A 51,389-nucleotide genomic window follows, 5' to 3' on the forward strand; every position below is an offset into this window, starting at 1 on the left:
ACTCCGAGAGACGGACGGAGTGAGGCAGATATGGCGGCGACGGGGATGGTACCGGCCGACAAGGCGCCCTACGCGTTAACGCGGGCCACGGGGACGCTGGCCGCGGGGGCGGCGAAGCTGGCCGGGGAGATCGGCGCGACCGGGGTCGAGGCGCTGCTGGCCCACGCCAACAGGACCGCCGTCCACAAGGGCGCGACGGCGGCGCTGGGCTCCATGCGGCCCCGTCCGGCGGACTGGTACGCCTTCGACGCGAAGGACCAGCACACGGTCGACTGGTACCCGCAGGGCGTGACCTGCGGCGAGGAGTCCGGCGCCATCGGCGTGCCGGTGCTGCTGGTGAGCTGGTACTTCAAGCCGGCGGCGGGCGAGCGGGGGATCAGGGTGTCGTTCCTGAGCCCCCGGACGCTGAAGTACCAGCACGCGCTGCTGGTCGAGGCCAGGCCCGACGGCTCGTACGGGCCGATCGACGTGCACGCGGGCGGCCTGGCCTGCCACGGCGACCTGCTCTACGTCGCCGACACCTACAACGGCCTGCGCGTCTTCGACCTGGGCAACCTGCTCGACCTGCGCACCGCCCAGAGCGACCTGGGCGACCCCGCGCGCATCGGGCGCTCCGGCGGCAGGTTCCACGCCTTCGGCTACCGCTACCTGCTCCCGCAGACCGACTGCTGGAAGCTGGCCCGCGGCGGGCCGCACTTCTCGTTCCTGTCGGTCGACCGCAGTGGCGGCACGCCCGCGCTGGTGTCGGGCGAGTACCGGGAGAACGACCCCGGCGGGTGGGTCGCCCGCTGGAACCTGCCGCTGACCGACGGCACGCCCAAGGACGCCTTCGTCATGGGCCACCCCAAGATCCAGGGCGCGGTCTCGTGGGGCGGCAAGTGGTACCTGAGCCAGGCGGCCGACGCCGTCACCAACGGCAGGCTGCTCGTCCACAGCGGCGACAAGCTGCTGACCAGGCCCTACCCGATCGGGCCTGAGGACCTGACGGTGCGCGGCGGCAAGGTGTGGAGCGTCACCGAGTTCAGGAACAAGCGCATCGTCTTCGGCGTCGAGCTCTGATTCAGGAGAGCTCAGCTTCAGGAGGGCTCAGCTTCAGGAGGGCTCAGCTTCAGGAGGGCTCAGCTTCAGGAGGGCTCAGCCCTCCATGTGCGCGCGCAGGACCTCGCGGTAGCGGCGGTCGAAGGCGTCGTAGCGGGCCCGCAGGGCGGCTCCCGGCCAGTCGGCGGGCAGCAGCTCGGCGGGCAGCAGCGGGTCGGCCAGGAGGTGGCGCAGCACGGCGGCCGAGACCAGGAAGCCCTCGGCGAGCCCGTCGGCCCGGTCGAGCGCCCGCTCCAGGCGGCCCGCCTCGGCCGCCCAGCCGTCGAGGTCCCACAGCAGCGGGGTGGGGTCGCCGTGCGGGCGGCCGTCGATCAAAGTGCACTGCGCGGTGACGGTCTCGGGCCACTCACGCACCAGGTTGGCCGGACGCAGCCAGGTGCCCTCGCGCAGCTCGCCCATGCGCAGCGCGGACATCGTGTGCCGGAACGCGGCGCGGTCGGCCGGGGCGCGCCGCTCGGCGGTGACCACCGCCACCTCCCACGTGCCGTCCCACGGCCTGGTGTGCGGGTCGCGGCTCTCGTCCTGCCGGGCCTGGCGCTCGACGAGCCGCTCGGACAGCGTGTAGCGGCCGCCCTGCTGGGTCAGGTCGCCGGCCGCCACCATGCGCGACAGCGCCACCCGGACCGTGCCCTCGGCGATGCCGAACAGCGCGCCGATGCGCACGAGGTGCCGGGCGGGCAGGCGGGGCGGGTGGCTGCCGAGCAGCGCGCTCAGCACCGCCGACCGGGCGCTGAGTGAGGTGTTACGGTCTTCCATCGCGTGTTGATTATATGTAACACTCGCGAGTATGGGCCGGTATCTCATCGAACCTTTCGACCACAGCGACCGCTACGCCACCGAGCGCTACCAGGGGGCGGCCGGGCGCAACTGGTGGACCTGCGACCCCACACTGCGCCTGCTCATGCGGCGCCACCTCGGCGACGGCTTCGCCTGGGCCGAGCCGCACCTCGAACGGCTCGGCGCGCTGATGGGCGGCCTGGTCGCCGAATGCGCCGAGGAGACCGACCGCAACCCGCCCCGCCTGGAGAAGTACGACAAGTGGGGCAGGGACGTCAGCCGGGTCGTCATGCCGCCGTCCTTCCAGACCGCCCGCGCGGCGCTCATGGCGGACAACTTCACCTCGCCGTCCTTCGCGGAGGAGGCGCGGGCGAACGGGGCGGACCCGTCGGCGCTGGCGGCGGCCTGGACGTACCTGCTCGACCAGGCCGACATCGGGATGGGCTGCGCGCTCGGCACCGGCGGGGACATGGTGGTCTCGCTGGCCGAGAAGCACGCGCCGCCGGACGTGCGCGACCGGGTCCGGGAGATCTTCGCCGACGGCTACTACTCCGGCGAGGCCGCTCAGATGTTCACCGAACGCACCGGCGGCTCCGACCTGGCCGCCCTGGAGGCGTGGGCCGAGCCCGACGGGGAGGCGTGGCGGCTGACCGGGTTCAAGTGGTTCGCCTCCAACGCCAACGGCTCGGCGTTCGTGGTGCTCGCCCGCACGCCCGACGGGTCGGTGGCGCCGTTCCTGGCGCTGTGGGAGCGGCGCGACGGCTCGCGCAACGCGGTGCGCATCCGCCGGCTGAAGGACAAGCTGGGCACCCGCTCGGTCGCCTCGGCCGAGGTCGAGTTCACCGGGGCCGAGGCGTTCCTGCTGGCCGGCCAGGGCTCCGGCTCCGGGCTCGGGACGATGATGAAGCTCACCAACGCCTCCCGGCTGGGCGTGGCCATGATGGGCGTCGGCGTGGCCAGGCGGGCCCTGGTCGAGTCGATCTGCTACGCCCGCTCCCGCGAGGCGTTCGGCCGCCCGCTCATCGAGCAGCCCCTGATGCGCCGCAAGCTGGCCGAGGTGATCGTCGAGGTCGAGGCCGCCCAGGCGATGGTGTTCGACGGCCTGGTCGGCCCCCGGCTGCGGCTCGGGCCCGCGCTGATCAAGCTGCGCGCCGCCCGGCTCGGCCTGACGGCGGCCAGCGACGCGATCGAGGTGCACGGCGGCAACGGCTACATCGAGCAGTGGCCGGTGGCCAGGCTGCTGCGCGACGCCCAGGTCAACCCGATCTGGGAGGGCGGCGACAACATCCTGTGCCTGGACGTGCGCCGCGCCGTGCTCCGCGAGGAGGCCCACGTGCCGTTCCTGGCCCGGCTGCGCGCCCTGGCCACCTCCGACCTGGTGAACGCCCGCATCGACGACCTGTCCAAGGCCGTCGCCGCCTGGCACGGGCTCGACCCGGCGCTCGCCGAGGAACGCCTCTATCCGCTGGCCCAGTTCATGGCCGACGTCTACGCCGCCGCCCTGCTGGAGGACCAGGCCGGCTGGGGCCTCGACGACGGGCGCAAGGCCCTGGTCGCCCGCCTGTACGCCGAGGCGCACCTGGCCGAGCGCGGCCCGCTGCGCGGCATCGACGCCCCGGCCGCCGACCACTTCGACGCGTTGCTGGCCGGTGCCCTGGCCTGAGGGTACGCTCGGCAGGTTTCCCCGAGGCGAAGCCGCACGTCCCCCGGAGGAGGGTCGCATGACCGTACGCGTCGAGCGCGAGGGGCCCGTCACCACCGTCGTCATCAGCAGGCCGGAGGCGCGCAACGCGGTGGACAGGAAGACCGCCGACGCGCTCACGGACGCCTTCGCCGGCTTCGAGCGCTCCGACGCGGCCGTGGCGGTGTTGTGGGGCGAGGGCGGCACGTTCTGCGCCGGGGCCGACCTCAAGGCGCTGGACAACCACGTCGGCGAGGACGGCGACGGCCCCATGGGGCCCACCAGGATGCGGCTGTCCAAGCCGGTGATCGCGGCCGTCGCCGGGCACGCCGTGGCCGGCGGGCTGGAGCTCGCCCTCTGGTGCGACCTGCGGGTGGCCGAGGAGGACGCGGTGTTCGGCGTCTTCTGCCGCCGCTGGGGCGTGCCGCTGATCGACGGCGGCACGGTGCGGCTGCCCCGGCTCGTCGGCGCCTCCCGCGCCATGGACATGATCCTCACCGGCCGCGCGGTGAGCGCCCCGGAGGCCCGTGACATGGGCCTGGTCAACCGCCTGGTGCCCACCGGCACGGCCCGGCGGCACGCCGAGGAGCTGGCCGCGCGGATCGCCGCGTTCCCGCAGGCGTGCCTGCGCGGCGACCGCATGTCGCTGCTTGAGCAGCACGGCCTGCCCGAGGACGAGGCCATGCGCAACGAGCTGCGCCACGGCCTGGTCTCGCTGCCGGACGCGGCGGAGGGCGCCGCCAGGTTCGCCGCCGGCGCGGGCCGCCACGGCGACTCCGCCTGACCGGGCGTCGTCGGGAGGGGCCGGCTAACCGGGGGTCCGGTCGGCGGCGTCGATGGCGCGCTGGTAGCGGCTCGTCAGCGTGCGCAGGGCGGCCACCAGCTCCGGCGAGTCCTCGACGGTGAAGTCCGCGCCCAGCAGGCCCAGGTGGAGGGCGAGCATCTCCGGGTGGTCCGAGCCCGGCTCGAACACGCACCGGTCCTCGCCCAGCGGCTGCACGTCCACCGGGATCGGCAGCCGGTCGCGCACGTGCGAGGCGGGCGCGTGCACGATGACCCGCGCGCGGTAGCGCCAGGTCGCCTCGCCGGCTCCGCGGGCCACCCGCGCCGTGATCTCGTGGTCGGGCGGCAGCTCGCGGGGTTTGAAGCGCGGTCCCGACGGCGTCCGCGGTTCGATCCGGTCGACCCGGAAGGTGCGCCAGTCGTCCCGGTCGACGTCCCAGGCCACCAGGTACCAGCGCCGCCGGTCGTGCACCAGGCGGTACGGCTCCACCGAGCGCCTGGTGGCCGCCCCGGAATGCGCCCGATAGTCGAACCGCAGCCGCTCATGGTCGCGGCACGCGCTCGCGATCACGGTCAGCACGTCGGGATCCACCTGCGAGCCGCGCGACGGCATCGGCAGCGCGGACGCCTGGAAGGCGCTCACCCGGTGACGCAGCCGGGCGGGCAGCACCTGCTGCAGCTTGGCCAGCGCCCGCATCGAGGTCTCCTCGATCCCCGCGATCGACCCGCTCGCGGCGGTGCGCAGGCCGATCGCGACCGCCACCGCCTCGTCGTCGTCCAGCAGCAGCGGCGGCAGGACGCCGTCCGAGCCGAGCCGGTAGCCGCCGGCCACGCCCGGCCGCGCGTCGACCGGGTAGCCGAGGGCGCGCAACCGGCCGACGTCGTTGCGGACCGTGCGGGTGGTGACGCCGAGCCGGGCGGCCAGCTCGGCGCTCGTCCAGTCGCGCCTGGCCTGGAACAGGGACAGCAGGCGCAGCAGCCGCGCCGAGGTCTCCAGCATTCTTCGATCCTGCCGACAATCTAGGAACGAACCTTTCCGCGAATGTTCCTAGTGTTCCCGGCGTGAGCGCAAGAGCACTCACGCCGCTGACAAGGAGAAGCGCCGTGCGCGACGACATCCAGCCCTTCCGCGTCGAGATCCCCCAGGCCGACGTCGATCACCTGCGCGACCGGCTCGCCCACGCCCGCTGGCCCGGCGAGCTGCCCGGCGTGGAATGGACCCGCGGCGTGCCGCTCGGCCACCTGAAGGAGCTGGCCGGCTACTGGCGGACGCAGTACGACTGGCGCGCCCAGGAGGCCCGGCTCAACCGGTACCCGCAGTTCACCACCGAGATCGACGGCCAGCGCGTGCACTTCCTGCACGTCAGGTCCGACCGGCCGGACGCCACGCCGCTGCTGATCACCCACGGCTACCCGAGCTCCGTCGCCGAGTTCCTGCACCTGATCGAGCCCCTGGTAGACCCGGCGGAGGGCCCGGCGTTCCACGTCGTCGCGCCGTCGCTGCCCGGCTACGCCTTCTCCACCCCGCTGGGCGGGACCGGCTGGACGATGGGCCGCACCGCACGCGCCTGGGCCGAGCTGATGGGCCGCCTCGGCTACCGGCGGTACGGCGTGCACGGCGGCGACGTCGGCGCGGGCGTGTCCGGCCTGCTCGCCGGCCTCGACGGCGAGCACGTCGTCGGCGTGCACGTGGTGACCGACCCGTTCACCGCCGCGAGCGTCGCCACCTTCATGCCGGGGATCGCCGACCGGCTCGACGCCGACGACCCGGTCGACAAGCTGATCCTGAGCCGGATGGACGCCTTCCGGAAGGAGGGCTCCGGCTACCTGGCGATCCAGAACAGCCGCCCGCAGACCATCGGCTACGGCCTGGCCGACTCGCCGCTGCTGCAGCTCGCCTGGATCGCCGAGAAGGTCCACGAGTGGACCGACCTGCCGGTCGACCGCGACCAGCTGCTCACCACGGTCAGCCTGTACTGGTTCACCGGCTCCGGCGCCTCGGCCGCGCACACCCTGTACGAGCAGGCCCACTCCGCCGACTGGGGCGCGCCGCCCGCCGTGCCGCAGGGGTTCGCGGTCTTCGGCGCCGACGAGACGGTGCGCAGGCTGGTGCCCGCGCCGGCCGGCGCCCACTGGAGCGAGTTCGAGCGCGGCAGGCACTTCCCCGCGATGGAGGCCCCCGCCCTGCTGGCGGCCGACCTGCGGGCCTTCTTCGGGCCGCTGCGATGAGCGACGTGCTGAGCCGGCGTCGCCTCAACCGGGCCACGCTGGCCCGCCAGTACCTGCTGGAACGCGCGCCGGGCCGGGCGATCGACGCGATCGAGCACCTGGGCGGCAAGCAGTCCCAGGCGCCGCTGGCCCCGTACGTGGGGCTGTGGACCCGGCTGCGGGGCTTCGAGCCGGGCGAGCTGTCGGCGCTGACCGAGCGGCGCCAGGTGGTGCGGCTGCACCTGATGCGCAACACCGTGCACCTCGTCAGCGCGCGCGACTGCCTGGGCTGGCGCGCGCTGTTCCACCCGCTGCACGCCGCCGGCTTCCGCGCCCACTTCCGCGCGCACTTCCCTCACGGCCTCGGCGACGCGGACCGCGAGGCGCTGCTCGAACAGGCCGGGCGGCTGCTGGCGGAGCGGCCGCGCACCCGCGGCGAGCTCGGCAGGCTGCTCGCGCGGAGCCGGCCGGGCGCCGACCCGAGCGCGCTGGCCCACGCGGTCACGCATCACCTCGCGCTGTGCCAGGTGCCGCCGCGGGGCGTCTGGGGCGGCGCCGGCCCCGCCGCGTGGACGCCCGTGGAGAGCTGGCTCGGCGCGCCGCTGCGCCCGGTCACGGTGGACGCGCTCGTGCTGCGCTACCTCGGCGCGTTCGGCCCGGCGAGCGTCGCGGACGTCCAGCTGTGGTCCGGGCTGACCCGCCTGCGCGAGGTGGTGGAGCGGCTGCCCCTGCGGGTGTTCCGCGGGGAGGAGCGGCAGGTGCTGTACGACCTGCCCGACGCGCCCCGCCCGGCCGAGGACGTGCCCGCTCCGCCCAGATTCCTCCCCGAATACGACAATCTGCTGCTGTCACACAAGGACCGCACCCGGGTGATCCCCGGCAACCGCCCCGTCCCGCTCCCCCCGGGCAACGGCGCGACCACCGGCACCTTCCTGATCGACGGCATGTGGCAGGGCACCTGGCGGATCCGGGACCGGACACTGCGCGTCCGGCCGTTCACCCCCCTGCGCCGCACGGATCGCGACGCCCTGCTGACCGAGGCCGCCCGGTTGTGCGCCTTCCTCGATCCCCGGGCGACGTACGACCTGGTCCTCGACGAACCGTAGGCCCGTCAGCCGAGCACCGGGAAGTTGGACCTGATGACGCTCAGCGGGTCGCGGGCCCGCTTGAGGTCGCGCAGCCGGGCCAGCGTCTCGGGCGAGAACGCCGCCGCCGCCTGCTCCCCGCCGTGCAGCATGGTGAACGGACGCCGCCCCGTGCTGAACGGCACCAGCGACTTGCCGAGCCGCTCCATCCGCTCCGACACCTCCGGCGACGGCAGGCCCAGCGCGTGCACCAGGTACGGCTCCGCCAGCCGCTCCACCGCACCCCCGCCCTCGACCGGCCTGGCCACGGCCCCGCCCAGGTGCCGGACCTGCACCGCCAGCAGCGGCTCGATCGGCTCGCCGGCCAGCACGCCGGCGACCTCGTCGTCCAGCCTGGTCAGCAGCTCGGTGTGGCCCACGCCAGGGCTCGGGTCGACCGGCTCGTCGCAGATCGAGGCCAGCTCGGCCACCGGCAGCCGCCGCCTGGTGTCGGCGATCGCCCCGCCCACCGCCTCGAACGGCCGCAGCAGCGTCCCGGGGTCGGCCCCGAGGTAGGTGCAGTCGGCCATGACGAAGCCGGGGGCGCCGGGCGGCGTCAGGAGCTGGAACCACACCGACAGCTCCTCCGGCGCGCCGGCGGTGACCTCGCGGAAGGCCGCCATGACCTGCTCGGCGCGGTCGGCCGGCCAGATGATCCGGCCGCCGTACAGGACGGGCGCGGGGTGCAGGTCGAACTCCAGCGCCGTCACGATCGCGAAGTCGCCGCCGCCGCCGCGCAGGGCCCAGAACAGCTCGGGGTCGCGCTCGGCGGTCACCCTGACCCGGCCGCCGTCGGCGTCCACGGCCTCGACGGCGCGCACGCTGTCGGCGGCGAAGCCGTACTTGCGGCTGAACCAGCTCAGGCCGCCGCCCAGGGTGTAACCGGTCACGCTCACCACCGGCGAGCTGCCCGCCAGGCCGGTCAGCCCGAGCGGGCTCGCGGCCGCCAGCACCTCGCCCCACTTCACGCCCGCGCCGACGCGCGCCACGCCGTCGCGGATCTCCACCCCGCCCAGCCGGCCGGTACGCAGCAGGATCGTCCCCTCGGTGTCGCCCGACGCGCCGTGGCCGCTCGGCTGCGCGGTGACCGCCAGGCCGTGCAGGCGGGCGTAGCCGATCACCGCGGCCACGTCGTCGGCGTCGGCCGCCTCGACCACCGCGCGCACCGGCTGGTCCACCGCCACGTTCCAGGGCCGTCGCGCCTGGTCGAAGCCGTCGTCGCCGGGGAGCAGCACCGGGCCGGCCGTCATGTTCCTCAGTTCGTTCATGTGATCGATGATGTGTCATCCCACTTGCGTGGGAATTGGGGTTGACTTGAGGTCTGTGGACTTCCGACTTTTCGGGCCGCTTGAGGTCGACGACGCCGACGGCGTCCGTCTCGACCCCGGCACCCGCAAGCAGCGCGCGGTGCTGGCCATGCTGGCGCTGGAACCGGGCCGCGTCGTGCCGCTCGACCGGCTGATCGACGAGCTGTGGGCGGGCGAGGCTCCGGCCAGGGCCACCGCCACGCTCCAGGCGTACGTGTCGCACCTGCGGCGGGTGCTCGAACCCGGACGCAGGCCGCGCACGCCGCCCCGGGTGCTGCTCACCCGCGAGCCCGGCTACCTGCTGGACATCGCGCCCGGCCAGACGGACGTCGCCCGCTTCGCCTCCTGGACGGCCGACGGCGCCCGGCTGGTGCGGCAGGGACGGCACCGCGAGGCGGCGCGGGTGCTCGACCGGGCGCTCGCCCTGTGGCGCGGCGAGCCGCTGGCCGAGTTCCCCGGTCTCGCGCCCGAGGTGCCGGCCCGGCTGGAAGGGCTGCGGCTGGCGGCCGAGGAGGACCGGCTGGAGGCGCGGCTGGAGCTGGGCGAGGCCACCGTGCCCGACCTGGAGGCGCTGGCCGAGGCGCATCCGTACCGGGAGCGGGCGTGGCGGCTGCTGGTGCTCGGCCTCTACCGGGCGGGCCGGCAGGCCGACGCGCTGGCCGCCCTGCGCCGGGTGCGCGCCCTGCTGGCCGGACGGCTGGGCATCGAGCCGGGACCCGAGCTCAGACGTCTGGAACAGGCCGTCTTCGACCAGTCCCCGGCCCTGGACGCCCCCGGCGCGACGACCGCCCGCCCGGCGGCGGACCGGGGAACGGACAATGACGCGACGCCCCCGCCTGCGGCGGACCGGGCCGCGGGGGAGCGGCTGGTGGGCCGGGAGGCGGAGCTGCGGACCCTGGAGGAGCTGCTGGGCGCCGCGCGGGCCGGGCGGGGCGGGCTGGCGCTGGTCACCGGCGAGCCCGGCATCGGCAAGACCAGCCTGGCCAGGGCCGCCGCCGACCTGGCCGCCGCCCGCGGGTTCCGGGTGGAGTGGGGCAGGTGCCTGGACGACGCCACGGCCCCGGCGTTCTGGCCGTGGACGCGCGCCGGCATGATCCCGCCGTCGCCGCACGCCGAGCTGTTCGACCTCTACGACGCCGTGCTCGACTCGCTGCGCGGCGGCCCGCTGCTGCTGGTGCTGGAGGACCTGCACTGGGCCGACGCCTCCTCGCTGAAGCTGCTCGGCCACGTCGCCGGCGAGCTGGCGGGCACGTCCGCCCTGGTGCTGGCCACCCTCAGGCCCGAGCCGGACGGCCACCCGGCCCAGCTCCGCGAGACCCTGGCCGCCCTGTCCAGGGAGGGCCGCAGGCTGCCGCTCGCGCCCTTCGACGCCGACGGGGTGCGCGACTTCCTGCGCCTGCGCGAGGTGAGCGCCGACGCGGAAGAGCTGCTCGACCGCTCCGGCGGCAACCCGTTCTACCTCACCGAGCTGCTGCGGCTGCCCGAACGCGAACGCCATCTCGTGCCGCCCGGCGCCCGCGACGTGATCGACCGCAGGCTCGCCAGGCTGCCCGCAACGACGCTGGACCTGCTCAGGGCCGCCGCCGTCGCGGGCCGCGAGGTTGAGGCGGACCTGCTGGCCGCGCTCGCCGAGCAGCCGGTCGAGGACGTCATGACCGGCCTGGAGCCGGCCCTGGCCGCCGGGCTGCTGACCGAGGCCGGCGGCTACCGCTTCTCGCACGCCCTCGTCCGCCAGGCCCTGGACGCCGGCCTGACCACGCTCGCCCGCGCCCGGCTGCACCTGCGCGCCGGCCTGCACCTGGAGAGCGTGCCCGGCGCCGACCCGGCGCTGCTGGCCGGGCACTTCGCCGCGGCGGCCAGGCTGGGCGGCGCGCCCAAGGCCGTCACGCACGCCTGCCGGGCCGCCGCCCAGGCTGCCGCCCGGCACGGCTACCAGGAGGCCGTCGAGCTGTGGGAGCTGGCGCTCGCCCACCTCCCGCCCGGCGACTCGCCGCGGCGCTGCCGGCTGCTCACCGAGCTGGGCCGGGCCCGCCGCAGCCTGGGCGACGCCGCCGGCGCCCACCGCGACCTGGACGAGGCCGTCGCCCAGGCCCAGCGGCTCGGCGACCGGGACGCGCTGGTGGCCGCCGTCTCGGTGTTCGGCGGGTTGTCGGTGTGGAACTGGCGGCCGTACGGCGTCGTGGACGAGACGATGGTCGCGGTGCTGGAGGACCTGCTCGCCGGCGGCCCGGACCCGGCGTCCAGGGCGGCGCTGCTCGGCACGCTCGGCATCGAGCTGCACTACGGCCCGCGCCGCGCGGAGGGCGAGCGGCTGGCGCTGGAGGCCGTCGAGCTGGCCCGCGGCCTGGACGACCCGATGCTGCTGGCCAGGGCGCTGAACAACTACCTGATCGCCGGGTTCGTCCCGGGCCGCAACGACGTGCGGCGCCGGGCGGCCGAGGAGATGCTGGCCGTGCCGGGCCTGCCCAGGGAGGCCCGGCTGGTCGGGCGCGTCCTGCGCATGTCGTGCCTGCTGCGCGCCGGCGACCTGGCCGAGTGGGCCAGGGACCTGGACCGCTGCGAGCAGCTCCTGCACGAGGTGGCCCGGCCCGAGCTGGAGGCCATGGTCCGCGTCTCCCAGACCGCCGCGCACACCCTGCACGCCCGCTGGGACGAGGCCGAGGCCCTGCTCGGCCGCTTCCCCGGCCTGGCGTTCGGCGGCAGCCTGTGGGGGATCGAGGCGCGCCGCCTGGCCACCCTCTACACCTGCAGGCGCGGCCGGGGCCGGGGCGCGGAGCTGCTGGAGGAGCTGGTGGCGGCGGGGGAGCGGCCGCTGATGAGCCCGGTGCGCCCGCTGGCCGTGCTCGCGGCGCTGGAGGCCGGGCGGCCGGAGCTGGCCCGGGAGCTGATCGGCCGGTGGGGGGTGGAGCTGCGCGAGGACTGGGCCGCGGACTTCCTGCACCCCGTCTGGGGGCTGGTGGCCGCCCGCCTCGGCACGCCCGATCCCGCCGAGCTGTACGAGCGGCTGCTGCCCAGCGCCGGGCAGCTCATCGTCATGGGCATGGGCAGCGCCGCCTGGGGCTCGGTGCACGACGTGCTGGCCGAGCTGGCCCTGCGGCTCGGCCGCGGACGGCAGGCGCGCGAGCACAACCAGGCCGCCGTCGAGCTGCACCGGCGGCTCGGGCTGACCTACTGGGAGGCGCGCAGCCGGGGGTGGCGTCCCGGCTGACTGTCGGACCCGCCGCGTATCGTGATCTCATGCCTGACATCGAGGTCGCGGGCCGTTCCGTCCGCGTCACCAGCCCCGACAAGGTGGTCTTCCCGCGGTCCGGCCACACCAAGCTCGACCTGATCCGGTTCTACCAGGCGGTCGGCGAGGCGGCGCTGCGCGGCGTGCACGGGCGGCCGATGGTGCTCAAGCGGTTCGTCCACGGCATCGAGCAGGAGGCGTTCTTCCAGAAGCGCGCGCCGGCCAAGCGGCCCGACTGGATCGAGGTGGCCGAGCTGCGCTACCGGTCCGGGCTGAGCGCCGAAGAGGTGGTCTGCACCGATCTGGCGCAGTTGCTCTGGGTGGTCAACCTCGGATGCGTCGACCTCAACCCCCATCCGGTCCGCGCCGACGACCTGGCCAGGCCCGACGAGCTGCGCATCGACCTCGACCCCGTCCCGGGCGTCGAATGGGCCGACGTGCTGGCGACGGCGCAGGTGGCGCGCGAGGTGCTGGCCGACCACGGGCTGGTCGCCTGGCCCAAGACGTCCGGGTCGCGGGGCTTCCATGTCTATGCCCGCATCGACCGGCGGTGGTCGTTCGCCCAGGTGCGCAAGGCGGCCGAGACCGTGGCGCGCGAGGTCGAGCGGCGGGCCCCCGACCTGGCGACCAGCCGGTGGTGGAAGGAGGAGCGCCACGGCGTGTTCGTCGACTTCAACCAGAACGCCTACGACCGCACGGTGGCCTCGGCGTACTCGGTGCGGGCGGTGCCCGACGCCCGCGTGTCCACCCCGCTGAGCTGGGAGGAGGTGCCCGGCTGCCGGCCAGAGGAGTTCACCGTCGACAGCGTGCCGAAGCGGCTGGCCGAGCTCGGCGACCCGTGGGAGGACATGGATCTCCACCCCGGCTCGCTCGACGGCCTGCTGGAGCTGGCCGAGGAGCTCGGGCCCGCGCCCAAGCCGCCCAAGGGCAGCGGGCGCAGGCAGCAGACCATGCCGGTCATCGAGATCGCCAGGGCCCAGCACAAGGAGGAGGCCCTTGCCGGGCTCGACCGCTGGAAGGCCCGCCACCCCGGGGTCGCGGCCCTGCTGGAGCCCGCCGACGTGCTGGTCGACGGCATGCGCGGGCGCAGCAGCGTGTGGTACCGGATCCGGGTCAACCTCCAGCACGTGCCGGAGGGCGAGCGGCCGGCGCAGGAGCCGCTGGAGGTCGACTACGACCCCTGGCACGGCGCGGGCGGCCCCCCAGCGGGCGGCCCCTCAGCGGGCGGCCCCTCAGCGGGCGGCCCCTCAGCGGGCGGCTCCTGACCGGTCCGGCCGGGGCCCGGGCCGCGGCCGGTTGCCGGCGCAGGCGGGTCAGCGGCCGGAGACGAGGTTGCCGAGGCGGGCGTAGAGCGAGGTGCCGGTGCCGCGGTCGTTCTCGTGGCGGTCGGCGGCCCGGAACAGCGTGTAGATGAGCTGCACGCCCGCCCACCGCAGCGGCTCCGGCTCCCACTGCCGCACCTGCCGGCCCACCCACGGCAGCGCCGTCAGCTCGGTGTCCCGCCGCAGCACCAGGTCGCGCAGCGTGCGCCCGGCCAGGTTCGTGGTGGTGACGCCGCTGCCGACGTACCCGCCGGCCCAGCCCAGCCCGCTCACGTGGTCGAGGTGCACGGTCGAGCACCAGTCGCGCGGCACGCCGAGCACCCCGCACCACGAGTGCTGCACCCGCGCGTCGGCCGCCGCAGGGAAGAGCTTCACCAGCATCCGCCACAGCAGCGCCACCGTCCGCGCCTGGGTGGCCCCCCTGCGGTCGGTACGCGACCCGAACCGGTACGGCACCCCCCGCCCGCCGATCGCGATCCGGTCGTCGGCCGTGCGCTGGGCGTAGACGTAGGCGTGGGCCTGGTCGCCGAGCAGCTCGTGCCCGGCCCAGCCGATGTGCTTCCACACCTCGGCCGGCAGCGGCTCGGTGACGATCATGGAGCTGTTCATCGGCAGCCACTGCCGGTGCTGCCCGGCCAGCGACGCGGTGAAGCCCTCGGTGGCGCGGATGACGTAGTCGGCCGAGACGATGCCGAGCGGCGTGTGCGCGGTCGCCTTGCCGCCGCCCACGCGCGGCCGGATCTCGGTCACCGTCGTGCCCTCGAAGACGTCCACGCCCAGCGCGGCCACGGCCGAGGCCAGCCCGACGGCGAGCTTGGCCGGCTGCACGCGGGCGCAGTGCGGCGAGTACGCGGCCTCCAGCGTGCCCGCCACCTGGAGGCGTTCGCGCTGCTCGTCGCGGTCCATCAGGCGCATGTCGTCCTCGCCGTAGCCCCAGGAGCGCAGGTCGGCGACCTCCTCGCGCAGCCGCCGCCGCTGGGCCGGGTTGGTCGCCACGTGCACGAGGCCGCCCTTGTGCACGTCGGCGTCGATGCCCTCGGCGCGGGTGACGTCGATGACCTCGTCCACCGCGCGGAACATGGCGTGCTGGAGGTCGATCATGGCCTGCCGGCCGCGGGCCTGGGCGTGCCGCTCGCGGGAGCCGGCGAACTCGGCCGACAGCCAGCCGCCGTTGCGCCCGGAGGCGCCGAACCCGGCGAACTCCTTCTCCAGGATCGCGATCCGCAGGTCGGGCTGGGCCTTCTTCAGGTAGTACGCCGTCCACAGGCCGGTGTAGCCGCCGCCGACGATCGCCACGTCGTACTCGCGGGAGCCGGGCAGCGAGGGCCGCCTGGCGGGCAGGCCGATCTGCCGGTACCAGAACGAGACGCCCCCGTTGGCGTAGTCGTCGGTGAGCGGGATGCCTGTCATGACTGTTCTGCCTCCACGGCTGCTGCTTCCCCCGATGCCTCCCCGTTGGACGGGGTCGGCGGGCTGATCACCCAGAGCACCTCGGCGGTCTCGTCGCCGTCGTTGACCACCCGGTGCGGGACCGACGTGCGGTACTCCACGCTGTCGCCGGGCCCCAGCGGGTGCGCGGCGGCGGACCCGGCGGGGCCCAGCCAGAGCGTGAGGCTGCCGCGCAGCACGAGGAAGATCTCCTGCGAGTCGCCGTGCGTGTACGGCTCATCGCCGGTGGAGGCGCCGGGGTCGAACTCGCCGGCGTACATCTCCACCGTGCGCAGCGGGCGCTGGGAGATCAGGAACTTGCGGGTGCCCGGCGCGGTGGCCAGCTCGGGACGCTCGGCGCGGCGCACCACGCGGTGGGCGGGCTCGTCGTCCTCGTTGAACAGGTCGGCCACGGTGATGCCGAGCGCGGAGGCGATCCTGCGCAGCATGCCGATGCTCGCGCTGGTCTGACCGCGTTCGAGCTGGCTGATGAAGCTGGGGCTCGCCTTGGCCTCGCCGGCCAGGGCGCGCACGGTCATGCCGCGCATGCCTCGGTAGACCCGGATGCGGGTGCCCAGGTCCGTCATCGAACCTCTCGATCGGTCAGGCTGAACAAGTTGTTCAGTGACGGTACCGACGGCGGAGAAAGCCCAGCAAGAGGGGGGTGCCTAACGAAACGGTAACCGGTCGTAGCCGCGGGGCCGGCGCGGGTCGGCTGTGGAACGGCCGCGGGTCAGCCGCGGGTCAGCCGCGGGTCGGCCGCTGGTAGCCCTCGTCGCCGCCGTAGACGCGCACCGACGGGTCCCGCTCGGGCTGCGTGGCCGGGCTGGTGGGCGAGGCGGTGTGCTCCTCGGCGAAGTCGTCCGAGGGCACGGGCGGCGGCGGGAACAGGTAGTCGTGCCAGGTGATCCGGCCCTTGGGGTCGGCCTCGGTGGTGAACGCGCCCGCGCGCTGCGCGGCGGCCAGCCTGCCCGGGATGCGCACCGGCAGGCACAGGCGGCGCAGGCGGCGGGCCTCCAGCCAGGTCCTGGTCAGCTCCTCGGTGCCGAGGACCTGCGGGCCGCCGTACTCCAGGACGGCGCAGGCCGGGCCGCCGGCCAGCAGCGCGGCCAGGCGGCCGGCGACGTCGTCCACGTGCACCGGCTGCCACAGCAGCGAGCGGTCCACCGGCAGCACGGGCAGCGCCGCCAGGTCGCGCAGCAGCCGGTCCACTGACTGGTGGAACGGGGTGGCGCGGACGACCGTCCAGGCCATGCCGCTCTCCCTGACCAGCCGTTCGGCCTCCAGCTTGTGCCGGTGGCCGGGTGCGCGGTCCGCGCCGGCGATCGAGGGCAGCAGCACGTGCGCGGCCCCGGCCGCGCGGGCCGCCGCGGTCAGCGTGCGGGTGCCGGCCAGGTCCACCTGGGCGCGGCCCTGCCGGCCGCCGGTGGCCAGGTGCGCGACAGCCTCGACCTGCCGGACGGCCTCGGCGACGCCCTTGCCCGAGGCCAGATCGCCCCACACCCACTCCACGCCGCCGCGGTCCTCGTGCCGGGTACGGCTGAGCGCCCGTACCCGATGTCCCGCCTTGAGCAGGACGGGCACCAGGGCCCTGCCGAGGGTGCCGGTGGCTCCTGTGACCAGAATGCGCATGCCGGGTCCATACCCGCGAATCCCCAGAGATGACAATGATTTTCGTGACGAGGTCTGTGGACGGCGGTGCGGGGTAGAGCCGCAGATATGGCTCGTATCGCATCCGAATCCCTGATCGAACGGCTCGCCGAGTGGGGCGTGGACACCGTCTTCGGCCTGCCCGGCGACGGCATCAACGGCATCATGGAGGGGCTGCGCCGTCATCGTGACCGGGTGCGGTTCGTGCTGGTGCACCACGAGGAGGCCGCCGCCTTCATGGCCACCGGCTACGCCAAGGCCACGGGACGGATCGGCGTCTGCCTGGCCACCTCCGGCCCCGGCGGCATCCACCTGCTCAACGGCCTCTACGACGCCAAGCTGGACCACGTCCCCGTGCTGGCGATCACCGGCATGCAGGAGACCGCCGTGCTCGGCACCGGCTACCAGCAGGAAGTGCACCTCGACAAGCTGTTCGCCGACGTGGCCGAGTACAACATGATGATCACCAACCCGGCCCAGCTCCCCTCGCTGGTGGACCTGGCCGTCCGGACGGCCTACGCGCGGCGCGGCGTCGCCCATCTCACGCTGCCCAACGACATCCAGGTGGCCGAGGCGGGGGAGGACCCGTACCGGACGGTCGCGCCGGTGCGCGCGCCGGAGACCGCGCCGATCTACCTGCGGCCGCCGGGGCTGCCGCGCCGAGAGGACCTGGCGCGCGCCGCCGAGGTGCTCAACGCCGCCGAACGCCCGGCCATCCTGGCCGGGCAGGGCGCGCTGCACGCCCGGCAGGAGGTGCTGGCCGTGGCCGAGGCGCTGGGCGCGCCGGTGGTCAAGACGCTGCCCGGCAAGGCGGTCGTCCCGGACGACTCGCCGTACACGACGGGCGGGATCGGGCTGCTCGGCACCAGGCCGAGCGAGGAGCTGATGGACGAGGCCGACGTCCTGTTCATGATCGGCACGAACTTCCCCTACTCGAAGTTCCTCCCCGAGCCGGGCAAGGCGCGGGTGGTGCAGTTCGAGGCCGAGCCGACCAGGGCCGGGGCGCGGGTGCCGACCGACGTGCCCGTGGTGTGCGACGCCAAGGAGGGCCTGCGCGAGCTGCTGCCGCTGCTCACCCGGCGCGACGGCGACGGACACCTGGCCAAGTACCAGAAGCTCATGGCCAAGTGGCGCGCCGACATGGACAGCCTGGAGAACCCCGACCGCGACCCGATCGCCCCCCAGTACGCCATGTCCGTCCTGGACGACCTGGCCGCCGACGACGCCATCCTGACCTGCGACAGCGGCACGATCGCCACCTGGGCCGCCCGCCACTGGACGATCCGCGGCGGGCGCGAGTTCTACCTGTCGGGCACGCTGGCCACGATGGCGCCCGGCCTGCCGTACGCCATCGCCATGCAGCACGCCTTCCCCGGCCGGCAGGTCATCGCCTACGTCGGCGACGGCGGGTTCGCGATGCTGATGGCCGAGTTCCTGACCGCCGCCCAGCACCGGCTGCCGGTCAAGGTCGTCATCAACAACAACAACTCGCTCGGCCAGATCCTGTGGGAGCAGATGGTCCTCGGCTACCCCGAGCACGGCGTGCGCTTCGCCCAGCCGGAGGCCGACTACTCGGTCTGGGCCAGGGCGTGCGGCGGGTTCGGCGCCAAGGTCACCAAGTCCGGGGACGTGGCCGCGGCGATCAGGCAGGCGCTCGCCCACGACGGCCCCGCCCTGGTGGACGTGGACGTCAACCCGAACGAGCCGCCGATGCCCGGCAAGGTCTCCTACGACCAGGCCAAGAGCTTCGCCCAGGCGTTCCTGAAGGGGCAGCCGCACAAGGCGGCCATCGCGACCACCCTGTTCAAGGACCGCATCCAGAGGTTCACCGACTGACCCCCTGAGCCGGCCGGTCAGGAGACCCGGCAGGCGCGGGCGATCCGGGCGGCGGTCTCCAGGAGCGGGTCCACCAGCCGGGGCAGCTCGCGGGCGCGCCGCGAGGCCAGCACGATCCCGACGGCGGCCACCGCCCGCCCGTCCACGACGACGGGCGCGGCGGCCGAGCAGGAGCCGAGCGTCATCTCCTCGTGGGTCAGGGCGTAGCCCTGCGCCCGCACCGCCGTCAGCTCCCTGGCCAGCCGGCCCGGCTCGGTGACGGTGTGCGGCGTGGGCCGTTCGAGCGCGCGGGCCAGGTACGCCTGCACGAACCACTCCGGCTCGAAGGCCAGCAGCGCCTTGCCCACCCCGGTCGGGTGCATCGGCAGCCGCCCGCCCGTGCGCGAGACGATGGGCACGGCCCGCCTGCCGTACACCTTGTCCACGTACAGGACCTCCAGGCCGTCGCGGACGGCGAGGTGCACGTTCTCGCCGGTGGTGGCGAACAGCTCCTGGAGCCAGGGGTGCGCGCGGCCCTGGAGGCTGCCGGGCGCGAGCTGGCCGAGCTCCCACAGCCGCAGCCCCACCCGCAGCCGCCCGTCGGGGGAGCGGCTGAGCGCCTGCCACTCCTCCAGCTCGGCCACCAGCCGGTGGGCCGTGCTCAGCGGCACCCCGCTCCGCCTGGCCAGGTCGGTCAGCGTGAGCTGCGGATGGGCCGCGTCGAACGCCCCCAGGATGGCCAGCACCTTGGACGTCACCGTCTGCCCCGGACGCCGGGCTCCTCCGGACATGACCACACTCCTGCGCGAATCTTCCACTCAGTGGAAGAGGCTACTCGGCTCCCGGGGGCGGCAGGCAGCAGACTTCCCTCATGCGAACTCAGGTCGGGATCATCGGCGCGGGCCCCGCGGGCCTGCTGCTGTCTCATCTGCTCCACCTGCGCGGCATCTCCTCGGTGGTGCTGGAGAGGCGCAGCCGCGCCTACGTCGAGCGGCGGGTCCGCGCGGGCGTCCTGGAGCAGGGCACGGTGGACACGCTCGTCGAGGCGGGCGTCGGCGCGCGCCTGCTGCGCGAGGGCCTGCCCCACCACGGCATCGAGCTGCGGTACGGCGGCGCGGGCCACCGCATCGCCTTCGACAAGCTCGTCCCCGGCCGGGCGATCACCGTCTACGGGCAGCAGGAGGTCGTCAAGGATCTGATCGCGGCCCGGCTGGCGGCGGGCGGCGACCTGCGGTTCGAGGTCGAGGACGTCGAGGTGCACGCGCTGGAGTCCGAGCCGTACCTCACCTTCGGCGGCGAGCGGCTCGACTGCGACGTGATCGCCGGGTGCGACGGCTTCCACGGCGTCTCGCGGCCGAGCGTCCCGGACGGGGTCCTGGAGGTGTTCGAGCGGGAGTACCCGTTCGCCTGGCTCGGCGTGCTGGCGCGGGTGGCGCCGTCGTCGGAGGAGCTGATCTACGCCAGGACCGAGCGCGGCTTCGCGTTGCACAGCATGCGCTCGCCCACGGTCAGCCGCTTCTACCTCCAGGTCCCGGCCGACGCCGACGTGGCGCAGTGGCCGGACGAGCGCGTCTGGGCCGAGCTGAAGGCCCGCCTGGAGACCGTCCCGGGCTTCGAGCTGGCCACGGGCGAGATCATCGAGAAGGGCGTCACGCCGATGCGCTCCTTCGTCGCCGAGCCCATGCAGTACGGGCGGCTCTACCTGGCCGGGGACGCCGCCCACATCGTGCCGCCGACCGGCGCCAAGGGGCTGAACCTGGCTGTGGCCGACGTACGGGTGCTGACCGAGGCGCTGGCAGCCTTCTTCGAGCACGGCTCGACGGAGCTGCTCGACGGCTACTCGGCGGCCTGCCTGAAGCGGGTGTGGCGGGCGCAGCACTTCTCGTGGTGGATGACGACGCTGCTGCACACCTTCGACGAGGACGACGCGTACGGACGCCGGCTCCAGACCTCCTACCTGGACTACGTCACCTCCTCGGAGGCGGCGGCGACCACGCTGGCGGAGAACTACGTCGGCCTGCCCTTCGACTGACCGGCCCCCCTGGGGGCTGACCTCGGGCGATGCCTTAAAGTTGGCGCGTGGTTTTCGAGGAGGGCTGGGCGCGTTCGCCCCTGCGGTGGTTGATGGACACGCTGGGCCATGCCCAGCTCGCCAGGATGGAGTCCGAGCCGGCGCTGGTCGCGGCCGTGGACCAGCACGCGGCGCTGCTGCGTGACGCGATCCCGCTGAGCCGCGAGACCCTCGGCGACTATCTGCTGGGCTTCCTCGACGAGCTGCGCCACCGCGGCTGGATCTTCAGCGGCGACCACGACGCGCCCGCGCTGCGGCTGACGGCGGTCTGCTGGCTCGCCCGCGAGCAGGGCTTCCTCGCCGAACCCGCCTGAGCCCGCGCCGGGCGTCCCCCGTGCGGGGTCCGCGTGCGGCGTCCCCCGTGCGGGGTCCGCGTGACCGGGCGCTCGTCCCGGCCACACGGAGCTCAGCTCTCCGGCGGGATGTCCGCGCGGGTCGCCCCGCCGGTCGGGCCCGTGGTGGGACCGGTCGGGCCGGTCGTGCCGGGCGCGCCGGGTGTGGTGCGGGCCGGTTCGGCGGGCCGGGCCATCGAGCGGGCGTCCTCACGTCCCCGCTGGTAGGCCTCGGCGTGCGCCCTGGCCTGCGGCGCCTCCGCCTCGATCCGGCCGATCCAGCGCTCCCAGCGCTGCTGCATCGGGCGGACGAGCCCGCCGCCGAGGCCGATCGCTATGATCGCGCCGATCGTGGCGAGCACGGTGATGAGCACCGGGGTCGTGACGGTCGTGGCGACGCCGATCTGGTTGAGCGCGGCGATGATGCCCAGCGCCCAGATGAAGACGGCGGCCGCGATGCCGAGCCAGCGCCCGTAGGACAGCCCGCCGAGCGCGCCGTCGACGAGATCGCGGACGGCCCGGGCGATGGCCCCGGCGATCACGATGATCACGATGGCGACCACGGCCTTGGGCAGCCAGCCCACCACCCCGTTGAGCAGCGCCGATATCGGGTTGGGCCCGAAGACGCTGAAGGCGATCTGCAGGGTGATCAGCAGGATCGCGTAGTAGACGAGCTTGGCGAGCAGCCCGCTGGCGTCGTACCGGCTGCTTTCGAGCCAGCGCTGCACGCCGCTGCGCTGTACCGCCCGTTCGAAGCCGACGCGGTCGAGGATCTTGTCCACGAGCTTCTGCAGCGCCTTCGCCACGATCCACCCGATGATCAGGATCACCAGGAACGCGACCAGCCTGGGCACGAACGTCGCGACCTGTCGCCAGGCGTCCGTCAGGCCTTGGCCAATATTGATGTCCACGGTTTCCTCCAGGACGAGGAGCCTATGGAGTCGCGGTACCCGGCTGAACTGGCACTATGCACGCATTGATACCAAATTTTCGCACAGTGTTACATATGTACAAGTGTGCGCTGAGGTCAGCGGAGCCGGCGCAGGTCCATCTGGAAGTTCTGGTGCCAGGTCTGGCCGCCGTCCACGGTGGTCTCGCCGATCTCGTGCCAGGTGGCGGCGGTGAACGTCAGCGTGTAGCGGCTGGTGTAGGCGGGCGTCTGGAGGCTCCACTGGAAGGTGCCGTCGCCGACCACCGGCACCACCGTGGTGACGTAGCCGCGGGAGAACGCCTCCCAGCGGTACTGGCCGGTCGCCTCGGAGTAGTTGATCACCGCCAGGGCGCTGTCCACGATCGTGCGCGGGTCGGCCTTGTCGCGGCCCTGACCCTCGACCGAGATCACCAGGTCGCCCGCCTGCCGGCGCACCCGCTCGGTCTGCAGGAACTCCTGCCGGGCGCCGGAGGGCGTGACGGTCCAGCCCGTCCCGGCCCACGTGCCGATCATGAACGACAGCCGCCGCATGGCCTCCGCCTGCCCGGCCGCGGCCTGGTCGGGCGTCCGGGCGGCCGTCGCCGGGCCGGGGGAGAGCAGGGCCGCCAGTAAGGCGAGCGGCAGGAGCAGGCGGACCAGTGACTTCATCAAGGCGTCCTCGTCAGTGAGCGGCTGATGCCGAGCCGGGGGTGAGCGGTCAGGTAGAGGCCGGTGGCGGCGTCGTACAGGTCGTTGGCGTCCATGCGCATGGGGGCCAGGGTGCTGCCGGCGGGCGTGACGTTGCGCAGGGCGCGCAGCCCCGCGTCGTGGGCGGCGGTCACCAGCTCGCTCATCGGCGCGGTGCCGCCGGCGGTGGTGGCGTCGGTCAGGTCGGACAGCCCGGCGGTGATCGCGGCGAACGCGTGGTCGGACCCGCCGCCCCTGACCAGGTGCTGGGCCAGCCAGAAGTAGCTGGCCCGGCCGCGGTACTGCCGGTAGACCGAGGAGACCATGGTCAGCAGCCGCTGGTAGGCGTTGCGGTACAGGGACTCGTAGAAGCCCTGGGCCTCCTGTTCGCTCACCTCGCCGCGTTCGGTGGCGGTGATCGAGGCCGCGGACAGCAGGGCGCTGTACATGGCCAGGTGCACGCCGGTCGACAGCAGCGGGTCGAGGAAGCAGGCGGCGTCGCCGGCGATGTGGTAGCCGGGGCCGCAGAAGGAGTCGGCCACGTACGAGAAGTCCTGCTCGATGCGCACCGGGCCGGTGAACCTGCCGACCAGCCCCGCCACGGTCGGCGACTCGGCCACCACCGCGTGGAACATCTCCTCCGGCGACCGGTATCGGGGACGCCGCTCCAGGAAGCGCGTCTGGTGGGTGACGAAGCCGACGCTGAACACCTCGCCGCGCAGCGGGATCACCCAGTACCACCCTTCCGGTGCGGAGATCACGTTGATGCCGCCGCCCGGCGTGCCGGGCAGGAGCTCGCCGCCCTGGTAGTAGCCCCAGATCGCGACGTTCCTGAAGACGTCGTGCGGTCGTCGGTCACGGAAGTGCTGCGCCGACAGTACCCCGGCCCGTCCGGAGGCGTCGACCACGTGATCGAAGCGCTCCAGGCCGCGGTCCCACTCGGCGGCGCAGGCGCGGCCGTCCTCGAACAGCACGCGCCTGACCCTGGCCCGCTGGATCACCTCGACGCCCTGGGAGGCGGCGTGGTCCAGCAGCACCTGGTCGAAGTCGTCGCGGTCCACCTGCCAGGAGCGCACCTCGGGGCCGAAGGTGGCCGCCCAGTTCACCGTCCAGTCGCGCTCGGCGCCCCAGCGCAGCAGCAGGCCCTCCTTGACGGGATAGCCGCGCTCCTCGACCTTCTCGTGCGCCCCGGCGTAGTCGATGATCGTCCGGCAGGACGGCGAGACGGACTCGCCGATGTGGTAACGCGGAAAACGCTCGCGTTCCAGGAGCCGGACGTCCATTCCGTTGCGGGCCAGCAGCGTCGCGGCGATCGAGCCCGCCGGGCCGCCGCCGATCACTAATACCTTGGTCATCGCGAGCCCTTCCGATAATCGATACGTATTACGCAGTGACGGGCCCGGCGTGCGGGGCCCAATACGTAGGCCGATACGTATATTCCGGCGTTATTCTGGACCGCCGGCCCGGCCTGTTCGATGATGCGTCTGAGTTCCGTTCCGTCTTACTTCAAGGAGCGCGCATGGGATTGAACCTCCGGCTGGTCGTTCCCCTGGTCTACGCCGCCGCGGTGGTCGTGGCCTTCCTGATCGGCAAGGCGGTCGGCTCGGTGGTCGTCATCGCCGGCGCCGTCCTCGTGGCCCTGTTCTTCGTGCTGTCCGGCCGGTCACGTCAGCGCGAATAGCGCCCCCCACGGGTCGCGCACGATCGTCGCCCGGGGATGCCCGGGGGCGGTCGTGGCGCCCAGCCGGGCCGCCGTCGCGGCGGTCGCGGCGCGGTCCGCGGTCGCGAAGAACGTCATCCACTGCGGCCGCGCCCCCGTCCCCTCGCGGACCTCGGGCGCGGCGCCGAGCAGGTCCCGGTAGAAGGCGGTCCCGGACGACCACAGCTCGTGGGCGTACCACGTGCCCGGCTCGCCGGCCAGCACGATCCCGGCCGGCCGGTGCCCCTCCCAGAAGCCGACGGCCGCCCCCGCCGGGTCGGTCGCGAACAGCACGCGCCCGTCCTGCCCGGCCGCCAGCGGGCCGAAGACGACGCCGCCGCCCAGCTCCTTCACCCGCACGGCCACGGCGTCCGCGTCCGGGGCCGCCAGGTAGGTGTTCCAGGAGGCGGGCAGGCCCGGCGGCACCCGGCCGAAACCGGCCACGACCTGGCCGCCCAGCTCGACGAAGGAGTAGCCGCCCTCGTCGCGGAAGGTCCAGCCGAACAGCTCCCCGTAGAAGGCCCGCGCGCCGGCCGGGTCGAGCGCCCCGTAGTCCACCCAGCACGGCTCGCCCGGCTCATAGTGCTCGTGAATCGGCACGCCCGGCCTCCTCGTCCGTCTCCAGGGCCGACAGCCGCAGGTGCGCGGCCAGGAGCGGCGCCACGACCCCGGGCCGCTCGATCAGGCACAGGTGCCCCGCCCCGGGGACGGTGACCGTACGGCACCGGGGGACCGACTCGGCCAGCAGCGCGGCGCCGGCCCGGAACGTCGGCATGTCCCGGTCGCCGACGACGACCAGCGTGCGCGCCCGGATGCCGCGCAGGTCGTCCACGGTGTGGACGTGCCTGCTCAGCCCGTGCATCGCGCCGTCGCGCAGCTCCCGCCACGAGTGCCCGGCCACGATCGCCCGCAGCCTGGCCCGCAGCTCGGGATGGTCCTCGGTGCCGCGGAAGATGTCCGGCGGCGAGGACATCCACAGGTCGGCGAGCTGCTCGCCGTCCGCGCCCAGCCGGGCCAGCCCGGCCAGCGCCCGGTAACGCTCGGCGGTGCCCGGCTCGGGAGGCGCGCCGGCGATGGTGGGGGAGCCGACGACCAGCCCGCGCACGTCGCCGGGGTGGTCCACGGCCAGTTGCAGGGCGATCATCGAGCCGATCGACTCGGCCACCACCAGCGTGGCCGACTCCGTCCTGGCCAGACCGGCCAGCTCGGCCGCCAGCGCGGGCAGCGACGTGCCCGGCCGCAGCGGCCCGGACCGCCCGTGCCCCGGCAGGTCCACGCCGACGTGCCGCCAGCCGGGCAGCAGGTTCCACAGCGGCTCCCATACCGAGGAGTCCATCGTGTAGCCGTGGATCCACAGCACGGCCCGGCCCTCGCCGGTCGAGCGCACGTACAGGCTCATGAGGACGCTCCGGCGGAGGTCGAGGCGGGGGCGAAGCCCTGGCAGAAGCGGCGGAAGGCGATGACCGGGGTGTCGCCGGCGTCCAGCCGCTGCGGGGCGCCGGTGTCCAGGTGGTCCCAGACGACGCGGTCCTGGTCGAAGGCGTAGCGGGCGCCGTGGACGAGCGCGGGCAGCGAGTCCTGCCGGTCCGGGCGCACGCCGATGGCGACCCGTCCCACGCAGCCCGTCCCGTCCGGCACCGCGCCGGTGACGATCGTGTACGGCGCCGCCCGCGTGCCCAGCTCGGTCACCACGAGGTGCGGGCTGTAGGCGCGGGCCACGAACCGGGAGGCGAAGTCGAGCCGCCGCTCCCGCTCCCACGGCGGCGCCTTGGTGCGGAACTCGCCCTCGATGACCAGCTCGTCGTGCCCGCCCATGCTGACCCGCATGCCGCGCACCGACGGCACCAGGTGGACGGTGCTGAAGTGCTGGGCGTCGAAGGCGTTCTCGACGACGTACTCGGCCGGGACCGTCACCGGCTGGTGCACCGCCGCCACGATCACCAGGTCCTCGGCCGCCTGCTTGATCGCCTGCTCGAAGCCGCGGTCGTCGCCGGGGTCGCCGGACAGCCGGGCGAACAGCGCCGCCCCGGCCCGCAGCGTCCGCAGCTCGCCCACCGACCAGCGGCGGCCGGACCCGCCGAGCGAGACGCGCTTGCCGTGGAAGGGGCAGATCACGCAGTCGCCGTCCAGCTTGCCGCCGTAGGCCAGATGGGCGCCCCGGTGGGGGCAGGTGGCCTCGAACACCCGGATCCGCTCGCCGTCGCGCACGGCCATCAGGCGCGCGCCGCCCAGCCGCAGCGGGGTGATCCCCGGGCCGATCTCGTCGTCGAGGGCGAGCAGGAACCACCCGCCGTGCAGCTCCCCGTTACCGGCCGTCATCTCTCCAGCGCCCCAATCACCTCTGTGGCCGCGCGCTCCCCGCTGGCCATCGCCATGTGCGCCATGGGCGGGCCGGACAGGCCGACGGTGGCCTCCCCGGCGAAGAAGACCGTCCCGCCCAGCGGCTCGGCCCAGGCAGGGGACGCCCACAACGTCCCCACGCCCGGGTAGGTGTACGCGCCGCCCGCCCACGGGTCGGCGCCCCAGTCGGACACCACCACCTCCGGGTTCAGCCCCCGCGTCCACGGCAGGGCGCGGGCCAGCAGCGCGGCCAGGCCGCCCGGCTCGGCCCACGCGCTCCTGGCCGCCGCGGCGGCCCGCCCCTTGGCCATCACCAGCACCTCGGGTCGCCCGGCGGTCGTGCTGACGAACCCCAGACGGCCGCCGGCGTCGAAGACCACGACCGACTCGGGGGCGGCCACGGGATAGGCGGCCAGCCCGCACCAGGCGTCGCCGGGCCGCAGCTCGTAGGCCGCGGCCTGCTTGCGCACGGGCAGGTCGTCCAGCACCAGCCGTCCTTCGGCGACCACCGGCGGCGGCACGGTCAGCACGGCGGCGGCGGCGCTCTCCGCATGCCCCGAGGCGGTCAGCGCCCGCACCCGGCCCGGCCTCCAGGACAGGCGGACGACCGCGTCGCCGAGCCGCACCCGCAGCCCCTCGGCCAGCCGCGCGGGCAGCCGGTCGAAGCCGCCGGGCAGCGCGAACTCGCCCCGCCCCGACCGGTCGGCCCGCCGCAGCGCGGCCAGCGCGGGCGCGCTCAGCGCCTCCGGCTCGGCCGCCCAGTTCTGCCTGAACCACTCCGCCGCCGGCTCCAGCGCCTGCGGGCACTGCGCGGTCTCCTCCTTCAGCCACGTCGCGACCGGGACGTCCCATGGGCTCGCTCCGGCCAGGCGGCGCAGCGGCTCCCGGGCCGCGCCCGACGTCAGCCGCTCCTCCAGCAGCGGCGGCGTGGGCCGCAGCGCGGTCAGCGGGCGCGGCCCGCCGGGCAGCAGCACCCGGGCCGCGCGCCGCGGCACCGGCACCGGCGCCTCCAGGCCGGGCAGCGCCGCGATCGGGTTGCGGTCGCCGTGGATGACCTGCGCGCCCAGCTCCAGCAGGGACGGCCGGTGGGTGCGGATCCGGCCGCCCACCCGCTCCCTGGCCTCCAGCACCGTGACCGCCAGCCCGGCGGCGGCCAGGCGCGCGGCCGCCGCCAGCCCGCTCACCCCGGCGCCGATCACGACGACGTCAAGCTCTGCCACCGGCACATCCTCTGTAGTAGTTTGTCCTCGGCCTGATCACGAGGAGACGCCATGACGGCACCCCGCACGCTGCCCGGCCACCTTGCGCACCCGTTCTCTCCTCGCGGGCGGCTCGACCCGTATCCGGCGTACCGCTGGCTGCGCGAGCACGATCCGGTGCACTTCGACGTCACCTCGCGCATGTGGCTGCTGACCGCGCACGCCGACTGCGCGCTCGCGCTGCGCGACCCGCGCTTCTCGGCCGCGCTCGGGCAGCGGGAGCGGGTCAGGGACGACGAGCTGCCGCCGTCGATGCTGACCACCGATCCCCCCGAGCACCAGCGCCTGCGCTCGCCCGGCGCCCTGCTGATGGGCCCGGCCGCGATCCGCGGCATCGCCGGCGACATCGAGGCCGGGATCGCCGCGGTGCTCGACGGGCTGGCCGGCCGGGCGGAGATCGAGGCCACCGCCGACCTCGGCGAGCCGCTGGCCACCGGCGTGCTGGCCAGGCTGTTCGGCCTGCCGGCCGCCGACGTGCCGGCCTTCGCCGGGCTGGCCGCCCGCGTGTCGGTCAACCTCGACCCGCTGGCCGGGCCGCAGGCCGCCGCGGCCGGGCGGGCCGCGATGGGCGAGCTCACCCGCTTCCTCGGCGAGCGCGCCGACGCCGCCGCGAAAGCCGCCGAAGCCGCCGCCGCCGGGAAGGGGCCGGGCGGCTCGCCGTTCGGGCGGCTGGCCGCCGACGACCGGCTGACCAGGGCCGAGATGCTGGGCATCGCCGCGCTCACGGTCGTCGGCGGATGGAAGCCGCTGGCCGAGATGGTGGGCAACGCCCTGCACTGGCTGCTGCCGCGCGAAGAGGCCGCCGGCCTGATCAGGGACGGCGGCCCGCAGGCGGCCGAGCCGGCCGTCGACGAGCTGCTGCGGCTGGAGTCGCCGATCCCGTTCACCGCCCGGGTGACCACCGAGGCGGTCCCGCTGGACGGCGGCGTGATCCCGGCGGGGGCGCGGGTGCTGGCCCTGGTCGGGGCGGCCAACCGCGATCCGGCGGTGTTCGACCGGCCCGACGAGCTGCTGGTCACCCGGTCGCCCAACCCCCACCTGGCCTTCGGCGCCGGCACCCATCTCTGCCTGGGCGCGCCGCTGGTCAGGCAGGCCGGCGGGCTGCTGCTGAGCGGGCTGCTGGAGCGGTATCCCGGGCTGCGCCGCACGGGGAAGCCGCCCGCCTGGGCGCTGGGCCTGGTGCCCAGGAGGCTGACCGGCTTCACCCTCGCCATCTGAGCCCCTTCCCCGGTCAGCGGACGTTGGCGCCGCGCCAGCGGAAGGTCAGCAGGCTCAGCAGCAGCGCCGCCAGGCACCAGCCGCCCAGCACCGCGGCGGTCCTGCCCAGCTCCCAGGTGCCTGCGGGCTCCACCACCGCGAAGTCGGCCGGCAGGAACACCGAGCGCAGGCCCTGCGTCATCCACTTCAGCGGGAAGAACGCCGCCAGGCTCTGCATCCACGCCGGCAGCTCGCTGTAGGGGAAGAACACCCCGGAGATGAACTGCAGCACCAGGAACGGCAGCGTGACGATCGCCGCGGCCGAGCGGGCGTTCGGGATGATCGCGCTGAAGGCCACCGCCAGCAGCGAGCAGGACGTCGCCCCGAGCAGCAGCACCCAGGCGAAGGTCAGCCAGTGCCCGGCGTCCGGCGGCAGCGGCAGGCGGAACAGCGCGACGCCGACGCCGAGCAGGATCGCCGCCTCCAGCACCCCGGTCACCACCACCCGGACGATCTTGCCGACGAAGTACGCCGTCTTCGGCATCGGCGAGGAGGCCAGGCGGCGGATCATGCCGTTGTCCCGCTCGATCGCGATGTTGATGGCCAGGCCGTTGAAGCTGACGCTCATGATGCCGCAGGCGATGATCCCGGCCACGAACATCTGCTTGAAGTCGGTGTGCGTGCCGGGGACCGTGCCGGAGAAGATCGAGCCGAGCACCAGCAGCAGCACGATCGGCAGCAGCAGCGTGAAGAACAACGACTGCCGGTTGCGGAAGAACGACTTCAGCTCCACCGACGAACGGGCCGCCGACGCCCGCCACAGCCCCGACCCGCCGCCCGTCGCGCGCACGGGACGGCCCTGCTCGGCCACGATCGCGTTCGAGCTGGTCATGCCTGGGCCCCCTGGTTCTCGCGGATCAGCTTGAGGTAGACGTCCTCCAGCGTGGGCCGGTGGACGCGCAGGTCGGGCAGCTCGTCGGCGCCCGCGCGGGCGGCCCAGGGCAGCAGCGCGGCCAGGGCCCGCGTGGGCGTGTGAGTGAGCAGCGTGAGCGTGCCGCCGGGCACGCCGGGCGCGCAGGACGGGTCGAGCGCGGTGCCCGCGGGCAGGTCCGGCAGGTCGGCCGCGCTCAGCTCGGGGGTGAGGGTGAAGCTCACCGCGGCGGGCGTGTCGCGCCGTCCGCCCAGCTCGCTCACCGGCCCCGTCTCGACGATCCGGCCGGCCACGATCACGGCCGCGCGCTGCGCCAGCGCCTCCACCTCGTCGAGGTAGTGGGTGGTCAGCACGGTGGTCTTGCCCTGGTCGGCGAAGAAGCGGACCAGGTCCCACGCCTCCATCCGGGCCTCCGGGTCCAGCCCGGTGGTCGGCTCGTCGAGGAAGATCAGGTCGGGGTCGCCGACGACGCCGACGGCCACGTCCAGGCGGCGCAGCTGGCCGCCCGAAAGGGTCTGGGCCTGCTTGCGCTCCTTGGCGCCGAGGCCCACCATGTCGATCACCTGCGCCGCGGGCAGCGGCGCGGGGTAGAAGGCGGCGAAGTGCTCGACGACCTCGCGGACGGTCAGGTCCGCGTAGGCGCCCGTCGTCTGCGGCACGATGCCGAGCCGCGCCCGCCACTGCGGGGCGTCCTCGGCCGGGTCACGGCCGAGGACTCGCACGTCGCCGCCCGAACGCCTGCGCACGCCTTCGAGGATCTCGACCGTGGTCGTCTTGCCCGCGCCGTTGGGCCCGAGTAAGGCGAACACCTCTCCGGGACGAACGTCCAGGTCCACACCCTGCAGGATGAGAGCGGGACCGTACTGCTTGCGCAGCCCCCGTACGTGGATGGGGTTCGCCTGGTCGTCGGACATGATCTCCTCAACCTCCTCTTGGCGTGCGTGGCTCCCGGCGTCAGGTGCAGCAGCAGCAGGGGCAGCAGCAGCAGTTGACGTCGCCGGCCGCGATCGAGTCGAGGTCGCCCTCGCTCAGCTCGGCCATGTCGATCTGCGGCGTCTCGGGGATGTGGAACTCGAACGTCCCCGTCTCCAGCCCGCGCTCCCACAGCGAGACCTGCACGTCGAGGTTCGTGTCGTGGTGGCCGTCGGGAACGTTGCGCACGAGGGTGATCTGGGCGCCCGCGGGAACCTCGAGGCCGGCCTCGGCCAGCGCCTCGCGGGGGTTGCTGTCCAGCTTCGCCGAGAATTCCTCGCTCGACCACGCGGTGATCAGGACTCGCGTGTAGGCGTTGACGAATTCGGTCCGCTCTCTGGGGTTCAGGGCCATTGCGTCCTCCTGGAGCTTTTCCCCTTCGGCGCGGTGCGCCGTCTCGGAACGGAGTCTTACACAGCCGAATTCGGAGTGCCTAGACTTAATTTCCGGGGCCCTGGATTAAGTATTGAGAGCCCTCTGCTTAAAAGGTACTCTGCAAATACGCCGACCGGAACAATGCGAAGCGATATACGTATTCGATGGCCGGAAATGCGTATCGAGAATATTCGTCTGCGTAGCCATCGGGAGAACCCATGTCCGGGACGTACGTATCCCCCCGGGTGCCGCCGGGACCCGCCGGAACCCAGAGCCTGAGGGCCATGCGCGACGCTCCGCTGGAGTTCGTCACCGCCATGGCGGCCCTCGGCGACGTCACCCGCCACGACGCCGACGGCGAGCCGGTCTACATGCTCAACCGCCCCGACCTGGCCCGGCACGTGCTGAAGGAGAACGGCGCCGCCTACACCAAGGAACGCACGCCGGACGACGACATGCTCCGCCCCCTGCTCGGCAACGGCCTGCTGACCAGCGACGGCGCCGAGTGGGCGGCCCAGCGCCGGATGTGCGCGCCCGCGTTCCGGCCCGCCGAGGTGGGCCGGTTCGACCGGGTCATCGTGGAGGCGGCCGAGAACCTGGTGACGCACTGGGCCGGCGGCCGGCCCGTACGCGTCGACCACGACCTGACCTCGCTGACCCTCACCGTGATCGTGAAGGCCATGCTGGGCACCGACATCGGCGTCGCGGGCGAGGGCTTCGGCCGCGCCGTGGACGCGGTCAACCGCTTCATCGGCCACTACGTGCCCAGCGACGACCCCGACCCGGCCGACACGGCCGCCCGGCACGCCGGCTTCCTGCGCGCGCGGGCCTTCCTCGACCGGGTCACCCGGCTCATCATCGCCGCCCGCCGGGCCGGCGGCGCGGGCGACGACCTGCTCGGCGCGATGCTGGCCGAGGGGCACGCGATGTCCGACGCCGACCTGCGCGACCAGGTGCTGACCATCGTCATGGCCGGGCACGAGACCACCGCCAAGTCGCTGACCTGGACGCTCTACCTGCTCGACCGCAACCCGGAGGCGGCCGGAGCGGTGCACGCCGAGATCGACGAGGTGCTGGCCGGCCGCTCGCCCACGGCCGCCGACCTGCCCGGGCTGCGGCGCTGCCGGCAGGCCGTCCAGGAGGCCATGCGGCTCTACCCGCCGGTCTGGCTGATCTCCCGCCGCGGGACGGCCGACGACGTGCTGGACGGCTACGACGTACCGGCCGGGTCGCTGGTGTGCGTCAGCCCGTGGGTGCTGCACCGCGATCCGAGGTACTGGGAGCAGCCGGATGCGTACCGGCCGGAGAGGTTCGACCCCGACCGGGCCGCCCGGCTGCTCAGCCACCAGTACCTGCCCTTCGGCGGCGGCCCGCGCATCTGCGTCGGCCGGCACTTCGCGCTGGCGGAGGCCACGCTCGTGCTCGCGGTGATCCTGCGCGGGCTGCGCATGGAGCTGGTGCCGGGCTTCCCCGTCGAGCCGGAGGCGCTGGTCACGCTGCGGCCCCGGCACGGCCTGATGATGACCCCGAGGCCCCGGTGAGCGCCCCGGTGAATGCCCCGGTGGGTGCTCGGGTGGGTGCAGGCTCCTACGACGCCGCCAACACCACCTGGGGAGGCGTGGCGGGCGAGCTGGCCCGGCTGGAGGCCCAGGCGGCGCTCTCCTTCGAGGAGGAGCTGCGCATCATGCGCGACCTCGGCCTGACCGGCCAGGGCCCGCTGCTGGAGCTCGGCGCCGGGTCCGGCGCGGTCACCCGCAGGCTGCGCGCCGCCGAGCCGGGGCTGCCGGTCATCGCGCTCGACGTGGACGCCGCGCTGCTGCGCAACGCGGACGGCTGCGGCGCGCCGCTGGTCACCGCCGACGGCGCCCGGCTGCCGTTGCGTACCGGCAGCGTGGGCGGCGTACTGCTGCGGTACGTACTGCAGCACGTGGGCGATCCGGCGCCGATGCTGGCTGAGGCGCTGCGCGTGCTGCGTCCCGGCGGCCGGATCGTGGTCGTCGAGGTGGACAGCATGTTGTGGGGGCTGGCCGACCCGATGTACCTGGAGCTGGCCTCCGTCCACGCCACCATGGCGCAGGCCCAGCGCGGCGCGGGGGGCGACCGGCAGATCGGCAGGAAGCTCACCCGGCTGCTGCGCCGCGGCGGGTTCGCCGACGTGGTGCTGCGCCCGTTCGCCACCACCAACGACACCCACCCCACCGCGGCCTTCGCCCCGCACCTGGGGCCCGAACGCCTGGCGCCGCTCGTCGCCTCGGGCGCGCTGCCGATGGCGGGGCTGGCCCTGGCCGCCGACCGCTGGCGGCGCTTCCTGGCCGACCCGGACGCCTGGGTCATGCTGCTCGGCTTCGTCGTCGCCGGGACCGCCCCGTACGGACCGGCTCAGCACCCATCGGAAGGAAGCACGTCATGAGTCCGTTCTGGAAGATCTTCATCGCGATCTTCAGCTACATCAGCGCGATCGTGGGCCTCGGGCTGGCCGTCGTGAACGCCAGCGAGAAGCCGCCCGCGACCTCGCTGGCCATCGTGTACGGCGCCGCCGGCCTGCTGTTCCTGGCCGTGGGCGTGCTGCTCAGCCGCAGAGCCCGCTACTGAGGGCGGCCCGGGGGCCCGGCCCGTCAGGAGGCCGGGTCGCAGGGGCGCACCTCGACGATGTCACCGGGCGCGTAGGGCATCTTGCGCGCCCACGACTCGGCCTCCTCGGCCGACTGGACCTCGATGACCCAGATGCCGCCGATCTGCTCCCGCCCGACCGCGTACGGCCCGTCGACGGCGGGCCCGTCGGGCCTGACCAGCTTGCCCTCCCTGGACCTGGTCAGCCCGGCGCCGTACTTGACCTTGACGCCGGCCATCGCCATCGCCCGGCCGAACTGGCGGTGCGCCTCGGCCATCCGCTCCCGCTCGCTCTCGCTGAAGGCGTCCCAGAGCATCTCGTCGCCGTGGATCAGCAGCACGAAGTCCATGAGTCGTCTACCTCCCTGTGGGTTCTGCCCCAAAGGCGTGGTGGGGCGCGGGCAGAGCCCCGGTTGGCACTATCGTGACATCCTTCCACGGTCGCAGCGCCGTAACTCGACCCGGTCGCCCGGCCCGGACGGCAGGCGCCCGGCCCACTCCAGCGCCGCCTCCTCCGACGGCAGGTCGAGGATCCACATGCCGCCCAGCTCCGGCCGGCCGTCCTCGCGCGGCTCCCCCTTGGCCGCGTCCGGGCGGGCCAGCCGCGCGCCGAACAGCACCGTGACGCCGGCCTCCCGCAGCTCCCGCCCGAAGTCGAGGTAGGCGGCGAACAGCGCGGCTCGGTCCTGCTCCGGCAGCTCGGCCCAGGCCCGTTCCGGCCCGTGGATCAGCAGCGCGAACTCCATGACGGCTCCTCCCTTGCGCTCACATCTGCCGCCGCGCCAGCCGCGCGAACAGCCCCTGCTCCTCGGCGAGCAGCTCGTCGTAGGTGCCCTGCTGGACGATGCGCCCGCCGTCGAGCACCAGGATCTTGTCGGCGTCCCGGACGGTGGACAGCCGGTGCGCGATGACCACGCGGGTGGCGTTGAGCCGCCGGGTGCTCTCGGCGATGACGTTCTGGGCGGGGTTGTCCAGGGCGCTGGTCGCCTCGTCGAAGAAGACGATGCGGGGCCGCGAGACCAGCGCCCTGGCGATCATGATGCGCTGCCGCTGGCCGCCGGAGAGCGTGTTCGTGCCCTCCGACAGGACGGTGTGCATGCCCATCGGCATGGCCGTGATGTCGTCGGCGATGCCGGCCATCGCCGCCGCCTCCCAGGCGTCGTCGATGGTGTGGTTCGTGCTGCCGACGATGTTCTGCCTGATGTCGCCGGCCAGCAGCGCGCCGTTCTGCAGCACCACGCCGCACTGCCGGCGCACCGCGCCGAGGTCCAGCTCGCCCAGGTCCTGGCCGTCGTACAGGACCGAGCCGACGTCGGGCTGCTCGAAGCCGAGCAGCAGGCGCAGGATCGTGGACTTCCCGCTGCCGGTCGGGCCCACGATGGCGACGAACTCGCCGGGCTCGATCGACAGGTCGATGTCGGTGAGCACCGCGGGGCCGTCCTCGCCGTAGCGGAAGGACACGCGCGACAGGCTGACGCGGCCCGACAGGTCGCCGGGGTCGGCCTTGCCCGCGTGGTCCTCCGGCTCGGCCTCCAGCACCGGCGCCAGCTTCTCCAGCATCGGCACGACGCCCATGGCCGTGATGGCCGCCCCGGTGAACTGCAACACCGAGGCGATGAGCAGGCTGAACGCGGCGAAGAAGGCCAGGAACGCGCTGATCGGGAGCTGCCCGCGCAGCGGCCCGGCGGCCACGGCGAAGATCACGACCGAGCAGACCAGCGGGAACCCGGCGTTGAAGGTGGTCACCACGTTCTGCAGCCGCCGGGCCGCGGCCGAGGTGGTCCTGGTGGCCATGAAGTCGCGCGTCCACACGCCGAACGCCTGGTCCTCCGCGGCCGCCACGCGCAGCTTGGGCACCGCCGACAGGAGCTGGAACACCCGCGAGGACAGCCGCTGCTCCTGCTCGTACAGGCGGCGTTGCAGGCGCACCTCGAAGAACCCGGCGACCGCGCACACCAGCACGCCGGCCAGCACCAGCAGGGTCGCCAGCAGCGCCAGGCCGACGTCGTAGAAGTACACCAGCGCCAGGTTGGCCAGCCCGCCGAACAGCCCGAGCGTCGCCGTCGTCATCACGCCCGACAGCGTCTCCTGCGCCGCGCTCACGCCCAGCACGGTCGTGCCCAGCTCGCCGGTGGAGTACCGGCCGAAGAACGTGACGGGCAGCGACAGCAGCCGGGTCCACGCGCCCGCCTGCACCCGGGCCGACGACCGGCCCTCGATGCGCAGCGCCGCGACGTTCTGCACGATCGACAGCGCCCCCGCCACCAGAGCGCCGCCGATCACCAGCGCCGCGCCCTGCACGATGAGGTCGCGCTCGGCCCGCTGCACGAACGTCCCCAGCACCAGCCCGGTCATCGCGGGCACCAGCAGGCCGATGACCGCCACCAGCGTGCCCAGGGAGGCCAGCACCCACAGGTCGCGGCCGTTGCGGGCCAGGCCGAAGCGCAGCAGCCCGGCCACGGTCCGCACCTCGCGCGGCAGCGGCTGGTACAGCACCTCGGCCTTGCCGCTCAGCGTGGCGGCCACCGCCTTGGTGATCGGCGTGACCCGGCTGTGGCCCGGCTGGGCCACCACGTACCGCGAGCCGATCGGCAGCAGGGCGACCGGCGTCCCGTCGTCGGCCCGGTAGCCCACCATGGGCCCGATGTCGCGTTTCCACCAGCCGTCGTCCAGCCGGACCGAGCGCGTGCGCACCCCGGAGGCCAGCGCGACGGCCTGCAGCGGATCGGCCCCGCGGGCCTGGCCGGGCGGCGGCGCGGTCACCGTGAACCCGCCGTGCGAGGCGACCAGCCTGGCCGCGGCCAGCGCCGGCGGGTCGGCGGTGACGTCGGCCAGGCGCACCTTGGCCTCGGTGTCGCGGACCAGCGTGTCGAAGCCCCGGCGGGCCGCCCGCGTCGTGCCGGCCTCGCGCTCCTTGCGCCGCCGCAACGCCTCCAGCTCCTGCGCCCGCCGCCGCTCGACCCGGCGGTCCACGGTGTAGAGGAACCGGATGGCGTGCTCGACCCAGCGGGCCCAGATCGTCTCGTCGGCCAGCAACTGCCAGGTCGAACGGGCGCGCAGCCGGGCGGGCGCGTCGGCCACCAGCCAGTCCCGCTCGGTCACCGCCAGCTCGGCGCCCGCGGTCAGCACGCCGGCCACCCCGTCGGGCATCTCGACCGCGCCCGCCTCGACGGTCATCCACCGCACGCCGTCCACCGACCGGGCCGCGCGCCCGGCGGGCAGCTCGGTCACCGCGTCGGGCAGCAGCGGGACGAACTCGCGCGGCGGCAGCGCGTCGCGCAGGGCGGTGGCCAGCGCGATCAGCCCCGCCTCCAGCCCGCGGACGAACTGCCGGACGGCCAGCCCGTACTCGGCGGTGGACATCGTGGCCGACCGGTTGGTGCCCGACAGCTCGCCCAGCCTGGCCAGCGGCAGCCGCGACACGCGGGTGCCGAGCACCGGACGGCCCACGATGCCGTGCCTTGGCCCCTTGGGCGAGCCCGGCAGCAGCGTGCCCTGCCGGACCCGGCACAGGTAGTGCCACCGGCCGACCGGACGGCCGCCCTCCAGCCGCACCGCGAACAGGTCGACCGCGCCCTCCTCCACCAGCAGCACCTCGCGCACGCCCGACAGCACGAACAGGTTCTCCGCCGAGTAGTCCACCGGCGTGGCGGCGTCGGTGAAGAACGGGGAGAAACCGGCCACCTTCAGCACTGCGTCATCCTCCGTGTCATCCGGCGTCGCCGTTCTTGCGGGAGCTTCTGAGCAGCTCGGCGTAGTGGCCGTCGAGCGCCAGCAGCTCGGCGTGCCTGCCGCGTTCGACCACCTCGCCGCGGTCGAGCACGATGATCTCGTCCGCGTCGCGCACGGTGGACAGCCGGTGCGCGATGATCAGGCAGCCGCAGCCGCGCCTGCGCAGGTTGTCGGCGATGGTCCGCTCGGTCTCCGGGTCCAGGGCGCTGGTCGCCTCGTCCAGGATCAGCAGCGTGGGCTGGATCGACAGGGCGCGCGCCAGCTCCAGCCGCTGCCGCTGGCCGCCGCTGAGGTTCCTGCCGCCCTCCAGCACCCGGCTGTTGAGGCCGCCGGGCCGGGCCGCGATCAGGTCGAACAGCGCCGCGTCGCGCAGCGCCGAGACCGCGACCTCGTCGGGCACGTCGTCGCTCCACAACGTCAGGTTGTCGCGCACGGTGCCCTCGAACAGGGTGATGTCCTGGTCCACGTAGGCGACGGAGGCGGCCACGACGGCCCGCGGCAGGTCGTCGCGCGGCCGGTCGTCCAGCAGCACCTGGCCGCCGGTCGGCGCGTACAGGCCGGCGGCCAGCTTGCCGGCGGTGGACTTGCCGCTGCCGGAGTTGCCGACGATCGCCACCCGGCGGCCCGGCACCACGGTGAACGACAGGTTCCTGATCACGGGGGCGGCGAGCGCGTTGTAGCCGAAGGTCACGTCGGCGAACTCCAGCCGTCCGTCCAGGCGGCCGCCGGGGTCGGCCTGCTCCCCGACGGCGGCGGCCCGCTCGAACGTCCTGGCCATCGGGTACTTCTCGACGTCGTACAGGCGGCAGATGTCGGCCGAGATGTCCTGCAACTGGCCGCCCAGGTTGGTGAGCTGGGTGACCGGCCTGGACAGGGCGTTGAGCAGCGTCTGGAAGGCCACCAGCATGCCGACGCTGATCACCCCGTCCACCACCCGCAGCCCGCCGATCAGCAGGATCAGCCCGCTGTTGATCCCGGCCAGCAGCGGCGGCACGACGGTCAGCGTCGCCGTGGCCACGCCCAGCCGCTGCTTGGCGGTGACCGCCTTGGCCAGGAACCCGGCCCAGCGCTGGAACGCCGTCGGCTCGGCGCCCGTCGCCTTGACGGTCTCCACGAGCTGCAGCGTGTTGAACGTGGTGGAGGTCAGGTTCCCCAGGTCGGCCCGCAGCGCCGCCACCGCGTCCGTCCGCGCCCGCGACACCTGGCGCAGCACCGCGATGTTCAGCAGCGCCATCGACACCCCGACCAGCCCGAGCAGCACGTCGTAGCGGATGAGCACGGCCGCGTAGAACAGCACCAGGACGAGGTTCACCAGCGTGACGGCCAGGTCCCGGGACAGGATCTCGGCCACGCCGTCGTTGGCCTGCACCCGCTTGGCCACCTCGGCCGGACGGCGCTGGAGGAAGAACTCCACCGGCAGCCGCAGCAGATGGCGGAAGAACCGGGCCGAGCTGACCAGGCCGAGCCGGATCTCCAGCCGCAGCAGGTAGTGCCGCTGCACCGAGGTCAGCACGAACACCACGACCGCGGTGACCCCCATCGCGAACAGCAGCGGCACCAGGTAGCCCGGGTCGCGCCCGGTCAGGATCCGGTCGATGAACACCCGGCTGAACGCCGGCCCGATGATGCCCGGCACGACCAGCAGCAGGCTGGCCAGCAGCACCAGCGGGAGCGCGCGGCCCGACGGCATCCGCCGCGCCAGCAGGGCCTGGCCGACCCGGGTGGGCCGGCCGCCGGGCCGGAAGTCCGGCCCCGGCTCGAACGTCAGGACCACGCCGGTGAAGCCGGAGTCGAAGTCGTCCCAGTCGATCATCCGGGGGCCGCCCGCCGGGTCGTTGACCGCGACGGCCTTCCTGCCGAACCGGCTGCGCACCCCCTCCAGGACCATGAAGTGCTGGAACGCCCAGAACACGATGGCCGGCTCGGTCAGCGTGCGCAGGTCGTCGGCCTCCATCTGGAAGCCCCTGGCGATCAGCCCGTAGCGGCGGGCGGCGGCCACCACGCTGGAGGCCTTGGCGCCGTCGCGGGAGACGCCGCAGGCCGAGCGGAGCTCCTCCAGCGGCACGAACTTGCCGTGGTAGCCGAGGATCATCGCCAGCGAGGCGGCCCCGCACTCCACGGCCTCCATCTGGATCACCGTCGGCGTGCGCCGCCGCCACCGCCACCTTCGCCGCCGCCGTACGGGGGCCGCCGGGGGAGCGGGCGCGGCGGGCTCCCCGGGCCGCCCGGCGGCCTGGTCCGCATGCCCCTGCTCGGGGACGCCGGTGGTGGTCACACGTCCCTCCCGGGGGCGCTGGTCGTGGTCACGCATCCCTCCTTCGGCCGGGCGGCGGGGGCCTGCACGCGGCCCACCTCAGCGCCCGAGCAGCAGGTCGAACAGCGTCTGGCTGCCCAGCCCGATCGCGCCGCTGACGGAGACCTGCGACTGCAGGCCCACCGGCGGCCCCTTCCTGGTCGACCAGGCGTAACCGGACGGCGTGCCGGCATCGCGCACCAGGTCCACGATCACCAGCCTGGACGGCGTGCTGCGCAGGTAACCGCGTGCCGGGTCCTCGCCGCCCACCAGGTCGGCGGCCTGCTCGGTCATCACCGGATAGGCGCTGACCGACGCGACCCGGCCGCGCAGCAGCCCGTACGCGCCGGGCGGCGCCGAGGAGACCGCCAGATCGACCGGCTTGCCCGGCACCACGCCCATCGCCCGGTCGACCGGCACGAACAGCATCGCCACCAGCCGGTCGCCCGGCGCGTCCGTACGCTCGATGAGCAGCAGCTCCTCGCCCTCCCTGACCACGTGCCCCGGCACGGCGGAACCGGCGACCACCTGCCCGCTGAACGGGCTGCGCACCACCTGCTCCGTCCCGCCGTCGGCGGCGATGACGGCCACCGCCTGGCCCTCCCGCACCGCCTCGGCCGGCTGGACGAGCATCGAGCGCACCGTCCCGCCGTACGGGCTCTGCAGCCGCGCGGTGCCGCCGGGATGGGTCAGCAGCCCCACGGCGGGCACCGTGACCGGCAGCCGCCCGGCGAAGAACCACACCCCCGCGGCCACCACGATGATCAGCACCACGAACGTGGCGATCCACCCGCGCGGGGAGGCCAGCAGCGTCGGCGAGTCCAGCTCGTCGGGCTCCCGCATGCGCTGCAACGCCTTGAACCGGAACTTCATCACGCCGTCCCCTGGAAGCGGCCGCCGGGCCGCCGTCGTGCCGTCATGTGCCCATCACCGCCGGCTGCCGACGATCAGCTCGCCGACGCTGCCCTCGGTCAGGTAGTCCAGGCCGCTGGCCAGCGCGAAGTCGGCGGCGTCCCCGCCGCCCAGCGCGCACACGGCCAGGTCCATGGCCGTGCCGGCCAGGTAGAGCGTCTGGTAGAGCACGCCCACGTGCTTGAGGACCAGCGAGTAGCCGATCGTCTCGTACTTCCACATCACCCGGCCGAAGCGGGCGGTGACGGTCAGCACCACCTGCGGGTCGCCGGTGAGCTGGGCCGCCGACCTGGCCCGCTCGACCAGCGCCCGCACGGCGGGCGTGGGCGGCGAGACCAGCTCCAGGGCGTGCCCGGCGGTGTCGTAGTGCCACAGGCCCGGCTCGGCCCCCTGGCAGGACACGATCAGCGGATAGACCTCCAGCTCGTGGACCGAGCCGCCGGAGGGGTAGGGCCGGTCGGCCAGCTCCTGGCCGTCCGGCGAGGTGAACACGCCCCGCCGCCGCATCGTCCGGTAGAGCAGCTCGCCGAGCTGGGCCAGCGTGATGGGCGCGTCCGGGTCGTGCTCGCGCAGGGAGCGGCGGCGTTCCAGCGTGTCGGTCAGGCTGGGGTCGGTCTTGGCCAGCAGCTCCAGGTCGGGGCGGGGCAGCTCGATCCGCTCGCCGGTGAACGGCGGGGGGGCGGCGGGCACCGGGTCGAAGCGGGAGGTGAAGGCGTACGTGCCGCCGTACCGGCCGGTGTAGCGGGGGCCGCGGCTGTGGGCGTGCAGCCACAGGTCGCGCGGGTGCCACTGGGCCTGGGACAGGTCGTCGTCCTCGGGGCCGGTGGCGAGCACGCCCGCCGCCGCCAGGAACCGCAGCGCCTGCCCCTGTCCCGGAGCCTGCGCCGGGGTCGTCCAGGACGCCAGCGCGCCGAGCAGCCCGCAGGCGGCGGGCGACAGCTCGACCACCGCCGGGCTGCGCGGGGAGCGCACGGTCAGCACGCCGTCCCCGGCGGTGACGACGGCGAAGCGGGACAGCCTGATCGGCGTGTCGGCCGCCGGCGCGGGCGCGGGCTCCACGGCCCCGGCGCCGACCGGGCGCAGCCGGGCCCCCGCCGCGGCGTACTCCAGCAGACCGGCTCTGGACAGGCGGCGTACCAGCAGGTTCCAGCGCAGCAGCCCGGCCTCGCCCACCGTCGCCGCCAGGGCGGTCTCGCCCGCGTCGCCGCCGGCCAGGATCCGCAGGGCGGCCGCGGTCCCGGCGTCGAGCCCGCGCAGGCCGAGCGAGCCGGCCGGCGCGGAGATGCGCACCTCGCCGTCCGCCTCGGTCAGCTCCGCGTCCCGCCGCAGCCGCAGCTTGGTCTCGTCCATGGCCCGCTCCTCTCCGTCACCAGGGGCCCCGCGAACCGGTCAGAAGAAGACGCTGGTCGGGTTGAGCTCGTCCTCGGCGCGGGGTTCGGGGACCCAGCCGAGCGAGACCGGCACGTCGTACAGGCGGCCGGGGCCGAGCCGCCGCCAGAAGTGCCGCATGCCGGGCGCGATCACCCGGACCACGCTCAGCTCCAGGTCGGGGCGGCTCTGGTCGAGCGCGATGACCTCGATCCCGGCCGCGGCGGCCCTGGCCACGCAGGTCTGCACGTCACCGGCCAGGTCGCCGCCGTCCGAGCGGGCGTAGTCGGCCAGGGTGCGGGGACGCGCGGCGGGGTCGGGCACCAGCCACGGCTCCTCGGCCAGCTTGGTCTGCTTCCACCAGGCCAGCGTGGCGACGTCGTCGTCCAGGTAGAGCGTCTCGCCCCGCTCGTCGCGCCGCTCCACCGAGGGCAGGAACTGGTTGACCTCGGTCAGCGTCCTGATGGCGGCGATCCGCGGGTCGAGGTGCGCACCGAACCCGACGATGACGTCCTCCACCGGGTGCCCCAGCCGGTGCGAGACCCCGACGAACGCCGGGATGCCGAGGTCGGTGGTGATGTCGAGCAGCCACAGGTCGCGGTCCATGCCGCGGTAGAACTCGCGCACGGTGTCGACGTACGGGTCGCGCAGCGAGTCCAGGTCGAAGGCCGGCCGACGGGCCCGGTTGTACCACCACAGGGCCACCGCGTCCCGCTCGACCAGCTCGCAGAAGCCCTGCAGGACGGCCTCCTCGATCGAGTTGCCCGAGGCGTTGCCGTTGGAGTCGCCCACGCAGTAGAAGTGGCGCTCCAGGTCGGGGTGGCCGTACCAGGCGTAGCCGGAGGGCACCAGCCGCTCCCGCTCCTCGGTCAGCGACCATGCGGGCGACCAGTCGATCGGCAGGTCCGTACGGAACCGCTCGGGCACCAGGTGCAGCCGGTGCGCGGGGTCCTTGTTCCACTCCTCGCGGCCGGCGTACTGGGCGTCGGAGAAGTGCAGCAGCGACTCCGGATGGACGGCCACCGCCGGGTCGAGGTCGGCGTAGGCGGCCTCGGTGACCGGCTCCTCGCCGCGCCAGACCCCCGAGTAGCGCTCGATGGCCTCGCACAGCGCGCTCACCCTGGCCTGCACCTCGGTCCGGCCCTTGCCGCCGCTCTGCCCGCGCAGGTTGCGCCGCAGCAGGTCCATGTTGTCGCCGATCATGGCGAAGTTGTGGCCCGCGGTGAAGCTGTAGGTGACGCCGTTGTCCTGCTCGGCGAAGGTGTGCAGCCGGGTGACCGCGCCGATCAGCGGGCTGATGTGCTTCTCCAGCCGGGCGTACGTGCGCGCGGGCGGCTCGATGCGGTAGCCGCCGTCGGTGACGTGCCGGGCGCTGCGCGCCGACAGCGCGACCTTGGGGCTGCGCTCGCTGATCAGCGTGGGATCCCCGCAGGCCGGGCACTGCGGCAGCCGGACCAGGGTGTGCTCCATGACGCCGAGCGTGCGCAGGTCGACGGTGGTCATCCGGCCCTCCAGCCGCGAGGAGGCCGCCCCCGCGGCGATCCGCGCCAGCTCCACGGCCAGCAGCCCGCCCGCCACGGCCGGACCGGCGGGCGCCGACTCCCGCGCCGGGTGGAAGGGCGCCCCGCCGCCGCGCTTGCCCGCCAGGTACCGCTCGACCTGCCGGTTCCCGGCCAGCCGCTGCGCCAGGCAGGCCCAGCAGCCGGTGCGTCCCGGCTGGAGCACCGGGCCGACCCAGAGCGTGATCCCGCCCGGTTTCACCAGAACCCACGGGTGCCCGGCGGCCAGGCAGGCGGCGTTGAGCCGGTCGAGCGCCGGGTCGAGGTAGTCGCCGGCCACCACGACCGACATCGTCCCGCCGGGCTCGGCGGCCGCCTGCTCCACGCTTGTCGTACGCATACGTAATCCGTGCTCGCGCAGCACCGGGAGCAGCGGCTCGGCGTCGGCGCCCGCGCACGTTACGACGGTGAATTCGGCGCGGGAGAGCGCGTCGTGGGCGTGGACCGGGTCAATTCCCTGCGCGTCCCAGAATGCGAGCGTGCTGTCCGGCCAATCGGGCCGGCCATTGGCGAGATGGCCGAATGCGGCGAATTTGCGAATGGCGATGAGCGTCTGCGGGAGCGGCACTTCGTCGCTCAGCGCGCTCGCGATCTCCGCGACGGTACGCCGTCCGTCCAGGTAGGGAAGGAGTTTCCCGGCCCCCGCCGACTGGACGAGGTAGTGCTGCCCCTCGGCCAGGAGAAAAACCTTCGACCCGTCGATCACCTGGGGTGTGAAGTGCGCCTTGAGACGTGGGCGGTCCATGACCCTCCCCGTATCGGGTCCATATCGGTTGATCGCAGAGTCGCACCGGGCCGGATCCGGTGTAAAGACGTAATTCCGGCGTACGCATTTCACCGGTACGACGGGGGAAAATACGTATTGGTCCGTCGGGAATGCGCATGCGCCCCGGCGTGGGCCGGCTGTTGAACCTGGTGCCAATAGTCCGGATTAGTCGGATTCGTGCGCCTAGGTATTGACAGCCCGCCCGGCTGAGGCGGCATGATCCTGGTGGACAGTTTCAGGGGGGCCGAACTGTGGGGAGTGGCGATGTCTTCGGGACAGCCGCTGCTACACCGTGACGTCGAGACCGCCGCGATGCGGGAGGCGCTGTCGAGGGTCCGTGCCGGCGGCCCCTCCGTCCTGCTGATCCAGGGGTCCCGGGGCATGGGCAAGACGACCTTGCTCAACGCCGCGCTGGCGGCCAGGGGCGAGGTGGGGGCGCTGCTGCTGATGGCCCGGGGCCACCCCACCGAGCGCGACCACCCGTTCGGCGTGGTCCGCCAGCTCTTCGAACCGCTCATGACCGCCGGGCGCGCGCCGCCGTCCGGCGGGAGCGCCGTCGTCGGCCCCGACCTCGGCGGCGGGCTCGACCGGGGCCATCCCGTCACCCCCGACCTGCTGCACGGCCTCTACCGGGCCACCCGGTCCTTCACCGGCGACCGGCCGCTGATCATCGCCGTCGACGACGTGCACCACACCGATCCGCAGTCCTCCCAGTGGTGCTCCTACATCGCCCGGCGGCTCGACGGCCTGCCCATCGCGATGGTCCTCACCACCGCCGACACCACCGCCGACTCCGGCGGCCCCGACGACCTGGTCAGGGACCTGGCGGCGCTGCCGTACACGCGGCTGCTGCGGCCCGCGCCCCTGTGCGCCCGCTGCGCCGCCCGGCTCATGGAGTCGGTGCTCGCCGGCGGGAAGGAGACCGGGAAGGAGACCGGGGACGAGAGCGGGGACGAGAGCGGGGACGAGAGCGGGGACGAGATCGGCGAGGAGGTCGCCGCCGCCTGCCACCGGCTCACCCAGGGCAACCCGCTGCTGTTGCGGGAGCTGGCCGGGCGGCTCGGCCGGTCCGGCGTGCGCCCGGTGACCGCCGAGCTGCCCCGCGTGCTGGAGATCGGCGCGCTGGCGCTGACCGAGACCGCGCTCGGCTGGTTGTCCGGCAGCGGCTCAGGCGTGGACGCAGCCGGCGTCGACCTGCTGCGCAGCCTGGCCATCGTCGCGCCCGAGGACGGCATGGAGGTCGCCTCCATGATCGCCGGACACGGCCAGGACACCGCCAGGGCGGCGGGGGAGACGCTGCGCCGCGCCGGGCTGGTCACCGGCACGCCGCCCGACCGCTTCGCCCATCCGCGCATCCAGCAGGCCGTGCTGGCCGGGATGGACCCGGGCGAGCGCGACCGGCTGCACCGGCGTACCGCGTCGCTGCTGTACCGGCTGGGCGCGCCGCTGAGACGCTCGGCCCGCCACCTGATGTCGGCCGGCCCGACCGGCGACCCGCTCACCGTCACCGTGCTGCGCGAGGCCGCCGGCGAGGCCGCCGCCAGGCACTCGTGGCAGGACGCCACCGGCTACCTGCACCGCGCGCTGGCCGAGACCGACGACCAGGACACCGTGCTGGAGGTCACCGCCGAGCTGGGCGCCGTGGAGAAGCACCGCGACCTGCCCGCCTGCCTGCGCCACCTGCGCACCGCCTACGGCCGGGTCAGGCTGGCCCCGCACGCCCTGATGTCGCTGGCGCCGTTCGCCGACATCCTGGTCACCGCGAACTCCGCCGAGGCCGCCGAGGTCTTCGCCGGCGCGGCCGAGAGCGCCGCCGCCGTCCCGCAGTTCGGCGGCGCGGACCTGCTGCTCGTGTTCGCCGCCCAGGCGCTGCTGTGGGGCCGCTCGGCCGGACGGCTCGGCCTGCGCCGGCTCGGCCGCTCCCTCGGCACGCTGGTCAGCCCGGCCGCCAGGGAGTTCCTCAGCGTGCTGGCCCTGGCCACCGGCGCGCGGGGCCGCAGCCTGCCGCGCACGCTCGCCCAGACCCGGCGCTGCCTCGACGGCCAGGGCCCGGTGCCGGCGGCCGCCGTGCTGCCGCTGGTGTGGGGCGACCGCCTCGACGAGGCCTCCTACTGGGCCGAACGCCTGGTCAGCGAGACCCAGGAGGCCGGCTCCGGCACCGGCCTGGCGCTGGCGCTGCTGACCAGGGCCGAGGTGCGCTACCAGCTCGGCAGCCTGGAGGCCGGGCTGGCCGACGCCGAGGCCGCCGTCGCCAGCGCGCGCGAGTGCCAGGCCGAGGGCTTCCACGTGGCCGCCGCCGCCTGCGCCGCCCGGGTGCTGGTGGAGTTCGGCGACCTGGAGGCCGCGGAGTCGGCGCTGAAGTCCGTCGCCCCGTACGGCGACTGGCACCCGATGATCTCCGGGCAGGCCCTCGACGCCCTGGGCCGCCTCCGGCTTGCGCAGGGCCGCCCGCGCGACGGCCTGCTGACCCTGCTGGAGTGCGGCCGCCGCCTGACCGCCGCCGGCATCACCAACCCCGCCTGCGTGCCCTGGGGCACGAACTCGATCCTGGCCTACGTCCTGTCCGGGGAGCGCTCGGCGGCCCGCATGGTGGCCGAACGGGAGCTGGAGCTGGCCCGCGCCTGGGGCGCGCCCACCGTCGTCGCCCGCGCGCTCAGCGCGGGCAGCCTCGCCCACGAGGGACGGGTCCGGCTCGACATGCTGCACGAGGCCGTCGCCCTGCTGGGCAACCGGGGCGCCCGGCTCGAACACGCCAGGGCCCTGCTGCGCCTCGGCATCGCCCAGCGCCAGGCCGGCGACGACGGCAAGGCCCACGAGACGCTGGCCCTGGCGCTGCGGCTGGCCGCCGACTGCGGCGCGGGCCGCCTGGCCGCCCTGGCCGACAAGCACCGCGCCGCCACCGCCCCGGCCCGCGTCGCCACGCTCACCCCCGGCCAGGACGACCACGTGCTGACCGTCGGCGAACGCCGGGTCACCGACCTGGTGCTGCGCGGGATGAGCAACCTGGAGGTGGCCACGACGCTGTCGATCAGCAAGCGCACCGTGGACACCCATCTGGCCCGCATCTACCGCAAGCTCGGCATCCACACCCGCGCCGAACTCGCCGTCATCCTCACCGGCCTGTCCGACGACGACCCGCCCTCCGCCGAACCCGTGCCCACCGGCCCCCACGAATACCTGTAGCCCGGGTCAGGCCGTGCTCTTCGAAGCAGTCAACCAGCTCATCGCCTACGACGAACGCCAGCGCATGGTCCCCCGCGACCGTGGCCTGCTCGCCACGCTCGTCGACTCCGCCCGCGCCCGCGACCCCGCCGATCACAGCACGCTGCGCGCGCTCGGGGTCGGGCTGCTGGTTCTGGGCGAGTACGGCGACGCGATCCACTGCCTCAGCCGTGCGCTCGACCTGGCGGACACGACCGGCAGGCGGATCGCCGCGTCGCTCAACCTGGCCGACGCCCATCGGTACGCAGGCGACGCGGCAGCCTCGGAAACCCTCTGCCGCGCGATGCTCACCCTCGCGAGGAACGAAGCACCCGAGATGGTGTGCTTCCCGCTCCAGCATCTCGGCAAGACCCTTGCCGACCTGGGGCGCACGGAGGAGGCCCGCGAGGTGCTCCAGGAGGCCCTGGCCCTGCGCACGGCCGAAGGCGACCCCGAGCTGATCGCCCGCAGCCGGGCGGCCCTGCGATCGCTCGACGCCGCCACGACCGGCGGAGACCCGGCCCCCTGATCCCCAAATGCCCCTGCGGCGGCCGGGGGACGCGCTCCCACCCGCCCCGTTGATCACGACCTGGCGCAACTCACCCCTCCAGCCCGGCCACCGTCATCGCCTTGTGGACGGCGGTCGGGCGGGCTGGGTGGATGTCGGCGGTGGCCTCAATGCTGGATCAGGCCACCGACCGGGACGGGAGCGACGTGGCCGGTCGCCGGAAGGGTCCGTGCCAGGGCAAGGCCGATGTCGACGAGCGATGATCGGCGCAGCCCGGCGACGTCGGCGATCGGAGTCCACCTCGACTCCGCGATCTCGCCGTCCGGCTCCGGCCGGAGCTCGCCGCCGGTGATGCGGGCCTGGTAGAAGATGCCGACGTTCTGGTGCTCGGCACCGGCACGGGCGACGGTGGCGGGGATCACCCGTGAGTCCACGCCCAGCAGGCGTTCGACCACCGCGTCGCAACCGGTCTCCTCGGCGATCTCCCGGATCACCGCGTCGAACGGATCCTCCGCGTGCTCGACCCTGCCGCCGGGAAGAGTCCAGGCAGGCTCGCCTGTGGGTGGTACGTGACGAGCGAGCAACACCCGCTCGTCCTCGATGCACACCGCGTACGCCGCCAGCCGGAAACTCATCCGCACCTTCCTTGACGCACCGGCACTTCGCTGGCACGAACTTACTGATCATCGACGCCGGATGGCAATGATCAAGGTTGCGCCCGCCGCGACGTCGGCGATCAACCAGGCCCGTGCCGTTTCTGAGAGGATCTGAGAGATCCGTTCCGGCGCGCAGGAGCGATGGTGCCCTCGGCAGCGCTCGCCCTTGATCGCCGGGCGTGCTGACCGGCAGCGTGATCACGGAGGTGCGGGTGGCATGACACGGTCGTACGTACGCAACCGCCCGAAGAGCGCCGTGACCGCGCCCGTGGTTCTGGTAGCTGTCGTGCTCGTCGTGATGGGCTTGGTGTGGGCCGCGCTGCACTTCGTCTTCGCCCCCCGCATATCGCGCATAGACCCGGCCATGCTGTCGGAGTTACGGGCCGTCGGCCGGGTGGTCGGCGAAGACACCGTCGTGGGGCACCAGTGGGAGAACAACTACATCGAATTGAGCGACCTCGTGATCTACCTCGATGAGAACGCGAAGGAGGACGTGGTCGCCGAGATCGAACATCGGCTGAAGCAGCATGGCTGGCACGCGACGCGAAGAGAGCCCTCCGAGATCCGGTTGGAATCGGCCAGGTGGCCGTCCGCCCTCGTGACGGTTGAGCGGCTCGAAGAGACACACCTGAGCAGCGAACTGCGCAAGCGGGTTACGAGCACAGGACTGCCCATGAGCGACATGGCGTACATGGACGTCTGGCCGTGAGCCAGTGCCCGAGAACTGGAACGCCCATCCTCCACGGCGTCGGCGTTCGGATACACGACCCACTCCTCCTCGCTCGCTTGAAGGGCCTCAAAGGTGTGGCGACGTCCGCCTCTGTGGCGGTGTCCGCCGTGCCGAGCCGGAACGCGCGGGCTCAGGGCAGGCGAGGCCGTGTCTCCTCGGCGTTCCGTTCCGTTCGTGTCGGCCGCCGGGCCACCTCAGCCGCCCCCGTCCCCGCCGCCGGGCGTGCCTCCGGTGACCGCCTGTGTCTCACGTCCGGTCAGCTCCTGCAGCGTCCCGCCGTCGGTGTTGCTGAGGATGACACCGACCCAGCCGGTGTACGGGTAGATGTTCCAGCTCGCGCCGACACCGGGGTTGGCGCCGGCGCGCCCGTGCACCCACTGACCGCCGACGATGCGGACCGGCATGTGGTAAGCCCCGAACGACTGCGGTCCGTGGGGGAGTTTGGCCGCGGTGAGCACCTCGGCGTAGGGCCGTTCCAGCACCGTGCCGTCGCTCAGGGCGTGCGCGAACCGGATGAGATCCGGCGCGGTGGCGAAGCCGCCGTCCCCTGGGACGTCGATGAAGCCGCGGCCCGGGTTCTTGCCCGGCGTGGACCGGTTCGAGCTGCTCTTGCCCAGATTGCGGACGGCGTCCACCACGCTGCCGTCCGCCAGCCGCATGTAAGGGTGCGCGAGGTGCGCGTCGGTGAGCCACTGCGGCCTGGTGCGGAACGCCGAGCCGGTCATGCCGCAGCGCCTGAAGATGTTCTCCTCGACGTAGTCCCAGTACGTCCTGCCGGTCACCGCCTCCACGATCAGCGCCGGGATGACGACGTCGGCCCCGGCGTGTTCGGTGGGAGTGCCGGGGGCGGCCACCAGCTTGGCCTTGCGGGCCCACTGCTCGTAGAACGCGTGCACCTCCTCCCGGCTCCGGAAGATGCGCTGCGGGTCCTCCTCGGGGGTGTTCAGCCCGGAGGCGCCCGAGAGCAGGTGGTGGATGGTCACCTGGTCGGCGACGTCCCTGGCGTAGCCCTTCAGGTGGGTGCCGACCGTGTCGGACAGCTTGACCTTGCCCTGCTGCACCAGTTGCAGGATGGCCACCGCGCCGAACGGCTTGCCCGCCGAACTGAGGCTGAACGCGATGCCCTCGTGGTTGCGGATCCCCTTCTCCCTGTCCGCCATGCCGTAGCTGCGGGACAGCACCGTCCGGCCCCGGTGCGACAACAGCACCACGCCGGAGAATCTGCCCTCCGCGGCCAGCTTCGCCACGTACCGGTCGTAGGCTCCGCCGGGACGGGCGTCCGGCGGGACACCGGTGCCGGTCGCGGCCGGACGATGCTGTCGGTCACCGAGCCGATCTTCGGGCCGATCTTCGGGCCGATCTTCGGGCCGGTCGCCGGGCCGGTCGCCGGGTCGCTCGCCGGACCTGCCGCCCACCAGCGGCGCGCCGGCCGCCACCGCGCCGGCAGCGGCCAACCCGCTCCACCCGAGCAGCCGCCGCCGGCCGATGCCACCCAGAGAATCCGAGTCCAAGATCAAAGTCCTTTCCTGACGACGGAACCGACCGCCGCAAGGCTGGACGCGACCGCCGTCGGCAGCCGATCACCCACCAGGTGGCCGGTGCCTCCTACTGAAGACGGGGGACTGTTGCGGCGGCGTATGCGCATTTCGAAACACCCGCGATATACCGATTCCCCCGGCGTCAAGGCACCGGCAAAGGCCGGGCTGTGCCGGCGAGGGTGGGCCCGCCTCGGACGCAGGGAGGCCCCAGTCGTCCGATGGGCGGCCGACCAGGGTTGCGCGTCTGAAGTGGCGGACAGGCCTTGCCCGGAAGGGCGGGGCTCGCTTTCGGCGCGAAGTGGCACCAGTGGTTCGGCGTGT

At 74.0% G+C, this 51,389-nt stretch carries 44 protein-coding genes; 18 read left to right on the forward strand and 26 right to left on the reverse strand.

Features of this window, described 5'->3' with window-relative positions:
- Positions 1-30: 30 nt before the first annotated feature.
- A complete protein-coding gene (locus tag ACIBST_RS25120; protein ID WP_397175012.1) occupies positions 31-1,059 on the forward strand; it encodes a hypothetical protein in 1,029 nt (342 codons plus the stop codon).
- A gap of 75 nt (positions 1,060-1,134) precedes the next feature.
- Here ACIBST_RS25120 and ACIBST_RS25125 read toward each other — a convergent pair whose 3' ends face one another.
- Positions 1,135-1,854 (reverse strand): PaaX family transcriptional regulator C-terminal domain-containing protein, encoded by a 720-nt coding sequence (locus ACIBST_RS25125; protein WP_397175013.1) that lies wholly within the window; start codon positions 1,852-1,854, stop codon positions 1,135-1,137.
- Between the two features lie 31 nt (positions 1,855-1,885).
- On the opposite strand from ACIBST_RS25125, the gene ACIBST_RS25130 reads away from it, so the two are divergent.
- The gene (locus ACIBST_RS25130; protein ID WP_397175015.1) at positions 1,886-3,538 is read left to right on the forward strand and encodes an acyl-CoA dehydrogenase family protein; all 1,653 of its coding nucleotides are present in this window, start codon (positions 1,886-1,888) and stop codon (positions 3,536-3,538) included.
- A 58-nt stretch (positions 3,539-3,596) separates the two neighbouring features.
- Complete coding sequence (locus ACIBST_RS25135) at positions 3,597-4,340, forward strand: crotonase/enoyl-CoA hydratase family protein (RefSeq protein ID WP_397175016.1); 744 nt, start codon at positions 3,597-3,599, stop codon at positions 4,338-4,340.
- 24 nt (positions 4,341-4,364) lie between these two features.
- On the opposite strand, the gene ACIBST_RS25140 is transcribed toward ACIBST_RS25135, so the two are convergent.
- Positions 4,365-5,339, reverse strand: coding sequence for a helix-turn-helix transcriptional regulator (locus ACIBST_RS25140; protein ID WP_397175018.1), 975 nt, complete (start codon positions 5,337-5,339; stop codon positions 4,365-4,367).
- A gap of 104 nt (positions 5,340-5,443) precedes the next feature.
- Between ACIBST_RS25140 and ACIBST_RS25145 the strand changes: the two genes are divergently transcribed.
- The gene (locus ACIBST_RS25145) at positions 5,444-6,568 is read left to right on the forward strand and encodes an epoxide hydrolase family protein (RefSeq protein ID WP_397175019.1); all 1,125 of its coding nucleotides are present in this window, start codon (positions 5,444-5,446) and stop codon (positions 6,566-6,568) included.
- On the forward strand, positions 6,565-7,653 hold the full coding sequence (locus tag ACIBST_RS25150) for a winged helix DNA-binding domain-containing protein (RefSeq protein ID WP_397175021.1): 1,089 nt from the start codon (positions 6,565-6,567) through the stop codon (positions 7,651-7,653). Before ACIBST_RS25145 ends, ACIBST_RS25150 begins: the two co-directional genes overlap by 4 nt.
- A gap of 5 nt (positions 7,654-7,658) precedes the next feature.
- On the opposite strand, the gene ACIBST_RS25155 is transcribed toward ACIBST_RS25150, so the two are convergent.
- Positions 7,659-8,939, reverse strand: coding sequence for an FAD-binding oxidoreductase (locus ACIBST_RS25155; RefSeq protein WP_397175023.1), 1,281 nt, complete (start codon positions 8,937-8,939; stop codon positions 7,659-7,661).
- Between the two features lie 55 nt (positions 8,940-8,994).
- On the opposite strand from ACIBST_RS25155, the gene ACIBST_RS25160 reads away from it, so the two are divergent.
- Positions 8,995-12,186 (forward strand): BTAD domain-containing putative transcriptional regulator, encoded by a 3,192-nt coding sequence (locus tag ACIBST_RS25160; RefSeq protein WP_397175025.1) that lies wholly within the window; start codon positions 8,995-8,997, stop codon positions 12,184-12,186.
- Positions 12,187-12,215: 29 nt separating this feature from the next.
- A complete protein-coding gene (gene ligD / locus ACIBST_RS25165; protein WP_397175027.1) occupies positions 12,216-13,472 on the forward strand; it encodes a non-homologous end-joining DNA ligase in 1,257 nt (418 codons plus the stop codon).
- A 48-nt stretch (positions 13,473-13,520) separates the two neighbouring features.
- Here the strand turns inward: ligD and ACIBST_RS25170 are convergent, their stop codons facing one another.
- From ACIBST_RS25170 to ACIBST_RS25180, 3 genes are all read right to left on the reverse strand, one after another.
- Positions 13,521-14,939 carry an NAD(P)/FAD-dependent oxidoreductase gene (locus ACIBST_RS25170; RefSeq protein WP_397175029.1) on the reverse strand — a complete coding sequence of 473 codons (1,419 nt, stop codon included), beginning with the start codon at positions 14,937-14,939 and terminating at the stop codon, positions 13,521-13,523.
- The gene (locus ACIBST_RS25175; RefSeq protein ID WP_397175031.1) at positions 14,936-15,544 is read right to left on the reverse strand and encodes a helix-turn-helix domain-containing protein; all 609 of its coding nucleotides are present in this window, start codon (positions 15,542-15,544) and stop codon (positions 14,936-14,938) included. The genes ACIBST_RS25170 and ACIBST_RS25175 overlap by 4 nt, the downstream gene beginning before the upstream one ends.
- Before the next feature lie 157 nt (positions 15,545-15,701).
- A complete protein-coding gene (locus ACIBST_RS25180) occupies positions 15,702-16,589 on the reverse strand; it encodes an SDR family oxidoreductase (protein WP_397175033.1) in 888 nt (295 codons plus the stop codon).
- 87 nt (positions 16,590-16,676) lie between these two features.
- Between ACIBST_RS25180 and ACIBST_RS25185 the strand changes: the two genes are divergently transcribed.
- A complete protein-coding gene (locus ACIBST_RS25185; RefSeq protein ID WP_397175035.1) occupies positions 16,677-18,443 on the forward strand; it encodes a thiamine pyrophosphate-dependent enzyme in 1,767 nt (588 codons plus the stop codon).
- Between the two features lie 17 nt (positions 18,444-18,460).
- Here the strand turns inward: ACIBST_RS25185 and ACIBST_RS25190 are convergent, their stop codons facing one another.
- Positions 18,461-19,213 carry an IclR family transcriptional regulator gene (locus ACIBST_RS25190; RefSeq protein ID WP_397175037.1) on the reverse strand — a complete coding sequence of 251 codons (753 nt, stop codon included), beginning with the start codon at positions 19,211-19,213 and terminating at the stop codon, positions 18,461-18,463.
- 80 nt (positions 19,214-19,293) lie between these two features.
- Here ACIBST_RS25190 and ACIBST_RS25195 point away from each other — a divergent pair, with 80 nt between their 5' ends.
- Positions 19,294-20,454, forward strand: coding sequence for a 4-hydroxybenzoate 3-monooxygenase (locus tag ACIBST_RS25195; RefSeq protein ID WP_397175039.1), 1,161 nt, complete (start codon positions 19,294-19,296; stop codon positions 20,452-20,454).
- A 47-nt stretch (positions 20,455-20,501) separates the two neighbouring features.
- Positions 20,502-20,807: a DUF6401 family natural product biosynthesis protein gene (locus ACIBST_RS25200; RefSeq protein WP_397175041.1), complete on the forward strand. Its 306-nt coding sequence runs from the start codon at positions 20,502-20,504 to the stop codon at positions 20,805-20,807.
- A gap of 92 nt (positions 20,808-20,899) precedes the next feature.
- On the opposite strand, the gene ACIBST_RS25205 is transcribed toward ACIBST_RS25200, so the two are convergent.
- The 3 genes from ACIBST_RS25205 to ACIBST_RS25215 all read right to left on the reverse strand — a co-directional run bounded on the left by ACIBST_RS25205 (position 20,900) and on the right by ACIBST_RS25215 (position 23,777).
- Complete coding sequence (locus ACIBST_RS25205; RefSeq protein WP_397175451.1) at positions 20,900-21,730, reverse strand: hypothetical protein; 831 nt, start codon at positions 21,728-21,730, stop codon at positions 20,900-20,902.
- Positions 21,731-21,852: 122 nt separating this feature from the next.
- On the reverse strand, positions 21,853-22,404 hold the full coding sequence (locus ACIBST_RS25210; RefSeq protein ID WP_397175043.1) for a hypothetical protein: 552 nt from the start codon (positions 22,402-22,404) through the stop codon (positions 21,853-21,855).
- Positions 22,404-23,777: an NAD(P)/FAD-dependent oxidoreductase gene (locus tag ACIBST_RS25215; RefSeq protein WP_397175045.1), complete on the reverse strand. Its 1,374-nt coding sequence runs from the start codon at positions 23,775-23,777 to the stop codon at positions 22,404-22,406. Before ACIBST_RS25215 ends, ACIBST_RS25210 begins: the two co-directional genes overlap by 1 nt.
- A gap of 164 nt (positions 23,778-23,941) precedes the next feature.
- Here ACIBST_RS25215 and ACIBST_RS25220 point away from each other — a divergent pair, with 164 nt between their 5' ends.
- The gene (locus ACIBST_RS25220) at positions 23,942-24,103 is read left to right on the forward strand and encodes a hypothetical protein (RefSeq protein WP_397175047.1); all 162 of its coding nucleotides are present in this window, start codon (positions 23,942-23,944) and stop codon (positions 24,101-24,103) included.
- Here the strand turns inward: ACIBST_RS25220 and ACIBST_RS25225 are convergent.
- Genes ACIBST_RS25225 through ACIBST_RS25240 form a run of 4 tightly spaced genes read right to left on the reverse strand, consistent with a single transcriptional unit; the run spans position 24,086 to position 27,681 of the window.
- Positions 24,086-24,721, reverse strand: a complete 636-nt coding sequence (locus ACIBST_RS25225; RefSeq protein WP_397175049.1) for a VOC family protein — start codon at positions 24,719-24,721, stop codon at positions 24,086-24,088. The genes ACIBST_RS25220 and ACIBST_RS25225 overlap by 18 nt on opposite strands.
- Entirely contained in the window at positions 24,699-25,520 is an 822-nt protein-coding gene (locus ACIBST_RS25230; protein WP_397175051.1) for an alpha/beta fold hydrolase, read from the reverse strand. The genes ACIBST_RS25225 and ACIBST_RS25230 overlap by 23 nt, the downstream gene beginning before the upstream one ends.
- A complete protein-coding gene (locus tag ACIBST_RS25235; protein ID WP_397175053.1) occupies positions 25,517-26,440 on the reverse strand; it encodes a Rieske 2Fe-2S domain-containing protein in 924 nt (307 codons plus the stop codon). Before ACIBST_RS25235 ends, ACIBST_RS25230 begins: the two co-directional genes overlap by 4 nt.
- Complete coding sequence (locus ACIBST_RS25240) at positions 26,437-27,681, reverse strand: flavin monoamine oxidase family protein (protein ID WP_397175055.1); 1,245 nt, start codon at positions 27,679-27,681, stop codon at positions 26,437-26,439. The genes ACIBST_RS25235 and ACIBST_RS25240 overlap by 4 nt, the downstream gene beginning before the upstream one ends.
- Positions 27,682-27,732: 51 nt before the next feature.
- On the opposite strand from ACIBST_RS25240, the gene ACIBST_RS25245 reads away from it, so the two are divergent.
- Positions 27,733-28,938, forward strand: coding sequence for a cytochrome P450 (locus tag ACIBST_RS25245; RefSeq protein WP_397175057.1), 1,206 nt, complete (start codon positions 27,733-27,735; stop codon positions 28,936-28,938).
- 13 nt (positions 28,939-28,951) lie between these two features.
- Here the strand turns inward: ACIBST_RS25245 and ACIBST_RS25250 are convergent, their stop codons facing one another.
- Genes ACIBST_RS25250 through ACIBST_RS25260 form a run of 3 tightly spaced genes read right to left on the reverse strand, consistent with a single transcriptional unit; the run spans position 28,952 to position 31,174 of the window.
- On the reverse strand, positions 28,952-29,809 hold the full coding sequence (locus tag ACIBST_RS25250; RefSeq protein WP_397175059.1) for an ABC transporter permease: 858 nt from the start codon (positions 29,807-29,809) through the stop codon (positions 28,952-28,954).
- Positions 29,806-30,762 (reverse strand): ABC transporter ATP-binding protein, encoded by a 957-nt coding sequence (locus tag ACIBST_RS25255; RefSeq protein WP_397175060.1) that lies wholly within the window; start codon positions 30,760-30,762, stop codon positions 29,806-29,808. The genes ACIBST_RS25250 and ACIBST_RS25255 overlap by 4 nt, the downstream gene beginning before the upstream one ends.
- Positions 30,763-30,802: 40 nt before the next feature.
- Positions 30,803-31,174, reverse strand: a complete 372-nt coding sequence (locus ACIBST_RS25260; protein WP_352356831.1) for a hypothetical protein — start codon at positions 31,172-31,174, stop codon at positions 30,803-30,805.
- 305 nt (positions 31,175-31,479) lie between these two features.
- Between ACIBST_RS25260 and ACIBST_RS25265 the strand changes: the two genes are divergently transcribed.
- Genes ACIBST_RS25265 through ACIBST_RS25275 form a run of 3 tightly spaced genes read left to right on the forward strand, consistent with a single transcriptional unit; the run spans position 31,480 to position 33,787 of the window.
- Entirely contained in the window at positions 31,480-32,736 is a 1,257-nt protein-coding gene (locus ACIBST_RS25265; RefSeq protein WP_397175062.1) for a cytochrome P450, read from the forward strand.
- A 32-nt stretch (positions 32,737-32,768) separates the two neighbouring features.
- Positions 32,769-33,605: a methyltransferase domain-containing protein gene (locus ACIBST_RS25270; RefSeq protein ID WP_397175064.1), complete on the forward strand. Its 837-nt coding sequence runs from the start codon at positions 32,769-32,771 to the stop codon at positions 33,603-33,605.
- Positions 33,602-33,787, forward strand: coding sequence for a hypothetical protein (locus ACIBST_RS25275; RefSeq protein WP_189646391.1), 186 nt, complete (start codon positions 33,602-33,604; stop codon positions 33,785-33,787). The genes ACIBST_RS25270 and ACIBST_RS25275 overlap by 4 nt, the downstream gene beginning before the upstream one ends.
- Positions 33,788-33,810: 23 nt before the next feature.
- Here ACIBST_RS25275 and ACIBST_RS25280 read toward each other — a convergent pair whose 3' ends face one another.
- The 7 genes from ACIBST_RS25280 to ACIBST_RS25310 all read right to left on the reverse strand — a co-directional run bounded on the left by ACIBST_RS25280 (position 33,811) and on the right by ACIBST_RS25310 (position 44,414).
- Positions 33,811-34,155 carry a YciI family protein gene (locus tag ACIBST_RS25280; protein ID WP_352356825.1) on the reverse strand — a complete coding sequence of 115 codons (345 nt, stop codon included), beginning with the start codon at positions 34,153-34,155 and terminating at the stop codon, positions 33,811-33,813.
- A 69-nt stretch (positions 34,156-34,224) separates the two neighbouring features.
- A complete protein-coding gene (locus ACIBST_RS25285; RefSeq protein ID WP_397175066.1) occupies positions 34,225-34,551 on the reverse strand; it encodes a YciI family protein in 327 nt (108 codons plus the stop codon).
- Positions 34,552-34,570: 19 nt separating this feature from the next.
- The gene (locus tag ACIBST_RS25290; RefSeq protein WP_397175068.1) at positions 34,571-37,498 is read right to left on the reverse strand and encodes an NHLP bacteriocin export ABC transporter permease/ATPase subunit; all 2,928 of its coding nucleotides are present in this window, start codon (positions 37,496-37,498) and stop codon (positions 34,571-34,573) included.
- 16 nt (positions 37,499-37,514) lie between these two features.
- Positions 37,515-39,848, reverse strand: a complete 2,334-nt coding sequence (locus ACIBST_RS25295; protein WP_397175070.1) for an NHLP family bacteriocin export ABC transporter peptidase/permease/ATPase subunit — start codon at positions 39,846-39,848, stop codon at positions 37,515-37,517.
- Between the two features lie 42 nt (positions 39,849-39,890).
- Entirely contained in the window at positions 39,891-40,703 is an 813-nt protein-coding gene (locus ACIBST_RS25300; protein WP_397175072.1) for an HlyD family efflux transporter periplasmic adaptor subunit, read from the reverse strand.
- Between the two features lie 54 nt (positions 40,704-40,757).
- A complete protein-coding gene (locus ACIBST_RS25305; RefSeq protein ID WP_397175074.1) occupies positions 40,758-42,092 on the reverse strand; it encodes a SagB family peptide dehydrogenase in 1,335 nt (444 codons plus the stop codon).
- A 39-nt stretch (positions 42,093-42,131) separates the two neighbouring features.
- Positions 42,132-44,414 carry a TOMM precursor leader peptide-binding protein gene (locus tag ACIBST_RS25310; protein ID WP_397175076.1) on the reverse strand — a complete coding sequence of 761 codons (2,283 nt, stop codon included), beginning with the start codon at positions 44,412-44,414 and terminating at the stop codon, positions 42,132-42,134.
- Positions 44,415-44,699: 285 nt separating this feature from the next.
- Here ACIBST_RS25310 and ACIBST_RS25315 point away from each other — a divergent pair, with 285 nt between their 5' ends.
- Positions 44,700-47,618, forward strand: a complete 2,919-nt coding sequence (locus tag ACIBST_RS25315) for an AAA family ATPase (protein ID WP_397175078.1) — start codon at positions 44,700-44,702, stop codon at positions 47,616-47,618.
- Positions 47,619-47,631: 13 nt separating this feature from the next.
- Entirely contained in the window at positions 47,632-48,165 is a 534-nt protein-coding gene (locus ACIBST_RS25320; RefSeq protein WP_397175080.1) for a tetratricopeptide repeat protein, read from the forward strand.
- 146 nt (positions 48,166-48,311) lie between these two features.
- Here ACIBST_RS25320 and ACIBST_RS25325 read toward each other — a convergent pair whose 3' ends face one another.
- Positions 48,312-48,779: an NUDIX hydrolase gene (locus tag ACIBST_RS25325; protein ID WP_397175081.1), complete on the reverse strand. Its 468-nt coding sequence runs from the start codon at positions 48,777-48,779 to the stop codon at positions 48,312-48,314.
- Positions 48,780-49,017: 238 nt separating this feature from the next.
- Here ACIBST_RS25325 and ACIBST_RS25330 point away from each other — a divergent pair, with 238 nt between their 5' ends.
- Positions 49,018-49,509 (forward strand): hypothetical protein, encoded by a 492-nt coding sequence (locus ACIBST_RS25330; protein ID WP_397175083.1) that lies wholly within the window; start codon positions 49,018-49,020, stop codon positions 49,507-49,509.
- A 215-nt stretch (positions 49,510-49,724) separates the two neighbouring features.
- Here ACIBST_RS25330 and ACIBST_RS25335 read toward each other — a convergent pair whose 3' ends face one another.
- Positions 49,725-51,041, reverse strand: a complete 1,317-nt coding sequence (locus ACIBST_RS25335; RefSeq protein ID WP_397175085.1) for a serine hydrolase domain-containing protein — start codon at positions 51,039-51,041, stop codon at positions 49,725-49,727.
- Between the last annotated feature and the right edge of the window lie 348 nt (positions 51,042-51,389).

The sequence above is a fragment of the Nonomuraea sp. NPDC049684 genome, assembly GCF_044465345.1.
GTDB lineage: Bacteria > Actinomycetota > Actinomycetes > Streptosporangiales > Streptosporangiaceae > Nonomuraea.

Excerpts from the sequence above, each read along its gene's own strand:
- ACIBST_RS25120 (WP_397175012.1), top strand. The coding sequence starts at position 31 with ATGGCGGCGACGGGGATGGTACCGGCCGACAAGGCGCCCTACGCGTTA.
- ACIBST_RS25125 (WP_397175013.1), bottom strand. The coding sequence starts at position 1,854 with ATGGAAGACCGTAACACCTCACTCAGCGCCCGGTCGGCGGTGCTGAGC.
- ACIBST_RS25130 (WP_397175015.1), top strand. The coding sequence starts at position 1,886 with ATGGGCCGGTATCTCATCGAACCTTTCGACCACAGCGACCGCTACGCC.
- ACIBST_RS25135 (WP_397175016.1), top strand. The coding sequence starts at position 3,597 with ATGACCGTACGCGTCGAGCGCGAGGGGCCCGTCACCACCGTCGTCATC.
- ACIBST_RS25140 (WP_397175018.1), bottom strand. The coding sequence starts at position 5,339 with ATGCTGGAGACCTCGGCGCGGCTGCTGCGCCTGCTGTCCCTGTTCCAG.
- ACIBST_RS25150 (WP_397175021.1), top strand. The coding sequence starts at position 6,565 with ATGAGCGACGTGCTGAGCCGGCGTCGCCTCAACCGGGCCACGCTGGCC.
- ACIBST_RS25155 (WP_397175023.1), bottom strand. The coding sequence starts at position 8,939 with ATGAACGAACTGAGGAACATGACGGCCGGCCCGGTGCTGCTCCCCGGC.
- ligD (WP_397175027.1), top strand. The coding sequence starts at position 12,216 with ATGCCTGACATCGAGGTCGCGGGCCGTTCCGTCCGCGTCACCAGCCCC.
- ACIBST_RS25170 (WP_397175029.1), bottom strand. The coding sequence starts at position 14,939 with ATGACAGGCATCCCGCTCACCGACGACTACGCCAACGGGGGCGTCTCG.
- ACIBST_RS25175 (WP_397175031.1), bottom strand. The coding sequence starts at position 15,544 with ATGACGGACCTGGGCACCCGCATCCGGGTCTACCGAGGCATGCGCGGC.
- ACIBST_RS25180 (WP_397175033.1), bottom strand. The coding sequence starts at position 16,589 with ATGCGCATTCTGGTCACAGGAGCCACCGGCACCCTCGGCAGGGCCCTG.
- ACIBST_RS25185 (WP_397175035.1), top strand. The coding sequence starts at position 16,677 with ATGGCTCGTATCGCATCCGAATCCCTGATCGAACGGCTCGCCGAGTGG.
- ACIBST_RS25190 (WP_397175037.1), bottom strand. The coding sequence starts at position 19,213 with ATGTCCGGAGGAGCCCGGCGTCCGGGGCAGACGGTGACGTCCAAGGTG.
- ACIBST_RS25195 (WP_397175039.1), top strand. The coding sequence starts at position 19,294 with ATGCGAACTCAGGTCGGGATCATCGGCGCGGGCCCCGCGGGCCTGCTG.
- ACIBST_RS25210 (WP_397175043.1), bottom strand. The coding sequence starts at position 22,404 with ATGAAGTCACTGGTCCGCCTGCTCCTGCCGCTCGCCTTACTGGCGGCC.
- ACIBST_RS25215 (WP_397175045.1), bottom strand. The coding sequence starts at position 23,777 with ATGACCAAGGTATTAGTGATCGGCGGCGGCCCGGCGGGCTCGATCGCC.
- ACIBST_RS25220 (WP_397175047.1), top strand. The coding sequence starts at position 23,942 with ATGGGATTGAACCTCCGGCTGGTCGTTCCCCTGGTCTACGCCGCCGCG.
- ACIBST_RS25230 (WP_397175051.1), bottom strand. The coding sequence starts at position 25,520 with ATGAGCCTGTACGTGCGCTCGACCGGCGAGGGCCGGGCCGTGCTGTGG.
- ACIBST_RS25235 (WP_397175053.1), bottom strand. The coding sequence starts at position 26,440 with ATGACGGCCGGTAACGGGGAGCTGCACGGCGGGTGGTTCCTGCTCGCC.
- ACIBST_RS25245 (WP_397175057.1), top strand. The coding sequence starts at position 27,733 with ATGACGGCACCCCGCACGCTGCCCGGCCACCTTGCGCACCCGTTCTCT.
- ACIBST_RS25250 (WP_397175059.1), bottom strand. The coding sequence starts at position 29,809 with ATGACCAGCTCGAACGCGATCGTGGCCGAGCAGGGCCGTCCCGTGCGC.
- ACIBST_RS25255 (WP_397175060.1), bottom strand. The coding sequence starts at position 30,762 with ATGTCCGACGACCAGGCGAACCCCATCCACGTACGGGGGCTGCGCAAG.
- ACIBST_RS25260 (WP_352356831.1), bottom strand. The coding sequence starts at position 31,174 with ATGGCCCTGAACCCCAGAGAGCGGACCGAATTCGTCAACGCCTACACG.
- ACIBST_RS25265 (WP_397175062.1), top strand. The coding sequence starts at position 31,480 with ATGCGCGACGCTCCGCTGGAGTTCGTCACCGCCATGGCGGCCCTCGGC.
- ACIBST_RS25275 (WP_189646391.1), top strand. The coding sequence starts at position 33,602 with ATGAGTCCGTTCTGGAAGATCTTCATCGCGATCTTCAGCTACATCAGC.
- ACIBST_RS25280 (WP_352356825.1), bottom strand. The coding sequence starts at position 34,155 with ATGGACTTCGTGCTGCTGATCCACGGCGACGAGATGCTCTGGGACGCC.
- ACIBST_RS25285 (WP_397175066.1), bottom strand. The coding sequence starts at position 34,551 with ATGGAGTTCGCGCTGCTGATCCACGGGCCGGAACGGGCCTGGGCCGAG.
- ACIBST_RS25295 (WP_397175070.1), bottom strand. The coding sequence starts at position 39,848 with ATGCGTGACCACGACCAGCGCCCCCGGGAGGGACGTGTGACCACCACC.
- ACIBST_RS25300 (WP_397175072.1), bottom strand. The coding sequence starts at position 40,703 with ATGAAGTTCCGGTTCAAGGCGTTGCAGCGCATGCGGGAGCCCGACGAG.
- ACIBST_RS25305 (WP_397175074.1), bottom strand. The coding sequence starts at position 42,092 with ATGGACGAGACCAAGCTGCGGCTGCGGCGGGACGCGGAGCTGACCGAG.
- ACIBST_RS25310 (WP_397175076.1), bottom strand. The coding sequence starts at position 44,414 with ATGGACCGCCCACGTCTCAAGGCGCACTTCACACCCCAGGTGATCGAC.
- ACIBST_RS25315 (WP_397175078.1), top strand. The coding sequence starts at position 44,700 with ATGTCTTCGGGACAGCCGCTGCTACACCGTGACGTCGAGACCGCCGCG.
- ACIBST_RS25325 (WP_397175081.1), bottom strand. The coding sequence starts at position 48,779 with ATGAGTTTCCGGCTGGCGGCGTACGCGGTGTGCATCGAGGACGAGCGG.
- ACIBST_RS25330 (WP_397175083.1), top strand. The coding sequence starts at position 49,018 with ATGACACGGTCGTACGTACGCAACCGCCCGAAGAGCGCCGTGACCGCG.